The sequence below is a fragment of the Nocardia sp. NPDC055165 genome, assembly GCF_053606985.1.
On record NZ_JBSGSS010000023.1, the window covers coordinates 1 to 55,414 of the forward strand.

A 55,414-nucleotide genomic window follows, 5' to 3' on the forward strand; every position below is an offset into this window, starting at 1 on the left:
CAGGTCCTGCACACCGCGGTGTGCAGGACCCGAACTCGTTGTCGTGTTCGCTCAGCCGAGGCTGAACGGCGCGCCCCAGAGGGTCACCCAGCTGATGACGTTGTCGGTTTCCACCTCGACGCTCACAAAGGAACGAGCCTGGGCGTAACCACCACAGCCGGACAGGCCGATGGTCTCGTCGGCCCAGGTCACCGAGCCCGACCCGCCCTTGAAGGCATTGCGGGTCTTGTGGGATTCATTGCCGTAGTCGTCGGGCATTTCGAGATCGAGAACGTAGAAGGACTTCGCCTGGCCGGGTCCGACGGTGAGCTCGCCGCCGGTGTTCACCTCGCCGAAGCCCACGCCCTCCACCACCTCGGCTCCACTGTCTCCGAGCGCATCACCGCCGGCGATGTTGACCTGGCACCCCACGGTGTAACCGGGGAAGATCTTGCCACCGCCATCACCGGACACCGAGACCTGCGCGCTACCGGAAACCCAGGCGTTGCGATGCGCCGGGGTGGACCCCATGGACGGATTGATATTGGCGGACTCGCCGACCAGGCTGATGTCCACGACAGTGCCGTCGGACAGCGTCTTGGTGATGTGGCCGCCCGGCAGCGGAACGAAGGTGTCGGCGTTCGCCGCACCTGTGGACAGCAAACCCAATGCCACGGTCGTCGCCGCCGTGAATCCGGCTACGCGCGCCATGCTCTTACGGTTGATCATCACAGTGACCCCTCGAGGGTGAATTCGTGTGAACGAGAAAGAGTTTCGATTCGGCCGATGATCAGCCGATGCTGAACGGCGCTCCGTACAGCGTGGTCTTGGAGTAGTGGTCACCGATGATCTCGACCACCGAGTAGGACCGGGCCTGTGCGTAGCCCGCGCAACCTTGGATATCGATCTCCGCGTCCTGGTACTCCACCGAATAGACGCCGGGCTTCAGAATGTCCTTGGCGTCGATCTGCACGAAGGCGACCTGACCAGGGCCGAGATGAAGGCCGATCGCACCACCGGCGGAGGCGCCGAGGGTCGATACTCCACCGGCCAATCCGGCAGCGATCGCGTCGTCACCGATGCTCACCTGGCAACCCACCATGTAACCCGTATTCAGCTGCGACGCACCATGCGTCGAAGAATTATTGGAACCGGAACGGTTCGTCGGTCCGTTGTACGGCCCGACCTCGCCCTCTGGCGTGACCTGCACATCGGCGCGGGCATTGCCCGACACCCACACGACACGACCAGCACCGTTGGCGGCCAGCGACGGGGATACCACGGCATGCTCGCCGGTGCGACTCAAAGTGACACCGGGGCCCAGCTTCTGGCCGTCCGGCAGTGGTACGAAGGTGTCCGCGTTGGCAGCACCGGCCGACAACAGGCCGATCGTCACGGCCACTGCGGCGCCCGCGCTCCACGCGCCGCGACGCCCGCGGTTGGTGCGGTTCTCGCTCATTCTTCCCCTCGAGGTATACGCAAATCCGACCTCGACCATCGAGGTCGATATCTGTGTTGCGCCCGGACCCAGCTGGGGTGTGTCACGCAGGACAGGCACCGCTGGCAACAGGACAGATGCGCCCTGCCGGGAGGTGGATCGAGAAGCTGGTCGTCACCGGATCGGCGCGACTCTCAGCCGATCGGCGAACGAAAACGCAAGATGATTTCGACTGCCGGGGCAGTTGATTCGGGTTCAACATAGTGAGACTGACTCGTAATGTCCAGCGATACAAGGGTGAGCGCACAACAAAACGGGCCGGTCGCATAGCGACCGGCCCGTTTCGAGTGCGGGATACGAACAGATCAGCCGAGGCTGAACGGAGCGCCCCACAGGGTCACCCAGGAGATGACGTTGTCGGTCTCGACCTCGACGGACACGAAGGCACGCGCCTGCGCGTAGCCGGCGCAGCCGCTCAGGCCGATGGTGGTGTCGGACCAGGTCACCGAGCCGGAGCCGTTCTTGAACTTGTTGCTCTTGCTGTGCGATTCGCTGCCGAAGTCGTCGGCCTGCTCGCGGTCGAGAATGTAGAACGAGGACGACTGGCCGGGGCCGAGCGAGAGCTCGCCGCCGGTGGTGATGCCACCGGAGCCGTTGCCGTCCTGGTCGATCGCGGCTTCGCCGCCGCCGGAGACGCCGCCACCCGAGATGTTGACCTGGCAACCCACGGTGTAGCCCGGGTAGATCTTGCCGGAGCCGCCGTCGGAAACGGTGACCTGAGCGCTACCGGAGACCCACGAGTTGCGGTGCACCGGAGTGGAACCCATGGACGGGCTGATCAGGGCCGACTCACCGACAAGGGAGATGTCGACGACGGTGCCGTCGGACAGCGTCTTGGTGATGTGTCCACCCGGCAGGGGAACGAAGGTATCGGCATTGGCCGCGCCCGTCGAGAACAGGCCGACGGCCACGGTGGCCGCAGCGCTGACGCCCGCCACCTTCGCCATGAACTTACGGTTGATCATAGGATTTGTCCCTCGAGGATTGAGTTCGCCGCAGCGAGAAGAAGATTCGTGCCGGATCGAAGAACGTCAGCCGATGCTGAACGGCATGCCGTACAGGGTGGTCTTCGAGTAGTTGTCGCCGATGACCTCGACGACGGTGTACGCCCGGGCCTGCGCGTAGCCGGCGCAGCCTTGGATCTCGATTTCCGCGTCCTGGTAATCGATCGCGTAGGTACCGGCCTTCAGGATGTCCTTCGAGCTGATCTGCACGAACTTCACTTCACCGGGGCCGAGGTTGACGCCGATGGAGCCGCCCGCGGTCACGCCGCCGGTGCTGATTCCGCCGGAGACACCGGCGCCGATGGCGTCATCGGCGATGCTCACCTGGCAACCGACGATGTAGCCGGTGTTCAGCTGGGAGGTGCCGTGCGTCGACGAGTTGTTCGAGCCGGGACGACCGGTCGGGCCGTTCCAGGGGCCGACCTCGCCCTCGGGGGTCTCGTTGACCTCGGCGACCGCGGTGCCCGAGACCCAGACGACGCGACCCGCACCGTTGGCGGCCATCGACGGCGAGATCAGTGCGGACTCGTGGGTGCGGGTGATGGTCACGCCAGCAGGGCTGACCTTCTGGCCGTCCGGCAACGGCACGAAGGTATCGGCATTGGCGGCACCGGTCGACAGCAGGCCCAAGGCCACGGCGGCCGCGGCAGCGCCGACGCCCGCGGCACGGACGCCACGGCGCACACCGGTGGTGCGGTTCTCGCTCATACTTCCCCTCATCAGGTGTCTAACAGCCGACTTCGACTTTCGAAGCCGGACAAATGGACCTCACAGGGCCCAGATCAGTGTGTCGCCCCTTTGTTGCCGTTACGTAACTAACTGTTATTTCGACGATACGGCCGGGGCCGGTGTGGCGAACCCGAGCCAGGGTTCCACCGGGTGGTTCAACGCACAGAGGTGGGAGTACTGCGGGGACCGATAGTTGGTGGCTCGATGGCGAACATTAAACGCCGTTACACGGATTCGGCAACGAAAGAGTTCGTAAATTTCACTGTGAAGCACGGCACACATTCGTACATCGCCACATGCCTTGACGTGCATTGATGCAGTCGCGAAGGCTCCTGTCATGACACCTTGACAGGAGATGGCCCCAGGTAACGATCTGGGTCGTCGAACGACAAAAGACCACGCTTTCGCGTGGTCTCGAGTATTTGTCCGCAGTGTGCGTTCATGCCGTAATCGGCAATTCCAAGGCGGCTTATTACGTAGCGGCTACGTAGATAACGGGCTGATCACCCGTGGTGCGGTGGAACTTGCGACCGTAACCAATCGTCGGTACCGGAGCCCCGTGATCGCTCGCCGCGTTCGTCGCCGGTGGTCTCCGGGAGAACATCGCCGAAGATTCTCGCCAGTCGCGCCGCCTCGGCCGCTTTCCGTCGCACCTCCGCCCCCGCAGCCTGTTTCCGGCCCCGATCATCGGGGCCGGAAACCGCGTCGTGCGGGTCGGATGTCATTCGTCCAGACCGGACAGTTCGCCGATCACCTTGCTGGCCAGCGGGCCGAGGGTGGCCATACCGTCGCGGACCGACGCGCGCGTGCCGGGCAGGTTCACCACCAGGGTGCTGCCGGAGATGCCTGCCACGCCGCGGGACAGACCGGCGTCGAGCGAGCCCGCCACCCGGCCGGACGCGCGCAATGCCTCGGTGATGCCGGGCAGTTCACGGTCGAGCACCTGGGTGGTGGCTTCGGGAGTGATGTCGCGCGGCGACATGCCGGTGCCGCCGACCGAGATCACCAGGTCGACGCCGCCGATCACCGCGGTGTTGAGCGCGTTGCGGATCTCGACCTCCTCGGCTTGCACCGTCACCGAGGCGTCGACGAGGAACCCGGCCTCGTTGAGCAATTCGGTGACGAGCGGGCCGAGCGAATCCACGCCGCCATGAGCCGTCCGATCGTCGACGACAACAACCAGTGCGCGCCCTGCCACGGGAGCATCGATGTCCATGGTCATCACCGTAGCGCCTACGCACGACAGGTTTGCGTTCGAACGCATCATCGGCCGCCTTCCGCCGCCGCGGCGGTGAGCGTGACCTCGACGGTCTTGGAGTTACCGCCCTGTTCGTCGGTGTAAGTCACCTTCACCTTGTCTCCTGGCTGGTGTGAGCGGACGGCGGCGATCAGCGCGTCGCCGGAGTCGATGGGGCGGTCGTCGAGGCGGGTGATGACGGCACCCGCGGGGATGCCTGCCTTGGCGGCAGGGCCGTCGGGAGTGGCCTCGAGTACGCGTGCGGCGGTGTCCTGCGGGCGCAGTTTGATGCCGATCTGGGCGTAGGTGGCATGGCCGGTCTTGATCAGTTCGTCGGCGACCCGGCGCGCCTGATCCACCGGGATCGCGAAACCGAGGCCGATCGAACCGCTCTGGGTGCCGCCCGCCGCCTCGCCGCCGAGGCTGGCGATGGCGGTGTTGATGCCGATCAGCTTGCCCTGTCCGTCGACCAGCGCGCCGCCGGAGTTGCCCGGGTTGATCGCCGCGTCGGTCTGGATCGCGTCGATCACCGGGTTCACCTGGCTCGGCGTGCCCTCGCCGCTGGTCGAGACCGGTCGGTTGAGGGCCGAGACGATGCCGGTGGTGACCGTGCCCGCGAGGCCGAGCGGCGAGCCGATCGCGATCACCGGCTGACCCACGGCCAGACCGTCGGAGGTGCCGAGTTCGATCGGCGTGAGCCCGGTCTTGCCGCTGACCTTGATCACAGCCAGGTCGGAGACCGGATCCGCGCCGATCATCGTGGCGGGCGCGGTGCTGCCGTCGCTGAACACCACTTCCATCTTCGCCGAGGCACCCGCGCCCGCGGCGACGTGATTGTTGGTGAGGATCAAACCGTCCGTGGACAGCACCACCCCGGAACCCTCGCCGGACGCGCGATTACCCGCGACCTTGATCATCACGACACTGGGCAACACCCGCTGCGCCACCGCCTGGGTGGACCCGGCGGGCGCGTTGGCGACGTTGTTGACCGCGGGCTTCGGCGCCTCGAGCGCATTGGTCACCGGCGCGGAACCCGAGTCGGTGGCGAGCACTCCGACGACACCACCGACACCACCGCTGACCAGAGCCAGCGCCGTCGCACCGGCGATCAGGCCGAGCCGCAGCGGCTTTCGCTGCGGAGTCGGCGCGGGACCGAATGCCTGGGGCTGCGCACCGTGCGACGGCTGACCCCCCTGCGAAGGCGGGCCACCGAACGCCATGGGGGCGGTGTGAGGCGCGGGATTCCCGAACGGCGCATGGTCGCTGTGGGCCTGCTGTCCGCCGTAGGGTGCCTGCCCGCTGAAGGGTGCAGGCTCGCCATGGGGCTGGTCGCTGTAGCGCGGCTGGTCGCCGAAGGGAGCCGGTCCGGCATGCTCGCCGTAGCGCGGCTGGTCGCCGAAGCCCGGCGCCTGCCCCCGGTGCCCGGCCGGTAGCCCCGACTCGGTGGGATGGCCCGTGTCGCCCGGTCCGGTAGCGGCGGGCCGGTCAGCGGGGTGCTGGGGATCGTCGGTCATGGTGTCTGTCTCCTCACGCTTGCTGACCAGCTTCCTGACGGCTACTGAGAGGCGCCTGAGATCGGACTATCAGTTCGCCGTGACTGACGGCGATCACCCGGCGTCGGACTCGTCGAGAACGATCGGCGCCTCCCCCGGCAACACGATGCGCACCAGCGCGCCGCCCCGATCGGAGGTGTCCACCGCGATGGTGCCGCCGTGTTTGGTCACCACCTGCTTGACGATGGCCAGCCCGAGTCCGGAACCGGGCATCGAGCGCGAGGCGGTCGTGCGGTAGAAGCGTTCGAAGACCAGTTCGCGTTCGCCGGTGGGGATGCCGGGGCCCGCGTCGCCGACGGCCAGTTCGAGCAGTCCGGGGCCGGCCGGGCGCATGGTGATCCGCACGACCGCGTCGGGCGGACTCCACTTCGCCGCGTTGTCGAGGACATTGAGGACGGCCCGTTCCAGCCCCGCCTCGTGCCCGTAGACGAACCAGGGCGCCAGATCGGCCACGAAGGTGATCCCCACCCGTCTGCGGCGCGCACGCTCGAGCGCACGCTCGGCCACCTCGCCGAGATCCACCCGCTCGTACACGGTTTCGGGAGCATCCTCACGGGCCAGGTCGACCAGGTCGCCGACCAGCGTCGACAGCTCACCGATCTGGGCGACCACATCGGCGCGCAATTCGGCCATGTCCTCGTCGGGCAGCCGGGGCGCGCCCGGCCTGCCCGAGGCGATGAGCAGCTCCATATTGGTGCGCAGCGAGGTGAGCGGCGTCCGCAGTTCGTGGCCCGCGTCGGCGACGAGCCGGCGCTGACGATCGCGTGATTCGGTCAGCGCCCGCAGCATCGTGTTGAAACTCTCGGTGAGTCTGGCCAATTCGTCGTCACCGGTCACCGGGATCGGCGTCAGGTCGTCGGTGCGGGCGACGCGCTCGGTGGCCGCGGTGAGCCGGGCGATCGGGCGCAGACCAGTGCGGCCCACCGCGGTTCCGGCGGCGGCGGCGAGCACGACGCCGCACGCGCCGACCACGAACAGCAGCCACGCCAGCTGATCGAGCACCTCGCGGGTGCGGTAGAGCTTCTGCGAGATGATCAGCGTCGCGCCGCTGTGCGTACGCGCGGCGAGTACCCGCTGGTCACCGACGGTGCGCAGCGAGGAATTGATCTTGCCGTCGGCCACCGCGAGCTCCTGGGCGCCGACCGGTGGAATTGTCTGCTGGGGTGGCATATACGGCTTGTGACCGGCATAGATCAGCGCGACGCCGACATCGTTGGAGAACAGCCCGGCCAGCACGATCGACTGGAAACCGGCGGTCTCGAAATTGTTGTTGATCATCGTCGCCGCGCGGGCCTCGAGCTGGGCGTCGACGTCGGCGTAGAGCGCGCGCGCCACCATCGCGTAGGCGGCGATCGAGGTGACCGCGACCGCGATCAGCACCACCGAAGCGGCCAGCAGCGTCACCCGCCAGCGCAGGGACACCGAGCGGGTGAGCGGGGTAGGCGGACGCATCTCACTCGCGTCCAGCGGCCTGCCGAGAACGGCGACCGCGGGTTCCTTGTGTGCCATCTCGCCCGCCTACGGAGGGGTCTCGCGCAGCACGTAGCCGACGCCACGCACGGTGTGGATCAGTCGTTCCTCGCCGTCGGCCTCGGTCTTGCGGCGCAAATAGCCGATATAGACCTCCAGCGCGTTGCCGGAGGTCGGAAAGTCGTAGCCCCAGACCTCTTCGAGGATTCGTCCGCGAGTGAGCACTCGGCGCGGATTGGCCATCAACATCTCGAGCAACGAGAACTCGGTACGCGTCAGACTGATCGCGCGTTCGCCGCGCGAAACCTCGCGGGTGACCGGATCCAGCGACAAGTCAGCGAACACCATCGCCTCCGACGCTTCACCGGGATCGGGCGTTCGACGACGCAGCAACGCCCGTAAACGCGCCAGCAATTCCTCCAACGCGAAAGGTTTCGGCAAATAATCGTCGGCGCCCGCGTCGAGGCCGGCCACTCGTTCGGACACCGAATCGCGCGCGGTCAAAACGAGAATCGGCAGATCGTCGCCCGTACTGCGCAGCCTTCGGCACACTTCGAGGCCGTCCAGGCGCGGCATCATGACGTCGAGAACCAGCGCATCGGGCCTGGCCGCGGTCACTTTCTCGAGTGCGTCCAGACCGTCGACAGCGAGGTCGACGGTGTAGCCGTTGAAGCTCAGTGACCGGCGCAGTGATTCCCGCACCGCGCGATCGTCGTCGACTACCAGAATGCGCATGTGCTGTAGTTTGCCGTGACCGACTGAGAACGTACTGAGAGGCCTCGGCGCGCCGAGCGTCGTGTTCTCGCCGGAGGTATGTTGTAGGTCTTGACAAACCCGAACGAATCGTCGTTGTGTCAGCGCATATTCGGCGAATTACAGACCGTGTGGCCCGGATTGCCGATGCCCACTCGGCACGGTATCTTTCCTGCGGTAAAAGAAGACCTCCAGTTGGTTCTGCGCTCGCATCGCTCCGCGACCTCCCCGCGCGGGCCGGGGTCACACGTGGAAGCAGAGGCAACGCACGCGGATGGAACCTGCATCGCGCTCCTGGCAATTCAGCCTGTCCAACTGGTCGGTTACGCGCAAGGTCGGTGTGGTGCTGGTGCTGCCGGTGATGCTCGCGACCACCTTCGCCGTGCTGCGGATCAACAACGAACTGCAGACGATGACGCAGCTGGGCGCGGCCACCGAACAGGCCACCGTCATCCGTCCCGTCGTCAAATTCGCCACCGCCACCGAACAACTCGCCGTCGCCGCGACGGCCAACTGGGGTGCGATCGCCGACCCCCAGACCGACGCCGCGCTCACCACCTACGACCAGGCGCTCGCCGAGGTGCAGAGCGCGCTGCGCTCGGCCCGCATCGACCCTGTCGTCGCCAGTGAACTCACCGCGGCCACCACCACCGGCGCCACCCTGCGCAATACCGTGCGCGGCGGGTCCCCGGCGATGGTCGGCGAGCAGACCGACGAGATCGGCGAACGGATCGGAAAGGCGCTGTCCAAGACCCCGCAGGTCCAGGACTTCGTCGTGCAGCGCTACTTCCTCCAGCTGGCCGCGCTGCACCAGGCCCGCCGGGTGCTCACACGCGAACGCACGCTGGTCGTCTCGCCCGAATCCGGTCGCAGCCAGAGCGCGCGAGCGAAGATGCTCGTCGAGCTCGGCTCCGAATCGAACATGATCAAGACCTATGCGATGGTCTTGCCCGACCAGGCGGGCAGCATGGCCGCGCTGCTCGACGCGGTGCAGACCCGGATCAGTGTGTTCAGCCAGAACAGCGGTGATCCGACCACCAACGCGGCGGTGCTCAACACGCTCCAGGTGAGCGCCGACACCTACGCCTCCACGATCTCCGCGCTGCTCGACAACATCGACCACACTCTCGACAGCAACACCGCGACGGCACAGACCGGCGCCCTGCGCGAGACCACCCTGGTGCTCGGCATGCTGCTGGCGGGCCTGGCGCTCGCGCTGGCCGTGGCCCGCACCCTGGTGGTGCCGGTGCGCAGGCTGCGCCGCGACGCGCTCGAGGTCGCGCATGTGAAGCTGCCCGACGAGCTGGCCGTGGTCCGCAGCGGCGGCGCGACGCCGGAGATCATGCCGGTGGGTGTGCACTCCACCGACGAGATCGGTCAGCTGGCCCGTGCCGTCGACGAGATCCACGAGCAGGCGCTGAATCTGGCGGGCGATCAGGCCCGCCTGCGCCTGCAGATCGGCAACATGTTCGAGACGCTGTCGCGGCGCAGCCAGTCGCTGGTGGAGCAGCAGCTCGCGCTCATCGAGGAACTCGAGCACGACGAGGACAACCCCTCGCGCCTGCAGACGCTGTTCCGCCTCGACCACCTCGCCACCCGCATGCGCCGCAACGGCGACAACCTGCTGGTGCTCGCGGGCACCGTGCTGCGCCGCGGTCATCTGCCGCCGGTGCCGCTGTCGGACATGCTGTGGAGCGCGGTCTCGCAAGTGGAGGACTACCAGCGGGTCGAGATCGGCAATGTGCCCGACGGCGTCGTGGCCGGTGAGTCCGCGGTCGATATCGAGCACCTGCTCGCCGAGCTCATCGACAACGCCCTGCGCTACTCCCCGCCGAGTACATCGGTGGCGGTCATCGTCGGCCGGGCGGTCGACAGCGGCTATCTGATCGAGATCACCGACCGCGGCCTCGGCATGTCGGCCGAGGATCTGCAGACGACCAACGACCGGCTCGCCTCCGGTGGTGAGGTGACCATCGAAACCGCCCGTCGCATGGGTCTTTTCGTGGTCGGCAGGCTCGCCAAGCGGCACACCATCACGGTCAGCCTGCGCCGTACCAGCGGTGCGGCCCCGCAGCCCGGCATCACGGCCAGCGTGCATCTGCCCAGTGCGCTCGTCGCGCCGTCGCCGCCCATGTCGTCGGGTCCGGCCACCGGGCCGAATCCGATCGTCCCCGCCGGGATCGGCCCGTACGCGCTGACTCCGGCCGACATCACCGGCCCGAATCCGATCATGCCGACCGGACCGCGCCCCTTGGTTTCGCTCGACGCCGTGACCGATCTCGACCTGCCCGCCTCACCGCTTCCCGCGCTGCCGACGTTCGCGGATCCGAATCCGCTCGTCCCGGCCAACGGTGCGAGCACGCCCAAGAACCCACTCACCAGTGTCGGTCTCCCGCAACGTGTTCCGGCCGCGGTACCGGCGCCCCCGCCGGAACCGGCCATCGTCGAACCCGTCGAGGACGCGGCACCGGCGGGCATGTGGGCCGAGCACGATCACGACACCGACGATCTCCCGGTGACGACCGATCCGGCAGCGCCCGCTCCCGACTCGTCGCCGTTCGGCCTGCCGCAGCGCATCCCCGCGAACGCGCTGGCCGAGCTCGCCGCGTCGTCCGCACCGGCCGCGCCCCAGGAGCCGCAACCCGCGCCGCGTCCCCTCGACGTCGACCCGATGCCGACGACGAGCACCCGTTTACAGCCGGTCTCCGGCCCGGCGCCGACCCCGATCTACCAGCGGATGGTCTCGGAGTGGCTCGTCGAACCCGCCTCGGCCCCCACCGAATCCGGTAACGGCAACGGCGCGTCGTGGAGCGCCCCCGGCGACGCGGGCTGGTCGGCCGCCGCCGAGGCGGACCACCCATCTACGTCCTCGCGAACGAGCGGCGGGCTGCCGATCCGCAAGCCGGGCGCTCAGCTCGTCCCCGGTGGGCTCACCCCCGCGGAGGAAGCGGGCGCTCGCGACCCCGAGGAGATCCGCAACAACCTGACCAGACATCTCAGCGGCGTCCGCAGCGGCCGTGCCGAGATCCAGTACAACGACGGAGGCCTCGAATGAGCAACGCGCACCCCACAGACGAGAATCTGAACTGGTTGGTCGCCCGCTTCACCCGCGACGTACCCGGCGTCTCACACGCGGTGCTCGTCTCGGCCGACGGACTGCTCCAGGCGACCAGTCCGCATCTACCCGCCGACCGCGCCGAGCAATTGGCCGCGGTCACCGCCGGTCTGGCCAGCCTGTCGATGGGTGCCGCGCACCTGTTCGACGGCGGCAAGGTGATGCAGTCGATCGTGGAGATGCAGCGGGGCTATCTGCTGGTGATGAGCGTCGGAAACGGTTCGCACCTGGCCGTTCTCGCCAACAAGAGCCACGACATCGGCCGCATCGGCTACGAGATGGCGTTGCTCGTCGACCGGGTGGGCTCGGCGGTTACCGCCACCGCCCGCTCCGCCGGCTGAGGTGAGATGTCGAGCCCTTACGGATCCGATCACCGGCCGACTACCCGGGTCAGGCCCTATGCCCTGACCTCCGGCCGCACCGAGCCCGCGATCGCGCTGCCCTTGGAGGCGGTCGTCGAGACGGTATCTTATACAGCGCACAACGACTGGTCCGCAGGCGATTTGCGGATCGAAATCGTGCGTCTTGCCACACATCGGCTTTCTGTCGTCGAGATTGCCGCATACCTTGGTCGCCCACTGGGTATGGTCCGGGTGATGATCGGTGATCTCGTAGTGGGCGGGATTCTTCGAGTGCATTCGACGCTGACCGAACAGGCGAGCTACGACGAACGCCGATCACTGATGGAGAGGACTTTGCGTGGACTCCGTGGCCTCTGATGGCATGCGCCCGCCGGCACAAGAACAACGGGTCGCGTCGACCAAGATCGTCGTAGCGGGCGGATTCGGCGCCGGTAAAACGACTTTCGTCGGTGCGGTGTCGGAGATCGTGCCGCTGCGCACCGAGGCGATGGTGACCCATTTCTCCGACGGCATCGACGATCTCGCCGAGACGCCGGAAAAAGAAACCACCACCGTGGCCATGGACTTCGGGCGCATCGTGCTGCCCGGCAACCTGGTGCTCTACCTGTTCGGCACCCCGGGCCAGAAGCGCTTCTGGTTCATGTGGGACGACCTGATCCGGGGCGCCATCGGCGCGGTGGTGCTCATCGACACCCGCAGGCTGGAAGACAGTTTCGCCGCCGTCGACTTCTTCGAGGCGCGTGGACTGCCGTTCCTGATCGCGGTGAACCGCTTCCCCAACGCTCCCCGCTTCCCCATCGCCGAACTGCGCGAAGCGCTCTCGGTGCGCGAGGGCATCCCGATCGTCGACATCGACGCGCGCAATGCCGTCGAGGTCCGTCAGGCACTGGCGGCGGTGACCGAATACGCCATCGCCCAGCTCGAGCCGCAGCAGTTCGAAGGAGCGGGCAGGCGTGCCTGATCTGCTCGCCGCGACCGGTGCCGAGACATTCGCGCACGGCACCGGGATCGCGTGGCTCGCGTTGGACCTGTCGGCGCTCGGCGCGCTGGTGGCGTTCGCCTGTATCCGGCATGCGAAGTACTCGATCCGGTTCCGGCTGATCTGGCTGACGATGGCCGCGGTCTCGCTCGGCGGGGTCGGGCTGTGGCTGGCGAATTCCGTCGCGCTGCTGGCGATGCGGGTGAACGACAGCACGATGCGCTACAACGTCGCGCTCGGTGCGGCGGCACTGGCCATCGCGGTGGTCGGCGTCCTGGCCGGATTGCTGATCAGTGGCCGGACCCCCCAGGTGCCGCGGCTGATCATCGGTGGGCTGACGATGGGGTTGAGCATCGGGCTGTCGACCTATCTGACCCTCGACGCGCTCGCCGTGCAGGGCACCGTCGACGAGTCACTCGGCCTCATCGGGGTGTCGGTGCTGGTGTCGATGGCGCTGTGCACCGCGACCCTGTGGGTATCGCAGGTGGTCCGGCGGGTGCCGATGCGGGTGCTGGTGTCGGTGCTGTTCGCGCTCGGCGTCGCGGCGGTGTATTACACGGCCATCGCCGCGCTGAGCTTCTCGATCGATCCGGGTATCCGGACACCGGCCGGGATGCCACTGTTCGACCTGGTGTTCCCGATGTTCGTGATCGGTGCGCTCGGCCTGACCGTGCCGATCACCGCGGTGCTGGTGGCGCCGGATCGACGCGATGTCGCGGTCCCGGTGCGTCAGCCCGTTCCGGCCCGTTGACCGCAACCAGCTAACGTCCGGTTTGTCGGAATATTTCCGGTCTTCCGCCCCGCTGATCCGAGCTCTCGCAACCTGCGGCGAACTGCCGCGAAAACCGCCTCTGAAGTGGCGATGAGCGGGTTCCCCATACTCGGGGAACCCGCCCTCCCGCACGAGAGTACATACCTGTGAGGGACTCCGCATCAGTGGTTCGGGAATTTTCTTGTGGCGAAAAACAAACCGAGAGTTGGTAATTCGACCGTCAGCAAATACCCCGCAAGCCCTTGCGCGCGTTCATGCCAAGTGGCATGCATCACACGGTTAACGGGGCGGTTGCCCCACACCCTCCCCTAGGGCCCTGAACAGGCAGAACAGCACCGCAGTAAGTCCCCTGGACAGATGGCAGGGCAGAACGAACCGCCGAGCCCCCGGAAGCCCACCACCTGGTGCGCCAACCGAGTTATGGTCGCTGATGGGCGCATCCGTCTCGCCCGGCACATCCAAGGTTCGTTCGAAGGAGTTCGCATGGCCGTCAACGTGGTGCTCGACAAAGTCCTCGACAAGGAATTCGAGAACAAGACGCTCGCCGAAATTCTCGCCGCGCCCCCGTCGGCGCTGGCCGGCCTCACCGAGGCGCACGACAAGCAACTGCTCGAGGCGCTGAAGATCAAGACCATCGCCGACCTGGGCAACAACAAGTTCTTCCAGCTCGCCGCGACCCTCGTAGCGCTGGCCGAACGAGAAGGATGACGCGGGCCGCAAACCCAGGGCGGTAGAGACAGGCAACGGCCTGCCGGGCGGTTCCGGCAGGCCGTTGTCGTCGGCGTCAGAGCCGGGCGGGGTCGATCATGCCCTTGCGGACGGCGTTGACGATGCGGCGTGGCACTCGGTACTCGACACCGCCCACTGTCACCGGGACCAGCTGCGGGACTTCCGCTTTCCACTGCGCGCGTCTGCTTCGGGTGTTCGAGCGCGACATTCTGCGCTTGGGGACCGCCATGATTCAGCCTTCCTTGCCTGCGCGCGAGCGCTTTCCGTACTTGCGCTCGAACTTCTCGACCCGGCCCTGGGTGTCGAGGTTGCGGGCGGTGCCCGTCCAGAACGGGTGCGAATCCGAGGTCACGTCGACCAGCATGAGCGGGTAAGTGTTCCCGTCGGCCCATTCGATCGTGCGGTCGCTGTTCGCGGTCGACCTGGTCAGGAACTGCTTGCCGGTGCTCGCGTCCTCGAACACGACGGGGTGGTAGTCGGGGTGGATGCCCGCTTTCATGCCGTTTCTCCTCTCGGGTTTGTGCGCTCGCTCGCCGAGGCCGTTGCCTCGGTGGGATCGGCGCAGGGATCTTGATGCCAGTCGCCGAAGGGGTCCTCCCACAACGCGACTCGTTCCGGCGCCCGGTCGACGAGCAGCAGTTCGTCGTCCTCGACCAGCGCCCAGTGCAGGGCGTGCCGGATCTCGGCGGGGTCCGCGTCGTGAGCCAGGATCACCAGCGACACATCGCGATCGCCGAATCGCTCGTCCCAGCCCAGCGCGCCCATCGCCCGCCGATCCGGGTCGGCGCCGGCCTGTTCCTCGGCGCTCATCGCGGCCAGCCAGCGACCGGCGCCGCCGACCCGCAGCCCGCCACCGGCCGACTCGAGCCAGACCACGTGGTCGGGCTGGGTCGCCAGCCAGATCCGGCCGCGGGCGGTGACCACGCCGTCGAGGAGTACGTCGAGGGCTTCGTGCAGCCGCTCGGGATGAAACGGCCTGCGCGCGGCGAATTCGACGATCGAGACGCCGCAGTCGGTGCTCAGCGGCGGCTGCCCCCGCAGCAGCGGTGCGTGCGCGTCGAAGATCCGGCCCCGGCGTGAGTGCGCGGGCACGCGGGTCAGCAGCGCACCGATCTCGATGGCGTCGAAGCCGGACAGGTCGGGCAGCCAGGCGACCGGCGCCGCGGGTGCGAGGCGGGCGAGCACGGCTGCCAGCCGCTCGTGATCGAGCGCGTCGGCGCCCGCGGTGAGTACCACCAGCGCGTCGGCGAAGTCGACCTGGCCGACAGCCACCTGCGCGACCGTGCGCTCGTCGTCGGCCGAGGCGAGCCCGCGATCGGCCAGCACCTCGTCACCGGTGGCATCGGCGAGCCACTGTTGCCCGTCCAGGCAGGTCAGCACGGCTTCGATCCGCACGCTGCGGCCCGCGGGCCCGTCGACACGATCGGCCACCCCGCTGACCTCGACATGCTCGATCGCGTGGCACAGCGCCTCCGCCTCGATGCCGGGATCCAGCGCGAGCACGATCCGCTCGACGTGATCGCGGGTGGCGAGCGTGCACAGCATCGGCAGCAGATCGGCGCGCAGCGTGCACGACACGCACCCGTGCGCCAGTTCGAGCACCGTGGTGCTCACGTTGCCCGCGGTCCGCACCGTGCGCCGCACCACGCCTTCACGTAGCTCGGCGAGGTCGTGATGCACCACCACGGTGCCCGCGTCCTCGCTCAGCGTCGCCGCGATGTGCTCGACGCCGCCCATGGCGGGTCCGGAGAAGCCGGCCAGCAGCACCACGGGCGTTCTCCGGTCTGACTGGTCCAGCACCCGATACCCCTTTCGACAATGATTTTCATTTACCTCACGGCGACTGTACAGTGCGGAATAATCGTTGTCGAAAATGGTTGTCATAACCATGGAAGGAGGTCGCATGTCGGCCCACTGCCAGGTCACCGGTCGCAAGCCCGGCTTCGGAAAAGCCGTCTCCCACTCGCACCGGCGCACCAACCGACGCTGGAACCCCAATATCCAGCACAAGACCTACTACCTGCCCAGCGAGGGCCGCCGCATCACGCTGACGGTCTCCACCAAGGGCATCAAGACCATCGACCGCGACGGGATCGAGGCCGTGGTGGCCCGCATCCGCGCTCGTGGGGACAAGATCTAGGAGCTGAACATGGCCTCGAAAGCGACCGATATCCGGCCGATCGTCAAGCTGAAGTCCACCGCGGACACCGGCTTCACCTACGTCACCCGCAAGAACCGCCGCAACGACCCCGACCGGCTGGTTCTGCGCAAGTACGACCCCGTCGTGCGCCGCCACGTCGACTTCCGGGAAGAGCGCTGATGGCGAAGAAATCCAAGATCGCCCGCAACGAGCAGCGGCGCGAGATCGTCGAACGGTTCGCGGCCCGGCGCGCCGAGCTCAAGGAGATCATCCGCAAGCCGAGCACCGGCGAGGCCGAACGCTCGGCCGCCCAGGCCGAACTGCGCAACCAGCCACGCAATGCCAGTCCGGTACGATTGCGCAATCGGGACGCTGCTGACGGCCGCCCACGCGGCTATCTCCGCAAGTTCGGCCTCTCCCGTGTTCGTGTGCGCGAGATGGCCCATCGGGGTGAGCTTCCCGGGGTCCACAAATCGAGCTGGTAGAGACTCCCCAAACTGATTCGTGAGAAGGAATATCCCATGGCAGTGAAGCGAGCACCGTCCAAGAAGGCACGCGCCGACCAGGGGCGTAAGCCGAAGAAGAATCCGCTGATCGCCGCGGGCATCGAGTACGTCGACTACAAAGACGTCAACCTGCTGCGGACCTTCATCTCCGATCGCGGCAAGATCCGCAGCCGCCGCGTCACCGGCCTGACCCCGCAGCAGCAGCGTCAGGTCGCCGTCGCGGTGAAGAACGCGCGGGAGATGGCGTTGCTGCCGTTCACCACCACCAAGTAGCGCCGTGAACACGAGAATGGCCCCGAAGCTGTTGCCTCGGGGCCACTTTCGTCTGCGCCTTACGGGATGGTCAGTACCTGACCGGCGTTGATCAGATCCGGATTGTCGATACCGGAGGCCGCGGCGATCTCCTGGTAGCGGTTGCCGTCACCGTAGAAGCGCTCCGAGATCGCCCACAGGGTGTCGCCCGACTCGACCGTGTAGGTCTGCGCGGCCGGCGGCGGCGGGACCTCCTCGGCGATCGGGGCCGCCGCGACCGGCTCCGGCGCGGGCAGCGGGTTGTCGGTATTGGTGGCGGTGGCCCACGCGACCGAGCCGTCGGTGCCGTAGAGCACCACGTTGCGGTCGGGCTGCACGACCAGCTTCTCGACGTTCTTGCCGCTGGTGTCGGTCGCCCAGATACGCGCGCCGCCACCGCTGTAGACGACGAAGTCGCCGTCGTGCTGCAGGGCCGCGCGCTGCGCGTCCTGCCCGTGCGTCATGGCGGCCCAGACGACATTGCCGTCGGGCTCGGTCAGCACCAGGTTGCCATCCGGCTGCAGAGCCAGGGTGTACGCACCGCCGGTCAGGGACTGCCCCAGTCCCAGTTCTTCGCCTACGCGCAGCGTGTCGGCCACGTTGTTCCTTTCGAAGATCGCCAATTGCTTCAGCCCAACAGAAGATGCCGGCCGATTGCCGCAGAGCCGCATCGAAGCCGAATGTAGTCGCCGCGGCCGGGAAATGGAGGAGTTATGCGCAGGGTTCGCGGAAAGTTCACGGCCGGGCCGGGCCGTCTAGGGTCGACACCATGAGAACGATGTCGCGCTACACCGCCGCCGCGGCAGCCGTGGCCGTGCTGATCGCACCGCTCACCGCCTGCGGATCCTCGGATGATGCTGCGCCCCAACCGAATACATCGACCACAAACACCCGGCCCGAAGACCCGAACCCCGGCATCGGGCAACCCTTCACCGCGGATCCCACCCTCGTCAATCCGCACCCGATCCCGTTCACGTCCTGGAACCGGCTGAGCGAGAACAAGATCAGCGTCAACTTCCAGACCGGCAACCCCGAGTGCTACGCCGTGGACGCCTCCGTCACCGAAACCGCCGAGGTGGTCACCGTATCCCTGCGCTCCGGGACCCGAGCGGACTCCGTGAACAAGATGTGCACCATGAACGCCGTCTTCGGCACCTTGGAAATCCCCTTGAGTTCCCCGCTGGGCAGCCGCAAGGTAGTCGACGCCGGATAGCCGAAACGGGTGCCGCACCGAGGATTCGGCGCGGCACCCGTTTCGGGTTCGGACTCAGTGAGCGAAGTGGCGTGCGCCTGTCAGGTACAGGGTGACGCCGGCTTCCTTGCAGAGTTCGATGGTGTCCTTGTCGCGGATCGAACCGCCGGGCTGCACGATCGCGCGAACACCCGCGGCCACCAGGATCTCCGGCCCGTCCGAGAACGGGAAGAAGGCGTCGGAGGCGGCGACGGAACCCTTCGCACGCTCACCCGCGCGCTCGACGGCGAGCTTGCAGGAATCGACACGGTTGACCTGGCCCATGCCGACGCCGACCGCGGCGCCGTCCTCGGCGAGCAGGATCGCGTTCGACTTCACCGAACGGCATGCGCGCCAGGCGAATTCGAGGTCGGCCAGGGTGGTGACGTCGGCCGGGTCGCCCGCGGCGAGAGTCCAGTTGACCGGATCGTCGCCCTCGGCGTCGAGAACGTCGCGGTCCTGCAGCAGCGCACCGCCGCTGATCGGGCGCAGCTCCACGCCCTTGCGCTGCGGCGCGTCGGCCACCAGCACGCGCACGTTCTTCTTGCGCTGCAACACTTCCACGGCACCGGGCGCGTACCCGGGGGCGATGATCACCTCGGTGAAGATCTCGGCGACCTGCTCGGCCATCTCGACGCTCACCTCACGGTTGGCCGCGATCACGCCACCGTAGGCACTCACCGGGTCGGTGGCATGCGCCTTGCGGTGCGCCTCGGCGATATCGCCCGCCACGGCGATGCCACACGGGTTGGCGTGCTTGATCACCGCGACCGCGGGCTCGTCGAAGTCGAACGCGGCTCGCCAGGCGGCGTCACCGTCGGTGTAGTTGTTGTACGACATCTCCTTGCCGTGCAACTGCTTCGCCTGCGCGATCCCGACCGTGCCGTCGTTGCTGGTGTACAGCGCGGCGGCCTGGTGCGGGTTCTCGCCGTAGCGCAGCACCGCGGCGCGCTCCCACGAACCGGCGACCCAGCCGGGGAACTGCTCGGTCTCCTCGGCGACGGCGGGCACGGCGACCGAGCCCATCCAGCTCGCGACGGCCACGTCGTAGCTCGCGGTGTGCTGGAAGGCCTTGGCGGCCAGCGCGGTCCGCTCGGCGAGGGTGAACCCGCCGGACTTCACCGCGGCGAGCACGTCGTCGTAGTCGGTGACGTCGACGACCACACCCACCGACGGGTGGTTCTTCGCCGCGGCACGCACCATCGACGGCCCGCCGATATCGATCTGCTCCACACACTCGTCCACGCTCGCGCCACTGGCCACGGTCTGGGTGAACGGGTACAGGTTCACCACCACCAGCTGGAACGCCTCGACACCCAGTTCCACGAGCTGCTCGACATGCTCGGCACGACGGGTGTCGGCCAGGATGCCCGCGTGCACGCGCGGATGCAGCGTCTTGACCCGGCCGTCGAGGGTCTCCGGGAACCCGGTCAGATCCTCGACCTTGGTGACCGGAATCCCGGCCTCGGCGATCTTGCCCGCGGTAGACCCCGTCGACACCAGCTCCACACCGGCCGCGTGCAGCCCGGTGGCGAGCTCGACGAGCCCGGTCTTGTCGTAGACGCTCACCAGCGCCCTCTGGATCGCCTTACGTTCACTCACCGGCGTGCTCGCTCACTGGTATTTCTGCCTTTCGTCCGTCGGAGACAATGCCTCGCGTCGCGACGGCGGCGATGACCTCCGCCAGTAACCGTCGCTCGACAACCTTGATGCGCTCCTGCAGCGTGTCCTCGTCGTCGCCGGGCATCACGGCGACCGCTTCCTGCGCGAGGACCGGGCCGGTGTCCACGCCCGCGTCGACCAGGTGCACGGTGCAGCCGGTGACCTTGACGCCGTAGGCGAGCGCGTCACGCACCCCGTGCGCGCCCGGGAACGACGGCAGCAGCGCGGGATGGGTGTTGATGAGACGACCGCCGAAACGTTCCATGAACGCGGGGCCGAGGATTTTCATGAAGCCGGCCAGGACCACCAGATCGGGCTTGTGCGCGTCGACGGCCTCGGTGAGGGCGACGTTCCAGGCGTCCCGGTCGGAATAGTCTTTGAGCCCCACCTTGAAGTGCGGCACACCGGCGGCCTCGGCGTGCGCGGTGGCCGGGCAGTCCCGGTCGACACCGACGGCCACGATCTGCGCCGGGTAGCCGGGCTCGCGTGCGGCGGCCAGCAGTGCGTTGAGCAGCGAGCCGGTGCCCGAGGCCAGAACGACGACGGTGGCCGGTGTTCTGGCGGGCTTCCACGGGGCAAACGAGGACGTCAGCGCTCTACTCCTGCGTGTGATCGGGCGGCGGCGATGGCGACAGGCGCCGGGTCGAGCTTAGCGACCGGGGGTCTTGTCCTCGTCCGGCAGGTCCGACTCGACCACTTCGACGTCGACGATGTCGTCGGCGGGCTCGTCGGTCGAGCCGGGCGCGGCGATGCTCACTTCGAGGTCGTCGTCGAAGTCCTCGACCAGTTCGCCGTCGACTTCGACTGCGGGATCGTCGTATTCGACAGCATCGGCGTACTCGTCGGGATCGTCGTCCTCGTCGTCGTACTCGTCCTCGTCGTAGTAGTCGTAGTCCTCGTAGTCGTCTGCGTCGTCGTAGTCGTCGTACACCTCGGCCGGCGCGGTCGGTGCCAGGAAGCGGCGGGCGAACACCATGCCGACGAAGCCGCCGAAACCGAACCAGGTGACCATCAGCACGACCAGCATCAGCAGATCGACGCCCACCCACCCGACGGCGCCGAGCTGACCGCTGCCGAAGATCGCGAGCATCAGGAACGTCAGCGTGGACAGCGCGGCGCAGGTGAGCGTCGCCCACGGCGCGCCGGGCCGGTCATCGCTGGTGCGGCCGAGTTCGATCCCGCCGAGCACGCCGACGGCGAGCGGGACCAGCAGCAGCGCCGCCCACCACGGGGACGCGGGGCCTTCCGGCACGGGGATCAGCGCGGGCAGCACCGGCATGTGCCCGCCGGTCACGCCGAACAGCCCGACCGAGCCCGCTCCGAACAGCACCGCGGCGCCGCTGAGGATCCCCGCCGCGCCGATCACCACATTCGGCAGATAGAGCAGGGAAAGCAAGGTCATACCCAGCACGTCGGTGACGTTGTGGGCCTGCTGGAAGGCACCGTCGAGCCGGGACAGATGCGCGAAGAAGGAGATCACGGTGGCCAGCACGGCGCAGCCGAGCATGCGCAACACGGTGCGACGCGCCGCGCGGGCGCCGAGGACCGCCCATTCCGGGATCTCGATCGGCACCAGCGCGCACAGCGAACTCCACGCCCGGCCGGCGATCCCGGCGGCGGCCGCGAACAGATACAGCACGAACACCCAGCCGAAGGCCGCGATCGGACCCGAGGATTCGAGCGGGGTGACACCCGCGGCATCGCCGGTGACGGCGAGGCAGACGGCCGTCATCAGCAGCGGTCCGGACAGCACGGCACCGGTCAACCAGCCCAGCTCGACGGGAGTCGGGCGGTTCGGAACGGCCCGCGCGCATTCGCGGGCGGCCAGCCAGACCAGCACGGCCGTCGGCGCCAGCGGCAGCAGGCCGAGGGTCGTCCTGCCGACCGTGAGCGGAACCTGGTGGGCGGCAAGCCACGTCGCGGCGACCGCGGCGGGCGCACTGGTGAGATCGGTGCCGGTGGTGAGCATGACCACGAGGACGAGCAGCACCGTCGCCGCCAAGGCGGTGATCGTCGGCCTCGCCGCGACCAGCAGCAGGGTTCGCGCCCGCTCGGGCGAGAGCGACCACCAGCCGGGCTCCTGCCCGGGCGGTGATGCGGCGACTGTCTCCCCGGTGCCGCGTGACCCGGAGGTCCGGCGCACGAGGGCGTTACGGGAGCTCATGACAATTCAGCGTGGCAGCTTCCCCGGCGGCCGCGGGTCAGGCGCGCCGCGAGCCCACAGGCGTACCTGTGGGCTCGCGATCGAACCTGAACCACCGTGCGGCAGCCGTCGGTTTTACTTGTTGTCGTCGTTCGGACGGAACGCGGTGGTCGCATCGGCCGCCGGGTCGGCGGTCTGCTCGCCACCGAACGGCTGCGGCTGACCGGGCGACGACGGCTGTGCGCCACCGTAGGTCGGCGCACCGAACGGCTGGCCCTGCTGCTGCCCGCCGAACGTCTGCGTCGCGCTCTCGTCGGGACGCGGCTGTGCCTGCGGCGCCGCACCATACGGCGAGGGCTGCTGCTGCGCCTGCGGGGCACCGTACTGCTGGCCGTACGGCGACTGCTGTGCCGGCTGACCGTAGGACTGCTGGCCCGGCTGGCCGTAGGCCGGCTGCTGCGCCTGCGGCACCGACGGCTGGCTCTGCTGGCCGTACGGCGACGGCGACTGCGTCGGGTACTGCCCACCGGTCTGGGCCTGGCCGTAACCGGTCTGCCCGTAGGGCTGCTGGCCGGTGCTCTGGCCGTAGCCCTGCTGGCCGTAACCCTGCTGGGCGTACTGGCCGTACTGGTTCTGCTGCTGTTGCGGCTGGGCCGGTTTCGGCGCCGGCACCTTGATGATGCCGAGCCCGAACAGCAATGCCAGCACCAGCAGCACGGCGACGATGAACGAGAACGCGGCCACCGCGAACGCGCCCCACTGCAGTTCCATGCCCTCGCCCACGCTGATCAGCGAGACCACGACGCCGAGGAACGAGGCCACGGCCAGTGCCGCGGCGACGCCGAGAACGTTCTGCTTGGGTAGCAATGACAGCCCGGCCAGCAAGGCGGCGGCCAGGATCAGCGTCGCGAGGGCGCCGCTGCTCGACTCGAACATGCTGCCGGTGGTGGTCTCACGCAGCGCGGTGAAGCCGACATACGGCGCGAAGCCGAGGAGGAAGGTGACGACGCCGAGTCCGGCGGCGGCCGCGGTCAGGATGAACGGCAGTCCTTTGCCATCCGAACCGGTCGCGGTCGATGGCGAAGCCGCGGCGGCTCCGGTACTCGGGCCCTGAGGCGCGGCGGGTGTCGCGGGTGTGTTGTACCCGGAGCCCCCGGTCGGGTATGACATGTCTCGTCGTCTCCTTGTCGAGTCGTGCGCATCGGTCGCGTCGAACTGACTGGTGCCTGATCCGATACCTGACGCTACTGCACGCCACGGCCCCGGTCATCACCTACCGATGCAGGCTGTGGATAAACCACCGCCTGTGGATGAATCGACGAAGGCCGCCCAGGTTAAACCTGAAGGCGGCCTTCGACAGTGTGAGATTTCAGATCACGCAGAAGCGATGGACGCCTTCTCCAGGATCTCGCGAGCGAGCGCGGCGGTGGCGGACGGCGTCTTGCCGACCTTCACGCCTGCGGCCTCGAGCGCTTCCTGCTTGGCCTGCGCGGTGCCGCCACCACTGGAGACGATGGCGCCTGCGTGGCCCATGGTCTTACCCTCGGGCGCGGTGAAACCGGCGACGTAGCCGACGACCGGCTTGGTCACGTTGGCCTTGATGTACGCGGCCGCGCGTTCCTCGGCGTCGCCACCGATCTCGCCGATCATGACGATGATCTTGGTCTCGGGGTCCTTCTCGAACGCCTCGATGGCGTCGATGTGGGTGGTGCCGATGACCGGGTCGCCGCCGATGCCGATCGCGGTCGAGAAACCGAAATCACGCAGCTCGTACATCATCTGGTAGGTCAGGGTGCCCGACTTCGACACCAGGCCGATCGGGCCCTTGCCGGTGATGTTGTTCGGGGTGATGCCGACCAGCGCCTCGCCGGGAGTGATGATGCCGGGGCAGTTCGGGCCGATGATGCGGGTCTTCTCGCCCTTTTCGACGTTGTAGGCCCACGCGAAGGCGGAGTCCTGCACCGGGATGCCCTCGGTGATGACCACGAGCAGCGGGATCTCCGCGTCGATGGCCTCGATGATGGCGTCCTTGGAGAAGGCGGGCGGCACGAACGCGATGGAGGTGTCGGCGCCGGTCTTCTCGATCGCCTCGGCGACGGAGGCGAACACGGGCAGCTCGATCTCGTTGCCGTCTTTGTCGGTGTGCTTGACCGTGGTGCCGGCCTTGCGCGCGTTCACGCCGCCGACGACGTTGGTGCCCGCCTTCAGCATCAGCGCGGTGTGCTTGGTGCCCTCGCCGCCGGTGATGCCCTGGACGATGACCTTGTTGTCCTTGTTCAGGAAGATGGACATGTTCGCTGTTCCTTACTTGGCGCTGAAGGCGAGTTCGGCGGCCTTGTCGGCGCCCTCGTCCATGGTCTGGGCCAGCGTCACCAGCGGGTGGTTGGCCTCGGCGAGGATGCGGCGACCCTCTACGACGTTGTTGCCGTCCAGACGAACGACCAGCGGCTTGGTGGCCGCGTCACCGAGCACCTCGAGGGCGCCCACGATGCCGTTGGCGACCGCGTCACAGGCGGTGATGCCACCGAAGACGTTGACGAACACGCTCTTGACCTGCGCGTCGCCCAGGATGACGTCCAGGCCCGCGGCCATCACGGAAGCCGAAGCGCCGCCGCCGATGTCGAGGAAGTTGGCCGGCTTCACGCCGCCGTGGTTCTCACCGGCGTACGCGACGACGTCCAGGGTGGACATGACCAGACCGGCGCCGTTGCCGATGATGCCGACCTCACCGTCGAGCTTGACGTAGTTGAGGTCGTTTTCCTTGGCCTTGAGCTCGAGCGGGTCGGTCGCGTCGACGTCGGCGAACTCGAGGTGGTCGGGATGCCGGTACTCGGCGTTCTCGTCCAGGGTGACCTTGCCGTCGAGGGCGAGGATCTCGTCGTTGGGAGTGCGCACCAGCGGGTTGACCTCGACCAGGGTGGTGTCCTCGTTGACGAAGACCTCCCACAGCTTCTGGATGGTCACGGCTGCGGCGTCGAGCACGTCGGCGGGCAGGTGGCCCTTCTCCGCGATCTCACGGGCGAAGGCCAGGTCGACACCCTTGACGGCGTCGACGGCGATCTTGGCCAGGCGCTCGGGAGTCTTCTCCGCGACCTCTTCGATCTCCATGCCGCCCTCGACCGAACACATGGCCAGGTAGGTGCGGTTGGAGCGGTCGAGCAGGAAGGAGATGTAGTACTCCTCCGCGATGTCCTTGGCCTCGGCGACCAGGAGCTTCTTGACGATGTGGCCCTTGATGTCGAGGCCGAGGATGTTCTGCGCGTGCGTGAACGCGTCTTCCGGGGTGGCCGCGTACTTGACGCCGCCAGCCTTGCCGCGGCCGCCCACCTTGACCTGCGCCTTGACCATCACGGGCTTGCCGATTTCCTCGGCAATGGCGCGTGCTTCTTCGGCCGTGTCGCAAACACGACCCTCGGACGAAGGCACTCCGTGCTTAACGAAGAGCTCCTTCGCCTGATATTCGAAGAGATCCATGTACTCACCGTCTCGTCTGCGTTGCTATGACAACGTCTTTGTTGGCGGCCCGACGTCGGTAGCGGGTCGGATCGGACTGTAGCTAGTCACGGGGAGGGGTAAACGACCACGTTCATAGTAAGTGGCGCAGGTCACGACCCATAACGGGAGCCCCGGAAAACCGCTGGCCAAGGCTACTGGCGAGTAGTTTTTGGATGTTTCACAACGCCTTGGCAGGTCGGGCCGCCTAAAACCGGAACCCCCCGGCATCTACTACGTTATGTCGTCGACAGACCTCACCCGGGATGCCGGAAAACGGTGAGATATTCCATGGCGTTACGGTGACGAATGTCACACACGCGTGTAGGTTTTCAACCAGCGCTTGCCACTCTGCAATCGCTTCGTTACCGTCAATGCGGTCGAAGTCACAACCAGGTCACGACAACCAGGTCACGACTGGCAAGTCAGGACTGAGGAGGACGACAAGCTTGAGGTACTTCAGTACTCGCTTGGAACAGCTGGCGAATCGGCCCGGCCGATGAACCACCGCTCCACCCTTCCAGTCGAAAATCGCACCAACTCCGGCCACCGTTACCGGTACGCCGACGAATACACGTCGCATCCGCAGGCCCGCCGGGCTCCCGCCGCCGCATGGCCGCAGACCGACGACGCGTGGCGCGACCAGAACTCGTGGTCCGACGACGCGGCATGGACGCCCGCCGAGGACGAATGGACCGCGGACGAGTCCTATGACACCGGCACGTACGGCACCGACTGGGCGCCCGCGGCCGAAGAGACCACCGCGGAAGAATCCCCCGCGCCGCGCCGCGCCGAACGCCGTGGTGGCGCACACCGCGTCCCCGCACCGCCCGCCGCGCTGAAGGGCCGCGCCGCGGTCATCGCCGTCGCCGCCGGTGCGGTTGTCGCCGCAGGTCAGGCGGCCATGGCCGATCCGGGCCAGCCCGCGCACGGTATCGATTACGAGGCAGCGGGTCAGGTCCACGAGATCGCCGCCCAGTCCATGAGCACGGCTGACGTCGGCGACCCGGGCACCGGCGCGGCACCCCAGGTACTCGACGCCACCACCATCGCCGACAAGAACCACTTCGACGACATCCTGGCCAAGGGCGCCAAGTTCGCCGAAGACCTCGCCGCCCAGGAATCCGCCAAGCTGCGGCCCCTGTTCACCAAGTTCGCCGCGGGCAACTACACCTCCGGTTTCGGCGCCCGCTGGGGCGTCCAGCACCTCGGCATCGACGTCGCGGGACCGATCGGCACCCCGATCTACGCGGTCGCCGACGGCACCATCATCGAAGCGGGCCCGGCGTCCGGTTTCGGCATGTGGGTCCGTGTCCTGCACGACGACGGCACCGTCACCATCTACGGCCACATCGACACCGCCACGGTCTCGCAGGGCGAGCGCGTGATGGCGGGCGACCAGATCGCCACGATGGGCAACCGCGGATTCTCCACCGGCCCGCACTGCCACTTCGAGGTCTGGCTCAACGGCACCGACAAGATCGATCCGGTCCCGTGGCTGGCCACCCGCGGCATCAGCCTCGGCGCCCAGCGCGATTAGTGATCACCGGCAAGAACAGTTCCGCCTTCCCATGAATTCAGGCCGGGCGTAAGTACTAGTCAGCTTGCTGTGACTGCCGTCGGGATGCTGACGCGTGCGTTCGCCGTGGTCGGTGAGTGACCGATGATCGGTTGTTCGCCCGGCTGTTGCGTAATCGAGGCAGCTTGTGGACGGTCTTGTTGCGTGACCAGCAGCACGCTTCCCCTGAGCAGGTGGCGGGGTTAGCGTTTCGGCTATGGCTGGTACGACGAAGTACACGCAGTTCATCGGGCTCGCACCGGAATTGGTGTGGGGGGTGCTCGGGGATCTCGAGCAGTGGCCGGAGTGGAACCCCGGGGTGCGGTCGGTGCGGATGCACGGGCCGGTTGCCGTCGGCGCCACCGGCGACTATCTCCCCGATGGCAAGGTCTCCGCGCGAATTCACGGGCGGTTCGCGGAACCGTTCACTGTCACCGTGTTCGAACCGAATCGTGAGCTCGGCATCGAGCAGCCCGAACCCGCGGGCACCATGCACCTCACCTGGCGGTTGACTCCGCGCGACGGCGGCACCGAGATCACCCAGGAACTGCGGTTCACCGGCCCTTCCGCCGCCGCGGCGCGCACCATAGTCCGTCCGTTCATCGAAACCGATGCGCGCGTGAACTTCTCGCGGCTGGCCCGGCTGGCCGGACTGGCTCCCGTCGACGACGCGCTGAATGTCGTCATCGCCGGTGGCACCGGCGCGCTCGGTCTCCAGATCGCCGCCGATCTGACCTGCCGCGGACAACGTGTCACCCTGCTGACCCGCCGCCGCAACCCGGATCTGCCGTTCCGCCAGACCGAGTGGGACGGCCGCTCGGTCGGCTCCTGGTCCGCCGAACTGCGCGAACCAGGGCGCCTCGCGGTGATCAACCTCGCCGGGAAACTGGTCGACTGCAGGCCGACCGAACGCAATGTCGCCGAATTGCGCTCCAGCCGAGTCGATTCCACCACTGCTCTCGTCGCCGCGGCCCGCCTGCGCGACACCCCCGTCGACTACTGGGTCCAGGCGAGCACTACGGCCATCTGGTCCGACGCGGGCGAAACCCGGTGCACCGAAACAACTCCCCTGCCCGTCGGCCTCCCACAGATGACCGGCGTCGCCCAGCCATGGGAGGAGGCGTTCGACCCCGCTCGCGCCGACCACTGGACGATCCTGCGCACCTCCATCGTCCTCGACCCCGACGCCCCCGCCCTCAAACGCCTGGGCCAGCTCACCAAGGCAGGCCTCGGCGGCCGCGTAGGCCCCGGCGATCAGTGGTTCAGCTGGATCCACATCGAGGACTGGCTGGCCATCGTCCGCGCTTCCCTCGGCCTCGACCCCTCCGTCACCCTCCCCGACGGCATCCTCGTGGCCGCCACCGAATTCCCGGTCCGCAACACCGAACTCATGGCCACCCTCCGCCGAATCCTGCACCGCCCCCCATCACCCCCCACGCCGAAGGCCGCGCTCACCGTCGGCGCCGTCTTCCTCCGCACCGACCCAGCACTCGGCCTCACCGGCCGCCACGCCACCTCCGAAGTCCTCCACAAGGCCGGCTTCGACTTCCGCTACCCCACCCTCGACGAGGCCCTGACAGACCTGTTGCCCCACTGACCCGACCCCCGCCCACGCTCCGCATGCCGGGAGCGTGGGCGGGAGTCCACCATCACAACTTCACAATCGTCCGGCTGAACTGCGGAATCAGCCGAATCTTGCCCGCCGACCCGAAGTCGATGGTCACCGTAGCCAACGGCCCCACCCCATCGGCGGCCACAACCCGCCCCAACCCGTACTTGTCATCGGTAACCCGATCCCCCACGGCAAGAACCAGTTCGGTGTTGTTCCGCTTCACCGCCCCGCCCGGCGCGGGCCGGCGCTCGCCGGATCCACCACGCACACCCGGCCGCTGATCCCAGCCACTCCCACTGGTCCAATCCCGATCGAACCCACTGTCCTCACCCCGGCGCCGCCCGCGCTGCACCGGCGAGACAACCGGCTCCAATCTGCGCCAATCCAGCAGATGCTGCGGGATCTCCTGCAGGAAACGGGATTCCGGGTTCGACACCGGCTGCCCCCAGCCGGACCGCACCACAGCGCGCGAGAGATAGAGCCGCTGGCGAGCCCGCGTGATCCCCACGTAGGCCAGACGACGTTCCTCGGCCAGCTCGTTCGGGTCCCCCAGCGCCCGCATGTGCGGGAATTGCCCGTCCTCCCAGCCGGTCACGAAGACCACCGGGAATTCCAGCCCCTTGGCTGTGTGCAGCGTCATCATGGTGACCACGCCGGTGCCCTCATCGGGGATCTGATCCGTATCGGCGACCAGCGACACCCGCTCGAGGAACGCAGCCAGCGACCCCGGCTCGGGTTCGCCGTCGCCCGCCTCCGGCACCAGCCCTTCCTCACGGGCGGCCTCGGCGTTGTTGAATGCCTCGGAACTGAATTCGCGTGCGACGCTGACCAATTCGTTGAGGTTGTCGAGCCGCGCACCGTCCTGCGGATCGTCGGAGGCTTCCAATTCACCGCGATATCCGGTGCGGTCGAGCACCGCCTCGACGACATTGCCCACATCGGGATAGTCGCTGTCGGCCCGTTTTCCGGCCACCCGGATCTCGTCGAGCAGATCGAGGAATCCCGCGATGGCCCGCTGCGCGCGGGTATTCAGCAGGGCGACTTTGCCTTCGGCGGCATCACGCAGCGCCGCGGCGAAACCGATACCGCGCTGTTCGGCATGCACTGCCACGCACGCCTCCGCACGATCGCCGATCCCGCGACGTGGAGTGTTGAGAACGCGGCGCACACTCACCGCGTCTTCGGGATTCTCCAGCACGCGCAGGTAGGCAACCACGTCGCGCACTTCTTTGCGCTCGTAGAACCGCACACCACCGACGACCTTGTACGGCAGGCCCATGCGGATGAAGATCTCTTCCAGCGCACGCGAATTGTTGTTGGTGCGATAGAACACCGCCACGTCGCCGTAGTTGGCCTCGCCCGTGTCGACGAGCCGATCGATCTCCTTGGCGACGAAGGACGCTTCGTCGTGCTCGTTGTCGGCGACGTAGCCGGTGATCAGTTCACCTTCGCCGGAATCGGTCCACAGTTTCTTCTCGCGCCTGCCCTCGTTGCGCGCGATCACCGCGTTGGCGGCGGACAGAATGTGCTGGGTGGAGCGGTAGTTCTGTTCCAGCAGAATGGTTTCCGCGTCCGGGAAGTCGCGTTCGAATTCCTCGATGTTGCGGATGGTGGCGCCACGGAACGCGTAGATGGACTGATCGGCGTCGCCGACCACGCACAGCTCGCTCGGCTCGACCGCCTGCTCCTGCGCCGTGCTGTGGTGCCCGACCAGCTCACGCACCAGCACATACTGGGCGTGGTTGGTGTCCTGGTACTCGTCGACCAGCACGTGCCGGAACCGGCGCCGGTAGTACTCGGCGACCTGGGGATGGTTCTGCAGCAGGGCCACCGTCTCGCCGATCAGATCGTCGAAGTCCATCGCGTTGGTCGTGCGCAGTCGCCGTTGGTACTCGGCGTAGACCCGGGCGACCAGCGCGGGCAGTTCGGTGTCGTCGGCTTCGGCGTCGGCGGCTGCCTTTTCCGGACCGATCAGTTCGTTCTTCAGATTCGAAATGGCGGTCGACAGCAAACGCGCCGAATACTTCTTCGTATCGATCTCGAAATCGCGACTGATCATCGTCAGCAACCGACGAGAATCGTCGGCGTCGTAGATCGAGAAATTCGAATTCAGGCCGGGCAGCAGGGCCGCCTGCATCCGCAGAATGCGCACACAGCTGGAATGGAAGGTCGACACCCACATGCTGGCCGCCCGCGGACCGACCAGCCCGGCGACCCGTTCCCGCATCTCGGCGGCGGCCTTGTTGGTGAAGGTGATGGCCAGGATCTCCCCGGTGCGGACGCCGCGCGCCGCGAGCAGATAGGCGATCCGGCGGGTGAGCACGGCGGTCTTGCCCGAGCCCGCGCCCGCCACGATCAGCAGTGGGGAGCCCGCGTGCATCACCGCGGCACGCTGGGGCGGGTTGAGCCCGTCGAGCAGACGCTCGATCTCCTCGGCGCGCTGTTGTTCCCGCTCCTGACGACGCTGTGACTGGTCGGCGCTGTTTCTCGCCGCCGCCTGAGCCAGCGCGGACACGCCGGTGCCACCCCCGTCCCGAGGCGCTGGCACGGCACCCTTCGCCGCGGGCGCGGGTTCGCTGGGATCGGTGGCTGAGGCGTGGGGAGCGACCGTGATATCCATCGTGTGTCCACGCTACCGGCGGGCACCGACAAGCCGCGAACTGCCGCTACCACGATGACCGGGCAGCGACAGCCGGGCAAACTTCCGGTGAACCCGGCCAGGTCGACGCGGGCGACGCTTGGTAAACGTTCTCAGCGAATTCACAAACAGAACTGTTTTGCCTACCTAGCGCCCCGTGGCAGACTGAGCCACATGGTCAGCGCTTCTCCGCATGTCCGGGTCGGCAGCCGATCCGATATCGTGGCGGGGAGTACTGATCGCGCACTCCCGGGGGGATCCAGTACTGCCCATCGGGAAAAGTTTCAGGGTGACGGAACAGATCGGGTAACAGGCCGTTCGGTTTGACCGATCCAAGTTCTGACACGAGGAGATGAATGATGAGCACCCCTGCTACGACCACCGGCTCCGATTCGGCCTTGCCGCAGTCCGAAGCTGAGATCGACAAGCTCCGCCTCGAGATCGATCAGCTCGATGCCACGATCCTCGCCGCGATCAAACGCCGCAGCGAGATCTCCCGGATCATCGGCCGCACCCGGATGGCTTCCGGTGGTACGCGCCTGGTCCACAGCCGTGAGATGAAAGTTCTCGAGCGCTTCAGTGAGCTGGGCCAGGAGGGCCACACCCTCGCCATGCTCCTGCTCCGCCTCGGCCGCGGCCGTCTCGGCCGCTAGCCCCCAGACCACAAACCACGCGACGGACCAGCCAGTTCGCCGCTTCCGAAAAGCCGCCCCGGGTGCGACACCATCCCCGGGGCGGTTATTTTTCTGTCCGGCTCAGGTCAGGGCGATGTATTTGGTGTTCAGGTATTCCTCGATGCCCTCGGTGCCGCCCTCGCGACCGAAGCCCGATTCCTTGACGCCGCCGAACGGGGCGGCGGGGTCGGAGATGACGCCGCGGTTCACGCCCACCATGCCGCTCTCCATCGCCTCCGAGATGCGCAGCGCACGGTCGAGATCTCGGGTGAACACGTAGCTGACCAGACCGTATTCGGTGTCGTTCGCGGCGGCGACGCCCTCTTCGTCGGTGTCGAACGCGACGATCGGGGCGACCGGACCGAACACTTCCTCGCGCAGGATGCGGGCGGACGGCGGGACATCGCCCAGGATCGTGGCGGGGTAATACCACCCTGGACCGCCGGGAACCTTGCCGCCGATCAATGCTCGCGCGCCCACGGCGACAGCATCGTCGACCAGGTCGCTCACGATCTCGCGCTGATCCTCGCTCACCAATGGGCCGAGGGTGGTCGCGGCGTCGGTGCCGGGGCCCATCACGACGGTGTCTGCCATCGCGGCGACGAACTTCTCGGTGAACTCGGCGACCACACCGCGCTGGACGTAGAACCGGTTGGCGGCGGTGCAGGCTTCGCCGCCGTTGCGCAGCTTCGCCTGCATCGCACCGGCCACGGCGGCGTCGATATCGGCATCGTCGAACACGACGAACGGCGCGTTGCCGCCCAATTCCATGGACGTGCGCAGCAGCCGGTTCGCGGACGCCGCAACGAGCTTCTTACCGACTTCGGTGGAGCCGGTGAAGGTGAGCTTGCGCAGCCGCGGATCGTCGATCAGCGGGCCCGTGACGGCCCCGGAACGCTGGGTGGTGATCACCGACAGCACCCCGTCGGGCAGGCCTGCCTCGCTACAGAGCTCGGCCAGCGCCAGCATGGTCAGCGGCGTCGCCGAGGCGGGCTTGACGATCATCGTGCAGCCCGCCGCCAGCGCGGGCCCGATCTTGCGGGTGCCCATGGCCAGCGGGAAATTCCACGGTGTGATCGCCAGGCACGGACCCACCGGCTGCTTGGCGACCATGATCCGCCCGGTTCCCGACGGCGCGTTCAGATACCGCCCGTGGATCCGCACGGCCTCTTCGCTGTTCCAGCGGAAGAACTCGGCGCCGTAGCGCACCTCGTTGCGGCTCTCCGACAGTGCCTTGCCCATCTCGAGCGTCATCAGCAGCGCGAATTCCTCCGCTCGCGCGGTGAGCTGCTCGAACACCGTCCGCAGGATCTCGCCCCGCTCCCGCGACGGCGTCGCCGCCCACGCCGGTCCCGCCGCGACAGCCGCGTCCAGCGCCCGCATCGCGTCCTCGGGAGTCGCGTCGGCGACCTGCGCGATCACCGTCCCATCGGCCGGATTGTGTACGTCGAAAGTGCCACCCCCGGTGGCGTCGACGGGCCCGGAGCCGATCCACAAACCCTTGGGTACGAATTCGAGTACATCGCGTTCAGACACTGTCCCGCCTCTCCGAGAATGTAGCGCGTCGTCCGGGAGCTCGACTGGCAGCTCTCGGCCCTGCGTCGCGTGCGCGGCAGTGGGAGGCGGTGGGGCCTCGTGCCCGGCACACTCCCAGACCGTACCGGTGGCTTGTCGGGGTCGTCGACACCCGCGCGCCTGCCCGCCGGTAACGCGGTACCCTCGGCTCGTGAGCAGCAGCGACATCACCGCGTCGGCGGCCTGGCAGGCACTGCACGGCAATCACCGCACCGTTGCGCCGATGCACCTGAGGCAGCTGTTCGCCGATGACCCGGCACGCGGTCGCGAGCTGACGATGCAGGTGGCGGACCTGCACATCGACTACAGCAAACATCGCGTGACCCGCGAAACCCTGCGCCTGCTCGTCGATCTCGCGCGCACGGCGGGTGTGCCGCAACGCCGCGACGCGATGTACGCGGGCCAGCACATCAACACCTCCGAGGATCGCGCGGTCGGCCATATCGCCCTGCGCCTACCGGTCGGCGACCAGCTCTGCATCGACGGCACCGACGCCGATGCCGAGGTGCACGACGTCCTGCGCCGGATGGGCGAATTCGCTGATTCCGTGCGCTCGGGCGCGTGGCGCGGCGCGACCGGCGAACGCATCGAGACCATCGTCAATATCGGCATCGGTGGCTCGGATCTGGGCCCCGACATGGTGTATCGCGCACTGCGCCACTACGTCGACGCGGGCATCGGCGCCCGTTTCGTCTCGAATGTCGACCCCGCCGATCTGGTCGCCAAGCTCACCGGCCTCGACCCGGCCACCACCTTGTTCATTGTCGCGTCCAAGACGTTCTCGACGCTGGAAACCCTCACCAACGCCACCGCCGCGCGCCGCTGGCTGGTCGACGCGCTCGGTGAGGAAGCGGTCGCCAAGCATTTCGTCGCGGTGTCGACGAACGCGGAACGCGTGGCTGCCTTCGGCATCGACACCGCGCACATGTTCGGCTTCTGGGATTGGGTCGGCGGCCGTTACTCGGTGGATTCGGCGATCGGCCTCTCGGTGATGGTGACCATCGGCAAGGAGCAGTTCGCGGAATTCCTCAGCGGAATGCATGCCATAGACAAGCATTTCGCCACCGCGCCGCTGGCGGAGAACGCGCCGGTCCTGCTGGCGATGCTCGGTGTCTGGTACTCGAATTTCTTCGGCGCGGAATCCCGTGTGGTCCTGCCCTATTCGAATGACATGGCCCGATTCCCCGCCTATCTCCAGCAATTGACGATGGAGTCCAACGGCAAGTCGGTCCGCGCCGACGGCACCCCGGTCACCTCGTCGACCGGCGAGATCTTCTGGGGCGAGCCGGGTACCAACGGCCAGCACGCCTTTTACCAGCTCCTCCACCAGGGCACCCGCCTGATCCCCGCCGATTTCCTCGGCTTCGCCAGGTCCACCGACGACCTGCCGACCCGCGACGGCACCGGCAGCATGCAGGACATCCTGATCAGCAACCTGTTCGCGCAGTCGAAGGTGCTGGCGTTCGGCAAGACCGCCGAGGAGATCCGCGCCGAGGGCACCGACCCGGAACTGGTGCCGCACAAGGTGATGCCGGGCAATCGGCCCAGCACCACGATCCTGGCGGCGGAGCTCACGCCGTCGGCGCTGGGTCAGCTGATCGCGCTCTACGAGCACCAGGTGTTCGTCGAGGGCATCATCTGGGGTGTCGACAGTTTCGACCAGTGGGGTGTCGAGCTGGGCAAGCAGCAGGCCCTCGCGCTGATGCCGCTGCTGAGCGGACCGGAAAAGCCGGTGTCGGTGGGTGATTCGTCGACCGACGAGCTCATCGAGTGGTATCGGGCGCATCGCCGCTGACCTTGTGCGCGGCACGGGTCGCGGCCTGGATCCGGCCGGTCACGCTGGTAGTGATGATGGTGAGCAGGGTGCCGAGCACCACCAGGTCGAACACGATCTGCACCATCGTGGCGATGCGCGCGGCCTGACCGACGGCGTGCACGTCGCCGAATCCGACGGTGCCGAGGGTGACGAGCGTGTAATACAGTGCGTCGGTACGAGTTTCGAGCCCGGCGAACTGATCCGGATGAAGCTGCTGCAAGCGGTAGTAGAACAGGGCGAACACCACGCCGACGATGCATACGAGCAGCAGCAATCCGTCGACCTGTGCTCCCGCGGCGGTCGGCTCCCGCAGATAGTTGTCGATCCGCCGCCAGACCAGCCAGCCCAGCCCCGCGATCCCGCCGGCGAAGAGGACCACCCCTACCAACCGCCCCGGCCACGCGTCGAGCTCGAACATCCAGCCCACCGGCACGCTGTAGTACAACAGCACCGCGCACAACGCCGCCGCGCCGTTGCGCATCGCATGCCCGGGGAACCGCCGACCTCGCGTCATCACTCCATGATTGCCCCGAAGCCGCCGATTTCCGTGCCACACGCGCCGTTCGACACGAATCAGGTCACGCGATAGCCGTCCCCCACCGCGGTCAACACGTGGTCAGCGCGGTTCCTGCTCGCCGCGATGAGATCGGCGTTGCGCAGATCGCTCCCCAGCACCTTCTCCTGCGCCTGGTCCGGTGTTCGCCCGCCCGCGGTGTGCCGGTCCATGAGTCGTTCGGTGAGCACCTGCCGCGGCGCGTCCAGGTACCAGCACGCGTCGAGCAGCCCGCGGACATCCGCCCAACCCGGTGCCTCGGTCTCGGTCAGCAGCAGATAGTTGCCCTCGACGACGACCACCCGCTCGTCACGCACGACAACACCGCCATCGGTCGGCTCGTCGATCGCGCGATCGAACAGCGGCCACGGCACCGGCGCTCCGACCGGCGCTTCCCGCAGCAACCGCAGATCCGCGACGAACCCGCCCGCATCGAAGGTATCCGGCTCACCCTTGCGCGCCAGGGCGTTCCGCGCCCGCAACACCTCGTTTCGCAGGTGATAGCCATCCATCGGCGCCACCGCCGCGGGCCGCCCCGACCGGCACAGCTCGACGCGAAGCCGCTGCGCCAGTGTCGATTTCCCGGCTCCCGGCGGCCCGGTGATCCCCAGCAGAAACCGCTCATGGCGCACCGGGACCCGTTGCGCTAGTTCGCCCACCGACAGCACCTCGTTCGCCCAGGTCACGGGCCCACCCTACGCACCGGGTGGCAGCACGCGAGGACAAGACGGACTCAGCGAACGTCGACGAAGCCTCGCTCGAGGATCGCACCGGTGTCGACGCCGACGGGCAGCGTGCCGAAGGCGATGCCCCAGTCGGCGCCGAGGCGGGTGGCGCAGAAGGCATCCGCGACGGCGGGATGTCCGTGCCGCACCAACTGTGCGCCCTGCAGGACGAGTGCCATCAGTTCCACGACGCGGCGGGCACGATATTCGATATCGGACAGGTCCGTGAGTTCCTTGCCCACCCGGTCGATCGCGTCGTCGAGGCGCGCATCGGCGCCGCGGGCGAGTCCGACCTCGGCGAAATAGGCCTCGACCGTCTCGGGCTGACGTCCCATGGCGCGCAACGCGTCCAGCGCCGCCACATTGCCCGACCCTTCCCAGATCGACATGAGCGGCGCCTCGCGATACAGCCGCGGCATGCCCGACTCCTCGGCATAGCCGTTGCCGCCCAGGCATTCCAGCGCCTCGGCGGCGTGGGCGGGAGCACGCTTGCAGACCCAGTACTTGGTGATGGCGAGCGCGATGCGGCGCAGCGCGGCCTCGGCCGGATCGCTGCCCGCGCGATCGGTGGCCCCGGCCAGTCGCATCATCACCGTGGTCGCGGCATCCGATTCGATGACGAGATCGGCCAGCACATTGCGCATGGCGGGCTGGTCGATCAGCTCGGCGCCGAAGGCTTTTCGGTGGCGGGCGTGGTGGATCGCGGTGACCGCGCCGAGCCGCATGCCGGTGGCCGAGCCGATCACGCAGTCAAGACGGGTCATGTTGACCATCTCGATGATCGTCTTCACGCCTGCCCCCTCGGCGCCGACGAGCCAGCCGGTGGCGTTCTCGTATTCGATCTCCGAGGACGCGTTGGACTTGTTGCCCAACTTGTCTTTCAGCCGCTGGATGCGGAGGGGGTTGCGGGTGCCGTCGGGCAGTACCCGGGGCAGCAGGAAACACGACAGGCCGCCCGGGGCCTGCGCGAGCGTGAGGAACATGTCCGACATGGGCGCCGAGGTGAACCACTTGTGCCCGACGATGCGGTACGAGCCATCGGGTTGCGGTGTGGCAGTAGTGGTGTTGGCCCGGACGTCGGAGCCGCCCTGCTTCTCCGTCATCGACATGCCCGCGATGAGACCTGCCTTGGTCGATGGTTCGCGCAAGCCGAAATCGTAGGTGCGCGAGCCGAGCAGCGGCTCGAAGCGGGCCGCCAGTTCGGGGTTGTGGCGCAGCGCGGGCACCACCGCGTAGGTCATCGAGATCGGGCACATGTGTCCGGCGTCGGCGGCGCCCCAGGTGTAGAACTTGGCGGCGCGCGCGGTGTGCGCGCCGGGCCGCTCGTCCAGCCACGGCGAACCGTGCAGCCCATGTGTCACCGCGACATTCATCAGGTCGTGCCAGTGCGGGTGGAATTCCACCTCGTCGACACGATTGCCCCACCGGTCGTGGGTGTGCAGCACCGGCGGGTACTCGTTGGCGAGTCTGCCCCACTCCTGCGCCGCGAAACCGCCTGCCAGCGCGCCGAGTTCGCGCACCTCGGCTTCGGCCCAGCCCGCGCCTTCGCGGTGCAGACCTTCCAGCAGCGCGGGGTTGCGCGCGGCATCGAAGGGGATCAGTGGTGGCGCCTGGTTGAAGACTTCGTGGGTCGGCATATCCGGTAACTCCTTCGACTACAACGTTTCCGGGCGCGCACCGAGTGCGCGCACGGCGAAAGCGACCAATTCGGGGATGACGGTCTCGGCGTGCGGCGCGGCGGCCAGCGGGCCGACCAGCACCTCACCGATCGCGCCGACGAGGGCGGCGGCGGTGAGGCTCGATTCCTGGGCAGGCAAGCGGCCTTCGGCGACACCGTGTGCGATCGCGGTCTCGAACGACGCGGCGAACGCCCGCCGGAATTCCAGCCGCTGCGCGTCGACGGCGGCGTCGACGGGCTCGGCCAGCAGCACGTAGGCAAGTTTCGGATTCTTCATCGCGCGCCCGGCGAAGGTCTCCACCGCGGCGGTGACCCGCCCCACCACGTCACCCTCGGCCACCGCGGCCCGGACCGCGTCGACCTCGCGGGCGACGACCGTCTCGAAGACCGCCGCGACCAATTCGGCCTTGTTCTCGAACTGCTTGTACACGGTGCCGGTCGCGATGCCGGCCTCCGCCGCGACCGCCGCCATCGACAGCCCGGCGAACCCGTCACGGGAGAGCACGCGGGTGGCGCCGTGCACGATCAGCGCCCGTTGCGCGTCGAGCCGGGCCTGTACGGCCGGGGTCCTGCGGTACACCATGTGAAGAAGTGAACCATTGATTCACCTCTTCACACAAGGGGCACCGTGGCCGTATGGTCGAGGAATGGAAACAGGTTCACCCGCCGAAACCAGCGCATCCGGTCCGGCGAATTCGGTGCGCGTCGAACACGCGGGCCCGGTCACGACGGTGATCCTGGATCGCCCACACGCCCGCAACGCGGTGGACGGCCCGACCGCTCGCGCGCTGGTGGAGGCGTTCCGCGCGTTCGACGCCGACCCCACCTCCTCGGTCGCCGTGCTGTGGGGCGAACACGGCACCTTCTGCTCCGGCGCCGACCTCAAAGCTCTGGGCACCGAGAACAGCAATCAGGCCACCGAGGACGGTGACGGCCCGATGGGCCCGACCCGGCTGCGCCTGTCCAAGCCGGTGATCGCGGCGGTGTCCGGGTACGCCGTGGCGGGCGGGCTCGAACTGGCCCTGTGGTGTGATCTGCGAATCGCCGAGCAGGACTCCATCTTCGGCGTCTTCTGCCGCCGCTGGGGCGTCCCGCTGATCGACGGCGGCACCGTGCGCCTCCCGCGCATCGTCGGCGAAGGTCGCGCACTCGACATGATCCTCACCGGCCGCCCGGTGAGCGCGCCCGAGGCGCTACAGATGGGCCTGGTCACCCGGGTCGTGCCCACCGGCGACGCCCGCCGCGCGGCAGAGGAACTGGCCGCCCAGCTCGCCGCGCTCCCCCAGACCTGTCTGCGCACCGACCGCGCCGCCCTGTACGACCAGTACGGACACACCGAGGAGGAGGCGCTGCGCGTCGAATTCCGGCACGGCATGACCGCCCTGACCGGCGGCGCACTCGACGGCGCCGCCCGCTTCGCCGCGGGTGAGGGCAGGCACGGTAGCGCCGACCACCGCTGATGGACCGCCTCACGGTCGTCGACGAGATCTTCCTGCGGACCCACCGCGGGATGGGCACGCCCATCGCGCTACAGGGTCTGTGGCGTACTCCCGATGCGATGGAACCCGCGCTGTTGCAGGCGATTCACGATCACTTACGGCTGGGCAGGCTCGGCCGCAGGGTGGTCGGCTCCCGGGTTCCGGGCGCCCGCAGAGGCTGGCAGCCCAACACCAGCGCCCATCCCCTCGACCTCCTCCCGAACCGGACCGCGATCTCCGAGACCGACTGGCCGGCAATGCCGATCGCCCATCACGATTCCGGTCGCGGTATCGGCCCACTCCCCGCCCACGCGGTCCTGCCATGGGCCGACAGCCTCGGCACCGATCTGGACCCCGAGTTCGCGCCCGGCTGGCGCCTGTCCGCCGCCCGCCTCGACGACGGCGGAACCGTTGTCGCCCTGACCTGTTCGCATGTCCTGGCCGACGCCCGTGGCCTGATCCACGCTGTCACCGCCGCCCTGCGCACGCTCGATCCGGCGCACGCCTCGATCGGCCCAGCGCCCACCAGCGAAACGCGTTACTGGACAACGTCGTCGGAGTGGACGGATGCGGTCTCCCAGTGGGTCACCATCTTCGGCGGCACGACCCGTGCGCTGTTACGCAGGTTCCCCCGGCGGGCGGCCCGACCGACCACGGACCACGTTCCGCGCGAGTCGGCCTCCAGCAGCGCTGCGCCGGCGAATCCCGGTTCGACCGGCGACCGGCACCTGCGCCCCCTCCTGCTGACCTTCGATGCCGCCCACTGGGACGCCACCGCGAGCACTCTCGGCGGGACCCCGAACAGCCTGTTCATCCACTTGATCGCGAACATCCTGTGGCAGAACGGCTTCCCGAACCCGATCATCACGGCGAGCCTGCCCGTCGACACGCGCGACGAACCCCGAGTCGACAACGATCTCGCGGTGACCGAGATCGCCATCCACCGCGTCGACACTCCCGCGACCATTCGCGACAAGGCGAGGTCCGCCTATCAGCACCGAATGTCCAGCCCCGCGGGCCTGCCCGAGGAGATCCTCCAGGTGATCCCCGACCGCTGGGCCTACACCCTCAGCAAGGGCGCGGGCGAGCGAGACATCCTGTGCTCCAACATCGGAACCCTCCCCGACGCGGTGCGAAGAGTCGGCCCGCACGACTGCACCCGGGTGGCCGCCCGCGCGATCCATCCCGGCATCACCGCCTTCCCCCGCACCCAGCTCGCGGGCTACCTCTCCCACCTCGGCGATACCTACACACTCGCCCTGGTCAGCCTCGCCGCCGACAACGATTCGCTGCCCGACGCCGTCGACAAGGCCTGTGCGGCAACGGGATTACATCCAGCGCCCTGGTAGTCAGCCGGCAGCTATCCCGGTGAGCAAGGCACGCAGCCCCCATACGAACTGATCCTCGGAGTTCCACGCCGCCATCGCGTCGACCTGTGCCGCCGAGCGTGGCCAGCGATCGCCGTCGAGCAGGGCCAGCCCCTCGCGACGTTGCGCGACCCGCTCGGATTCCGGAGTGAGCGGCGGCTTTCCGTCGGTCTCGGCGACCGTGAGCGCGATGCCGCCGAGCACCTGCACGATCAGCGAGTACACACCGTTCGCCTGCCTCGCCTCGGACAAACCGCCTCGAGCCAGGCACCCGAACAGCGCCTCGCCGACATCGCTCGCCGACGGCCCGTCCATCGGCCCCGACATCATCAACAGCGCGACCGCCGGATGCGCGAGCAGCTCCGCGCGCAGGCCGCGCGCGAACTGGATCACCGCGTCGGCCCACTCCACGCCGGGGTCGCGCAGGGGTTCGAGGGCAACCGCCGAGAGCACGCGTTCGATCACGGCGCGCTCCAGATCGGCCCGGCTCGCCACGTAGGTGTACACGGCATTGGGATTCACCCCGAGCTTGCCCGCCACCGCCCGGATCGACAGCGCCCCGGTCCCGCCCTCATCGAGGAGCTGTAGCGCGATGTCCACCACCTGCTCTTCGGTGAACGAGCGCCGCGCCGGCCGCGCCGCGCCGCCACCTGTTGACTTCGCCTTCGACATGCGGTGGACTGTACCCCGTACAGCTACCTGTACCCCGTACAGCCAGAATGGATTCTCGTGCACAACAAGCCATGGACCACCATCACGCTGCTGATCGGCGCCCCGATCCTGATGAACCTCGCCTTCGTCGGCCTCGGGATGACGTTCGACTACCCCGACGTCCTGCAATTGCCCGCCACCGAGGTCCTCGCCCGATTCCGGGCCGAGCAAGCCACGATCGTCACGCTGTTCGCCCTCCTCGCGGCCGCGGCGTGCGCTTTCGTCCCGCTGTCCGTCCTGATCGGGCGCCTGAACGACTCCCTCACGATGCGCTGGGCGGTGCGAGCCGGAATCGCCGCCGCCCTCGTGCAAACCATCGGCCTGCTGCGCTGGCCGCTACTGGTCCCCACCCTGACCGACGCGGACACCTTCGAACGACAGCACACCCTGCTCGGCACCCTCCTGGGCGAAACCGCCGGCTACACCCTCACCGCGATCTGGACCGCGCTGGTCATCGCGGCCCTGCGCACCCCGCGGTGGTTCGCCGCACTCGGCTACACCAGCGCCGCCGCCATCGCGACCGGCGTCGTCATCCCGCTCGGCATCGAGCCCGCCGCCGTCGTCAACTTCCTCGGCTACCTGTTGTGGAGCGGGTGGCTGCTGGCCTTCGCGGCTCTGCTCGGCTGCGGCGCGTTCGCGCGTCAGGTCGCCGTCATCCCGACGAGCAGCACACGAAGCCCCCAGACGAACTGATCCACGGAGGTCCAGGCGGCGATCTCCTCCAGGTGCGCCGCGGTGCGCGGCCACCTGGTTGGATCCAGGTCTCGCAGCGCCGCGCGGCGGGCCGCGATCCGCTCCGATTCGCCTGGCAGCGGCGGCTTTCCGTCGGTTTCCGCCACGTCGAGGGCGATCGAACCGAGCACGTACACGAATACCGCGTAGACCCCGTGCGCACGGATGGGCGCCTGGAGGCCGCCGCGGGCGAGGCAGACGAACAGCGACTCGGTCATATCCCGCGCCACCGGTCCATCGGCCGACGGACTGTCCATCGGCCCCGACATGATCAACTCCGCCACGGCGGGGTGGTCGAAGAGCCGAGCGCGCATGCCGAGCGCGAACTGGATCACCGCCGCGGTCCACTCCACACCGTCGTCGGAGAGCGGCCCGAGCGCCACCGACGACAGCACGTTGTCGATCACCGCGCGTTCGAGGCCGTCCAACCCACCGACGCGGGCGTGCACAGTGTCCGCGTCGACCCCGAGCCGTCGCGCCACCGCACCGACGGACAGGGCCCCCGCGCCGTCCGCGTCGACGATGGCGAGCGCGGCCTCGGCGATCTGCTGCTCGGCGGGCGGGCCACCGACGTCCGTACCTGGGGTTTTCGCCTCGGACATGCGTCGAACTGTACTCCGGGGACCCTCGCGGAATCCGTCGCCGATCAGGGTGTCAGGCCGAGCCGGGTAGCCAGCCACGGCAGCTGATCACGCAGCCCGAACTCCCACAGCGCGAAGCTGTGTCCGCCGGGCAGAATCCGCAACCGCACGTCCATCCCCGCGTCCTTCGCCGCCTGATACATCCGCTCCACCTGCGGCCGGTACGTCTCGTCATCGGCGCCGACCACGAACGCGCCGGCGGAGTCCGGATACGCCCGCGTCCGCAGCAGATCGAGCGGGTTGACCCGCAGCAGCGCCGCGGTATCCCCACCGAACGCGGCGTCCACCGTGCGCTGACGGTCACCCAGGGTCGGCTCGTCCTCACCCGACATGTCGAGGAAGGTGGGATAGACGGCGGGGTAATTGGTGGCGAGTTGCAGTGCGCAGGTGCCGCCGTAGGAGAGTCCGCCCACCGCCCAGGAACGCGGATCCGGGTCGATCTGCAGATTCGCTCGCGTCCAGTTCGGCACGTCGACGGCCAGGTACGTGGCGACATTGCCGAGTTTCGAGTCCAGGCACAGCGGGTTCGCCATCTGGGAGCCGGTCCCGTCGGCCACCACGACGACCGGTGCGAGCCCGTTGTGCGCGCGGGCGAACGAATTCATGGTCTCGACCAGCTGCCCACCGACGAACCAGTCCTGCGGCGCACCCGGCTCACCGGCGAGCAATACCAGCACCGGCAGCAGAGGACGTGGATCCGCGAAATAGGCGGGCGGCAGATAGATCTGGGCATCGCGCGCGGTGAATCCGGACGCCGTCGGCGGCACCGTCGCGGTCAGAACTCGCCCGCCGTCGGGCAATCCACCGGGCGCGGGCCAGGCCGGCTCGAGCGGACGCGCGCTGATCACCTGCTCACGCCGGGTCAGCTCACGCGCGTCGACCCGGTCGATCTGTTCGACCCCGAGCGCCGCGCCCACCGTCGGATACGACGCGTACTCCAGGTTGATCCTGACTCCCACCGCCACCAGCACCGCCACGGCCGCGAGCACAGTCACCACGCCGGTCCACACCGTCCGGCGCACCAGGATTCGCGGCACCACCAACAGCACTGCCGCCACCGCGATCCCGATCAGCACGTACACCGACACGGCGATCGGATCGGGAAAGGGCCGCCACACCTCCTCCACGAACAAGTACAGCGCCACGGTGAGCACCACCGCGGCCAGCACCACGATCGGCATGATCGTCGTGACATATCGTCGTACGCGAGGTAACAGCAACCAGACCGCACCCAGGGCGCCCAGGACCGTCAACGCCACCGGCAACCATCCGGTGAGCAACGACAGATCGGTGATTCGCGTCATCTCTGACCTCCACAGATGCCACCTCGACTGCCCTGGCGCGCGCATCGCGGTCCTGGTACGACCGCGATGACATACGGTACACAGACGACCTCACCGCGCCGGTGCGGCGCACTCGCAGCAAAGGGTGGTTCTATGAACGACAACGCGGCTGCCCCCGAATCGGCGCCCTCGCGCGGCGTCACCATGGCGCACACTGTGATCCGCCGGATGCCGTTCACCCTCGGCTTCCTCGTCGTGGTCGCGATCCTCGGCATCGCCAGCGGTGGTCTGTGGCGCAGGCTCGACGAGCGTTCCTGGTATCCCGATATCGCCTACGGCTGGCCGCCGCTCACCGAGGGCAAGTGGTGGACGCCGCTGTCCGGCTGGTTCTTCGGACTCACCCCCTTCCAATACTTCTGCATGGCAATCATTTTCGCGGTGGCGGTCGGCTGGACGGAGTGGCGGCTCGGCACCGTGCGCACCGCACTGGTCTGTCTGTCGGGCCAGCTGATCGGCATTCTCGGCGCGTCGGTGACGGTGGGGCTGCTGGCCCACACCCATCTCGGTTGGGCCGACCGGCTTTCCGAGGTCCGCGATGTCGGATTCACCACGGCCGCGTTCTCGGCGCTGGCCGCGGTCTCGGCAACGCTGCGGTCGCCGTGGCGCCTGCGGGTACGCGCCGTGCTGATGGCGCACGTGGCGCTCACGTTCCTGTTCGAGTCGACCTTCGCCGATCTCATGCATCTCATCGCGATCGCCGTCTGGCTGCCCGCGGGCGAAAAGCTGTTCAGCCGCACCGAACACGGCTTCTGGCCCCGCACCCGACGTGAGGTCCGCATGCTGGCCTTCATCGGCCTGCTGGTGATCGCGACGGCCTCGGTGGCGGTGTACTTCTTCCCCGGCAACAGCCTGCTCGGTCCCACCGAGAACGAACGCGGCTCGCTGTGGAGCACGATCCTGACCGTGGTGGTGATCACGGTGGTGGCCGAGCAACTGCGGAAAGGCAGGCACTGGGCGTGGTGGGGCACGCTCGCCTACGGCCTGCTGCACGTGGTGTTCACGCTGGTGCTGCTCGGCGTGGCCATCGGCACCGACTTCGAGACCGAAGGCGCGGTGACCTTCGGAACAGGTCTGCTGTGGGCGGTCGAGGTGGCGCTGCTCTACAGCGGCCGCGGCGCGTTCCGGGTGCCCGTGCGGCGCAAGATCACCGACGGCGCACTCACCGGCACCGATCCCGGACATGCGGTGCGCGCCCTGCTCGCCCGCTACGGCGGCAGCACCATGTCGTGGATGACGACCTGGCCGGAGAACAAATACTGGTTCGCCGCCGACGGTGAACGCTGCGTCGCCTATCAACGTCATGCGGGCACTGTCATCGTGCTCACCGATCCGATCGGCCCCACCGAGCTCCTCCCCGCCACCATCGCCGGGTTCACCGATCGCTGCGAAGCCGACGGACTCGTCCCGTGCCTGTTCTCCACCACCGAGGCGGTCGCCGAGATCGCGGACGAACTCGGGTGGCGCAGTGTGCAGATCGCCGAGGACACCATCGTCGACCTGCCGCAGCTCGAGTTCAAGGGCAAGGCGTGGCAGGACATCCGGTCCGCGATCAACAAGGCGAACAAGGAGGGCATCGAGTTCCGGCTCGTCGAGCTGGCCGACGAACCGTTCGCGGTGATCGCCCAGGTGCGCGCCATCTCCGAGGAGTGGGTGGGCGAAAAGGGGCTGCCCGAAATGGTATTCACCCTCGGCGGCGTGGAGGAGGCACTCGACCCGGCCGTGCGGGTGGGGCTGGCCGTCGACGCCAAGGGCAGCGTGCACGGCGTCACCTCGTGGTTGCCCGTCTACGGCCCCGGCGACGAGATCCGTGGCTGGACCCTCGACGTGATGCGCAGGCGCCCCGGCGGTTTCCGGCCGGTGGTGGAATTTCTCATCGCCTCGTCCTGCCAGGAGTTCAAAGAGGAAGGCGCCGAGATCGTTTCGCTCTCGGGGGCACCGTTGGCGCGCAGTGCGAGTACCGACGGTGCCGAGCCCATCGACCGTCTGCGCGAAGGGCTCGGCGCCGCGATGGAGCCGTATTACGGCTTCCGGTCACTGCATACGTTCAAGGCCAAGTTCCAGCCGCGCCACGAGCCGGTGTACCTGTGCTACCGCGACGAGGCGGACCTGCCCCGCATCGGCATCGCTCTGACGAAGGCATACCTACCCGAGGTCTCGGCCAAGGATCTGATGACTCTCGGGGCGTCCGGCAAATAGACGCCGACGCGCGGATCTCAACGCGCGGGCACCGCGACCGGCGTAACCCGGGCGCTGACGTCAGCGGGTACGTCGATGCCGGGTTCGAGGTCGCCGGCCGGGATCGGCTCGCCCCACACCTGTCGCAGCGGCAATACGCCCGCCCACACACCGCCGGTCGCGATGTCGCCCTCGTCGTCGTTCGGCCCGCCCGAGCGCACCTTCACCGAGGCCTCGGTGAGGTCGAGCGCGAGCACCATCGTCGCCGCCATCTCCTTGCGGTTGGGCGGGCGCACCCGATCCCAGGCTCCGGGCGCGGCGTGCTCGACGATCACCCGCAGCGCGTTGTCGCGCTCGGCCTCATCGGTGACCAGCACCGCCCTGCCCCGGACTACCGCGCAGCGGTAGTTCATCGAGAAGTGCATCGCCGAGCGCGCGTACACCAGCCCGTCGACGTGGGTCACCGTCAGGCAGATGTCGGTGTCGATCGCGGCGCGCATATTGCCCGCGCCGGTGGATCCGTGCAGGTAGAGGGTGTCGCCGACGCGACCGTAGATGGTGGGCAGCGCCACGGGCGAGCCACCGAGCAGCACGCCGAGGTGGCAGACCAGGCCCGCGTCGAGCACCGCGTCCAGCGCCGCGCGGTCGGTGGCGCCGCGTTCCTTGGAGCGCGTCAGCGTGGTGCGCGGGGTCGGTGACAGGGGGTTGCGGTTGACGTCGTACGTGCTCATAAGATGAGCTTCGCCGAAGAAGTGGACTACGCGTAGGTCCAATCCAACAGAATTTCAACAGGCCAATTCCAGGTGGACGATGCTCGACGACCTTCCGATCCCGCTCGACCGCACCGCTCCCGAACCGCTGTCGGTGCAGGTGGCCGATGCCCTGCGCGCCGCGGCGACCGATCGGGTGCTGCGCATCGGCGACCGTCTACCGTCCTCGCGCGCCCTGGCACAACGGCTCGGCGTGAGCCGGGCGGTGGTGGCGGGCGCCTACGACCAATTGCACGCGGAAGGCTGGCTCACCGGCAAACACGGCTCCGGCACCTACCTCAGCACCGCCCCCGCCACCGCGCCACCGTCCACCGGCGCGGGCCACGGTGCCGATCCCGACGCGGGCCTGCTCGATCTGGGTCCGGGCGCCCCGTGCGCCGAGGCGGTCGACTCCGCCGCCTGGCGCCGCGCGTGGCGGGCGGCCGGCGACCAAGCTCCCGAGGCCCGCAAGAACCGTGCGGGCGAACCGGACTTCCGGGCGGCGGTCGCCGATCACCTCCTGCGCCATCGAGGACTGGCGGCAGGCGCCGGATCGGTGGTGCTGGCCACCGCCGGTACCAGCGCGGCGGTGGGTGAGCTCGCCACCGCGCTGCTTCGTCCCGGCGACACCGTCGCCATCGAGGATCCCGGCTACCTACGCGCGGTCGGCGCGCTGCGAGCCGTGGGCATCGAGGTGCTGCCGGCGCCCGTCGACGCCGGGGGTTTGTGTGTGGATCGGATTCCGCCCGGGGTCCGCGCGGTGTATTGCACACCGGCACACCAGTTCCCGATCGGTGCGATGATGCCCGCGGCGCGCCGGGTCGAGCTCATCGAATTCGCGAGAAGAACGGGCGCTTTCATCATCGAAGACGACTACGACGGCGAATTGCGTTACGACACAGCACCATTACCACTGCTCGCGGCGATGGCGCCGGATGTCGTCGTCCATCTCGGCACCACCAGCAAGATCATCGCCACCACCCTCGGCGTGGGCTGGCTCGTCGCCCGCCCCGACATCACCGACGCGGTGCTGGCCCATCGCGCGGAGATCGGCAGTTCCCCGAGCCCCGCCGGGCAACGGATCCTCAGCGAATTCGCCCGCCACGGCGACCTGTCCCGGCACCTGCGCCGGCTCCGCAGAGTCGTCCCGCCACGACGCGCCCTGGTCGTCGACGCGCTCACCCGCCGCGGGCTCCCCGTCATCGGCGACGACGCGGGCTCCCACGTCGTCGTCGAACTCCCCGGTCCCGCCGCCGAGCGCCACGCCGTCGACGCCGCCCGCGCCCGCGGCGTCCTGCTCGACGGTCTGGCCCGCCACCACCTCGGCGAACCACACCGCTTCGGCGTCGCCATCGGCTATACCGCGCTGAACAGCACCGACCTCGCCCGCGCCATGCCCATCGCGGCCTGCTGCCTCGCCGAAGCAGCACGCCCCGCCGGACCCGCGCGGTCGTAGCATGGACCAGGAACCGGCACGACCCCTCCGACTATCGAAGTGGTGAGAGCATGACCGATCAGGACATTCTGGCGCGGATCAAACAGCTGGTCGACGACGAGCACTCGCTGCGAGCCAAGGCCACCGCGGGCGAGATCGACCCGGTAGCAGAACGCAAGCAGCTGGCCGAACTGGAAGTGATGCTCGATCAGGCCTGGGATCTGTTGCGGCAGCGGCGCGCCCGCAGCGGCTCCGGCGAATCTCCCGAGGACACCGGGCTGCGTTCCCCCCGTGAGGTCGAGGGCTATCTGCAGTGACCGAGCTCGAGTACGACGTCATCGTCATCGGCGCGGGCCCGGCGGGTGAGAACGCCGCCGCCTACGCCATCGCGGGCAGCGACCGCACCGCCGCCCTGGTCGAGCGGGAACTGTTCGGCGGCGAATGCAGCTACTGGGCGTGCATTCCCAGCAAGGCACTGCTGCGCCCCGGTGCCGTACTCGACCTCGGCGAGGCGATGCCGGGGGTGAGCGCGAGCGGCCCGCAGGTGGCCGACATCCTCGCCCGCCGCGACGCCTTCGTGCACGACCGCGACGACAGTTCCCAGGTGGAGTGGGCGAAATCGACCGGCATCGACACCGTCCGCGGGGCCGGCCGTCTGGTCGGCGAACGACTCGTCGAGGTAACCACCGACGACGGCGTGAAGCGCTTGCGGGCCCGGCACGCCGTCGTCCTGGCGACCGGCACCACCGCCACCATCCCCGACATTCAGGGCGTGCGCGAGGCGCTGCCGTGGACCTCCCGCGACGCCACCAACCTGACCGTCGTCCCGCGCCGGGTCGCCATCATCGGCGGCGGTGTCGTCGCCTGCGAAACGGCGACCTGGCTGGCCGAACTCGGCGCCGAGGAGGTGACCCTGCTGGTCCGGGGTGACCGCCTGCTGCCGCGCAGCGAATCGTTCGCGTCCGAGCTGGTGCTGCGGGGCTTGCGTGACACCGGAATCGTCGAGGTGCGGTTCCACACCGAGCCGTTACTGGTCTCGCGCCGCGATCCCGAGGACACCGGCGTCGGCCGCCTCCACGGCGGTCCGGTCACCCTGGTGCTCGGCGACGGCGAACTCGAGGTCGACGAACTCGTCGTCGCCACCGGCCGCAGCCCCGCCACCGCGAATCTCGGCCTCGACGCGGTGGGGCTGCCCGTCGGCTATGTCGAGGTCGACGATCAGCTGACCGCGCGTGCGGTGTCCGGCGACTGGCTCTACGCCGTCGGCGACGTGAATCATCGTGTGGCGCTGACACATATGGGCAAGTACCAGGCCAGGGTGTGCGGTGACGTGATCGCCGCCCGCGCGGAGGGCAAGCCACTCGACTGCTCGCGGTTCACCGCGAGCGCCGACCATCAGCAGGTGCCCCAAGTCGTGTACACCGCACCGGAACTCGCCTCCGTGGGCCTCACCGAACACGAGGCGCGCACCGCCGGACACGCGGTGGACACCGTCGAGCTCGACATCGCCGTCGCGGGTTCCGCGCTCTCGCGTGACGACTTCCACGGCCGCGCGAAACTCGTGATCGATACCGCCGCCGACCGTATTCTCGGCGCTACCTTCGTCGGCCCCGATATGGGCGAGCAGTTGCACGCGGCCACCATCGCGGTGGTGGGACGGGTGCCCATGGAGACGCTGTGGAACGCGGTGCCCGCCTTCCCCGCCGTCAGCGAATTCTGGCTCCGGCTGCTGGAAGCCTGGCGCGAGAAGACTATTTGAGCAGCCGCGACATCCGCCGGTCGGCGAGCACCTTGCCGCCGGTCTGGCAGGTGGCGCAGTACTGGAAGGACCGCTCCGCGTAGGACACCTCACGCACGGTGTCACCGCACACCGGGCACGCCTGGCCGGTTCTGGCGTGCACCCGCATGCCCGAACGCTTCTCGCCCTTCAAGCGGGCCGCGTCCTGTCCCACCGAACGATCGACCGCGTCGAGCAGCACCGTGCGCATCGCGGTGTACAAGTGCGAAACCTTCTCCGCGGACATCGTTCTGGTGTTCGTGAACGGGGAGATTTTCGCGGTGTGCAGAATCTCGTCGGAATAGGCATTGCCGATTCCGGCGATCAGAGTCTGATCCACGATCGCGGTCTTGATTCGCTGCGATGTACTTTTCAGCAGCGCGGCGAATTCGTCCTCGGTCAGTCCGAGCGCGTCGGGTCCGAGCCGCGCGATCCCCGGCACCAGCATCGGATCCTCGACGACATACACCGCCAGCCGTTTCTTCGTCCCCGCCTCGGTCAGGTCGATCGCGGGTGTGGCGCCCTCGGGCGTGAAGAAATGCACGCGCAGCGCCAGCGGGCTCTTACCGCCCGGCTTGGGTGGCAACGGATTCGGCTCATCGACCCAGCGCAACCATCCGCCGCGCGACAAATGGGTGATCAGCCACAGTCCGCCACAATCCATTCCGAGGAATTTCCCCCACCGTCCCGCACCGGTGACATCGCGGCCGGACAACGCGGTGACCGGCGGATCGAACGTCTTCACCGCGCTCAACGCCGCCACGTCCACACGGCCGACCACAGCGCCGACGGCATGATCCCGAAGGAACTGCGCCAACGCCTCAATTTCCGGCAGTTCGGGCACGGTTGCCAGTTTAGCTATTCATCGTGCGTCGGCGCGGGATCCGTCGCGGAGCAGATAGACATCCATGATCCAGCCTTTTTCCGCGCGCAGTTCCGCGCGGCGGGCCACGATGCGGCTTTCGACTTCGCGCAGAGCGCCTTCGATCAGGATTTCGTCGGGCATGCCGAGGTAGGCGCCCCACCAGATATGGATGTCGTCGCCACGAACCTCGGTGAACGAGCATTCACCGTCCAGCATCACCACGGTCGATCCGGGTCCGAGCCCTTCTTCGCGCAGTCTGCGCCCCGTCGTGACGTGGACGGGCTCACCGATCCGGTGCAGCACCATGCGGTGCCGGGCGGCCAGCGCGGCGATGCTGGTGACGCCGGGGATCACCTCGTAGTCGAAGTCGGCGCGCCCGCGCCCCAGCACGTGCTCGACCATGCGCAGGGTGCTGTCGTAGAGCGCCGGATCTCCCCACACGAGGATCGCGCCGACGCCGTCCACCTGGTCGAACGCGGCTTCGAGGAGTTCGGAGCGCCGTTCGTGCCAATCCACGACGACACCGGCGTAGTCGGCGGGAGTGCGCTCACGCGGCGGATCGGTGATCTCGATGATCCGATGCGGCGTGTCCACGTGTTCGGCCAGGATCGTGGTACGCACGTCGACCAGTTCCTGCTTCTCGGTGCCCTTGCCGATCACGAAGAAGGCCTCGGCCTTTCGCATGGCCTTGATCGCCTGCACCGTCACCTGGTCGGGGTCGCCGGCGCCGATGCCGATCACGTAGAGCTTGCGCATAGCCGAAGAGCTTGCCAGGTGCCGATCCGCCGAGCCGACCCCCGTAGAATCGCGAGACGTGGCCACCCCTGATACGCAGTACGAGGATCTGCTCCGGCACGTGCTGGAGCGAGGCACGCCAAAAGCCGATCGCACCGGCACCGGAACCCGCAGCATCTTCGGTCACCAGCTGCGCTACGACCTGGCCGAGTCCTTCCCGCTGATCACCACCAAGCGGGTCCACGTGAAGTCCATCGCCTACGAGCTGCTGTGGTTCCTGCGCGGCGACTCCAATGTCTCCTGGCTGCGCGAGCACGGCGTGACCATCTGGGACGAATGGGCCGACGCCAAGGGTGAGCTCGGCCCCGTCTACGGCGTGCAGTGGCGCTCGTGGCCCACCCCCGACGGCACCCACATCGATCAGATCGCCCAGGTGCTGCACACCCTGCGCACCGACCCCGACTCGCGCCGGATGATCGTCTCGGCCTGGAACGTGGCCGACCTGGACAAGATGGCGCTGGCCCCCTGCCACGCCTTCTTCCAGTTCTATGTCGCCGACGGCAAACTGTCCTGCCAGCTGTACCAGCGCAGCGCCGACCTGTTCCTCGGTGTGCCGTTCAATATCGCCAGCTACGCCCTGCTCACCCTGATGGTCGCCCAGCAGACCGAGCTCGAGCCGGGCGAGTTCATCTGGACCGGCGGCGACGTGCACATCTACGACAACCACGTCGACCAGGTCCGCGAGCAGCTCAGCCGCGAGCCCTACCCATTCCCGACGCTGCACCTGCGCCCGGCGACGAGCCTGTTCGACTACGCCTACGAGGACATCGAGCTGTCCGATTACAAACATCACCCCGGCATCAAGGCGCCGGTGGCGGTGTGAAGCAGATCGGCCTGATCTGGGCGCAGGCGAACGACCGGGTGATCGGTGTCGACAACACCATTCCGTGGCGGGTGCCCGAGGATATGGCGAATTTCCGCGACACCACCATGGGGCACCCGGTGATCATGGGCAGACGGACGTGGGATTCGCTGCCCGCGAGCTTTCGTCCGCTGTCCGGCCGCCGCAACATCGTAGTCACTCGCCAGACTGATTGGGCGGCCGACGGTGCCGAACGCGCCGCATCCGTACCCGACGCGCTGACGATGACCGGCGAGTCCGACACCTGGGTGGCGGGCGGCGGCGAGATCTACCGCGCCGCGCTGGCCTCGGCGACGACGCTGCTGGTCACCGAGGTCGACACCACCGTGGCGGGCGATGCGTTCGCCCCGGTCATCGGCCCGGAATGGCATGCGGACGACACCCCGTGGCTGACCTCGAAAACCGGTCTGCGCTACCGCATTCGCCACTACACCCGCGGCTGACAACACACAGCTAACGGTCGCGGCAAAACGCCCGAACGCGTGGGCACCGTCGGGCATACTCCTGGCAAGACCTGCCCGCGAGATGCCTGCGAAAGGCCCGATCCATGGACAAGAAATCGCTGACCGCCGTGGCCCGTCAACAGCTCAAGCTGGCGGCCACGTCGACGAGCGGCCGGAGTTCGCAAACCCTCATCGGCGGCCACACCCACGCGCTGCGCCAGACGGTCGTCGCACTCGCCGAGGGACAGAGCCTGGCCGAACACGACAATGCGGGCGATGCCACCATCCAGGTGCTCTCCGGCACGCTGGTGCTGATCGCGGGCACCGACGAGTGGAAGGGTTCGGCGGGCGATCTCATCGTGGTGCCGCGCGCCCGGCACAGCGTCAAAGCTGTCGATGACGTCACATTTTTGCTGACCGTCGCGAAATAGCAGGTCGATCGCCCGAATTGCTTGACACCGCGAGGTGTTGATCAAACCTGTCGGCGCGGAGCCGTACTGTGGACGCCATGGGTGAGCCACAGCCGATCCTCGATCCACTCACGCCGTCCGCGATTTTCCTTGTCGCCACCATCGACTCCGGTGGCGAATCCGCGGTCCGTGACCTCTTGGCAGATCTCTCCGGATTGCGCCGTTCGATCGGTTTCCGGGTGCCCGGTGAAGGATTGACCTGCGTCACCTCGATCGGCTCCGCGGCCTGGGACCGGCTCTTCGTCGGCCCGAAACCCGCTGAGCTGCACGATTTCCCGGGTTACAACGGCCCGATCCACAGCGCACCGGCCACCCCTGGCGACCTGTTCTTCCATATCAAAGGCGAAACTCAGGGCCCGTGCTTCGAACTCGCCATGGTGATCGGCGCTCGCCTCAAAGGCGCGGCGACCGTCGTCGACGAGACGATCGGCTTTCGCTATTTCGAGCAGCGCGACCTGCTCGGCTTCGTCGACGGTACCGAGAACCCGGAGGGCCCGAGCGCGGCCTCGGCGGCGCTGATCGGCGACGAGGACCCCGAGTTCACCGGCGGTAGCTACGTGGTCGTGCAGAAGTACACCCACCCGCTCGACCAGTGGAACGCACTGTCGATCGAGGAACAGGAGCGGGTGATCGGGCGGACCAAGCTCGCCGACTACGAACTGCCCGACGACGTGAAACCCGCCGACTCGCACGTCGCGGTGAACACCATCACCGAAGCCGACGGCACCGAACGCCAGATCGTGCGCGCCAATATGCCGTTCGGCACCATCGGCACCGGCGAGTTCGGCACCTACTACGTGGCCTACGCCGCCACCCCGAGCGTCACCGAACGCATGCTCGAACGGATGTTCCTCGGTACCGACGAGGCCGCCTACGACCGCATCCTCGACTTCTCTTTCGCCGTGACCGGCACGCTCTTCTTCACTCCCACCGTGGATTTCCTCGATGACCTGCCCGACGCACCCGACACGGCGGCCACCGAGATCGAGCCGGCGACACTGCCCGAAATCGTCCCCGTCGAACGTGCGAACGCGGCGGCAGCCGCTCGCTCGGACGGCTCCCTCGCAATCGGCACGATGAAAAGGAGTAATTGAATG

At 68.0% G+C, this 55,414-nt stretch carries 57 protein-coding genes (1 of these 57 cut by a window edge); 27 read left to right on the forward strand and 30 right to left on the reverse strand.

Annotated elements, in window-relative coordinates; translation table 11 throughout:
- Positions 1–51: 51 nt before the first annotated feature.
- The 8 genes from ACWFRF_RS32235 to ACWFRF_RS32270 form a co-directional block, all read right to left on the reverse strand.
- Positions 52–708: an MspA family porin gene (locus tag ACWFRF_RS32235; protein ID WP_379318356.1), complete on the reverse strand. Its 657-nt coding sequence runs from the start codon at positions 706–708 to the stop codon at positions 52–54.
- A gap of 61 nt (positions 709–769) precedes the next feature.
- Positions 770–1,438 (reverse strand): MspA family porin, encoded by a 669-nt coding sequence (locus ACWFRF_RS32240; protein WP_378993259.1) that lies wholly within the window; start codon positions 1,436–1,438, stop codon positions 770–772.
- 344 nt (positions 1,439–1,782) lie between these two features.
- Complete coding sequence (locus ACWFRF_RS32245) at positions 1,783–2,442, reverse strand: MspA family porin (RefSeq protein ID WP_378993260.1); 660 nt, start codon at positions 2,440–2,442, stop codon at positions 1,783–1,785.
- A gap of 66 nt (positions 2,443–2,508) precedes the next feature.
- A complete protein-coding gene (locus ACWFRF_RS32250; protein WP_378993261.1) occupies positions 2,509–3,189 on the reverse strand; it encodes an MspA family porin in 681 nt (226 codons plus the stop codon).
- A gap of 742 nt (positions 3,190–3,931) precedes the next feature.
- Positions 3,932–4,474, reverse strand: coding sequence for a MogA/MoaB family molybdenum cofactor biosynthesis protein (locus ACWFRF_RS32255; protein ID WP_194826720.1), 543 nt, complete (start codon positions 4,472–4,474; stop codon positions 3,932–3,934).
- Positions 4,474–5,961: a trypsin-like peptidase domain-containing protein gene (locus tag ACWFRF_RS32260; protein WP_452453887.1), complete on the reverse strand. Its 1,488-nt coding sequence runs from the start codon at positions 5,959–5,961 to the stop codon at positions 4,474–4,476. The genes ACWFRF_RS32255 and ACWFRF_RS32260 overlap by 1 nt, the downstream gene beginning before the upstream one ends.
- Before the next feature lie 93 nt (positions 5,962–6,054).
- Positions 6,055–7,509 carry a sensor histidine kinase gene (locus ACWFRF_RS32265; RefSeq protein ID WP_378993264.1) on the reverse strand — a complete coding sequence of 485 codons (1,455 nt, stop codon included), beginning with the start codon at positions 7,507–7,509 and terminating at the stop codon, positions 6,055–6,057.
- Positions 7,510–7,518: 9 nt separating this feature from the next.
- Positions 7,519–8,205, reverse strand: coding sequence for a response regulator transcription factor (locus ACWFRF_RS32270; RefSeq protein WP_358071318.1), 687 nt, complete (start codon positions 8,203–8,205; stop codon positions 7,519–7,521).
- Positions 8,206–8,497: 292 nt separating this feature from the next.
- On the opposite strand from ACWFRF_RS32270, the gene ACWFRF_RS32275 reads away from it, so the two are divergent.
- The 6 genes from ACWFRF_RS32275 to ACWFRF_RS32300 all read left to right on the forward strand — a co-directional run bounded on the left by ACWFRF_RS32275 (position 8,498) and on the right by ACWFRF_RS32300 (position 14,159).
- Positions 8,498–11,278 (forward strand): ATP-binding protein, encoded by a 2,781-nt coding sequence (locus tag ACWFRF_RS32275; protein ID WP_452453889.1) that lies wholly within the window; start codon positions 8,498–8,500, stop codon positions 11,276–11,278.
- Positions 11,275–11,679: a roadblock/LC7 domain-containing protein gene (locus ACWFRF_RS32280; protein ID WP_056813970.1), complete on the forward strand. Its 405-nt coding sequence runs from the start codon at positions 11,275–11,277 to the stop codon at positions 11,677–11,679. Before ACWFRF_RS32275 ends, ACWFRF_RS32280 begins: the two co-directional genes overlap by 4 nt.
- A 6-nt stretch (positions 11,680–11,685) precedes the next feature.
- Positions 11,686–12,057, forward strand: a complete 372-nt coding sequence (locus ACWFRF_RS32285; RefSeq protein ID WP_056813973.1) for a DUF742 domain-containing protein — start codon at positions 11,686–11,688, stop codon at positions 12,055–12,057.
- A gap of 4 nt (positions 12,058–12,061) precedes the next feature.
- The gene (locus ACWFRF_RS32290) at positions 12,062–12,661 is read left to right on the forward strand and encodes a GTP-binding protein (RefSeq protein WP_266295760.1); all 600 of its coding nucleotides are present in this window, start codon (positions 12,062–12,064) and stop codon (positions 12,659–12,661) included.
- A complete protein-coding gene (locus tag ACWFRF_RS32295; protein ID WP_378993267.1) occupies positions 12,654–13,430 on the forward strand; it encodes an MHYT domain-containing protein in 777 nt (258 codons plus the stop codon). The genes ACWFRF_RS32290 and ACWFRF_RS32295 overlap by 8 nt, the downstream gene beginning before the upstream one ends.
- Positions 13,431–13,934: 504 nt before the next feature.
- The gene (locus tag ACWFRF_RS32300) at positions 13,935–14,159 is read left to right on the forward strand and encodes a hypothetical protein (protein WP_336084385.1); all 225 of its coding nucleotides are present in this window, start codon (positions 13,935–13,937) and stop codon (positions 14,157–14,159) included.
- A gap of 76 nt (positions 14,160–14,235) precedes the next feature.
- Here ACWFRF_RS32300 and rpmF read toward each other — a convergent pair whose 3' ends face one another.
- Genes rpmF through mrf form a run of 3 tightly spaced genes read right to left on the reverse strand, consistent with a single transcriptional unit; the run spans position 14,236 to position 15,980 of the window.
- Positions 14,236–14,409, reverse strand: a complete 174-nt coding sequence (gene rpmF / locus ACWFRF_RS32305) for a 50S ribosomal protein L32 (RefSeq protein WP_378635926.1) — start codon at positions 14,407–14,409, stop codon at positions 14,236–14,238.
- Positions 14,410–14,412: 3 nt separating this feature from the next.
- Complete coding sequence (locus ACWFRF_RS32310) at positions 14,413–14,679, reverse strand: type B 50S ribosomal protein L31 (RefSeq protein ID WP_378635925.1); 267 nt, start codon at positions 14,677–14,679, stop codon at positions 14,413–14,415.
- Complete coding sequence (gene mrf, locus ACWFRF_RS32315) at positions 14,676–15,980, reverse strand: ribosome hibernation factor-recruiting GTPase MRF (RefSeq protein WP_452453893.1); 1,305 nt, start codon at positions 15,978–15,980, stop codon at positions 14,676–14,678. Before mrf ends, ACWFRF_RS32310 begins: the two co-directional genes overlap by 4 nt.
- Positions 15,981–16,083: 103 nt before the next feature.
- On the opposite strand from mrf, the gene rpmB reads away from it, so the two are divergent.
- The 4 genes from rpmB to rpsR are packed head-to-tail and all read left to right on the forward strand — an operon-like array spanning position 16,084 to position 17,099.
- Positions 16,084–16,320: a 50S ribosomal protein L28 gene (gene rpmB / locus ACWFRF_RS32320; RefSeq protein ID WP_194826729.1), complete on the forward strand. Its 237-nt coding sequence runs from the start codon at positions 16,084–16,086 to the stop codon at positions 16,318–16,320.
- Positions 16,321–16,329: 9 nt separating this feature from the next.
- Complete coding sequence (gene rpmG, locus ACWFRF_RS32325) at positions 16,330–16,500, forward strand: 50S ribosomal protein L33 (protein ID WP_378635921.1); 171 nt, start codon at positions 16,330–16,332, stop codon at positions 16,498–16,500.
- Positions 16,500–16,805, forward strand: a complete 306-nt coding sequence (rpsN, locus tag ACWFRF_RS32330) for a 30S ribosomal protein S14 (RefSeq protein ID WP_378993269.1) — start codon at positions 16,500–16,502, stop codon at positions 16,803–16,805. The genes rpmG and rpsN overlap by 1 nt, the downstream gene beginning before the upstream one ends.
- A 36-nt stretch (positions 16,806–16,841) precedes the next feature.
- Positions 16,842–17,099, forward strand: coding sequence for a 30S ribosomal protein S18 (gene rpsR / locus ACWFRF_RS32335; RefSeq protein ID WP_067449582.1), 258 nt, complete (start codon positions 16,842–16,844; stop codon positions 17,097–17,099).
- Positions 17,100–17,158: 59 nt separating this feature from the next.
- Here the strand turns inward: rpsR and ACWFRF_RS32340 are convergent, their stop codons facing one another.
- Positions 17,159–17,716, reverse strand: coding sequence for a LysM peptidoglycan-binding domain-containing protein (locus ACWFRF_RS32340; RefSeq protein ID WP_378635915.1), 558 nt, complete (start codon positions 17,714–17,716; stop codon positions 17,159–17,161).
- Between the two features lie 170 nt (positions 17,717–17,886).
- Here ACWFRF_RS32340 and ACWFRF_RS32345 point away from each other — a divergent pair, with 170 nt between their 5' ends.
- Positions 17,887–18,330 carry a hypothetical protein gene (locus ACWFRF_RS32345; RefSeq protein ID WP_452453897.1) on the forward strand — a complete coding sequence of 148 codons (444 nt, stop codon included), beginning with the start codon at positions 17,887–17,889 and terminating at the stop codon, positions 18,328–18,330.
- 54 nt (positions 18,331–18,384) lie between these two features.
- On the opposite strand, the gene purH is transcribed toward ACWFRF_RS32345, so the two are convergent.
- The 6 genes from purH to sucC all read right to left on the reverse strand — a co-directional run bounded on the left by purH (position 18,385) and on the right by sucC (position 25,627).
- Entirely contained in the window at positions 18,385–19,950 is a 1,566-nt protein-coding gene (purH, locus tag ACWFRF_RS32350; RefSeq protein ID WP_378993273.1) for a bifunctional phosphoribosylaminoimidazolecarboxamide formyltransferase/IMP cyclohydrolase, read from the reverse strand.
- Positions 19,943–20,623 carry a phosphoribosylglycinamide formyltransferase gene (gene purN / locus ACWFRF_RS32355; protein ID WP_378636340.1) on the reverse strand — a complete coding sequence of 227 codons (681 nt, stop codon included), beginning with the start codon at positions 20,621–20,623 and terminating at the stop codon, positions 19,943–19,945. Before purN ends, purH begins: the two co-directional genes overlap by 8 nt.
- A gap of 36 nt (positions 20,624–20,659) precedes the next feature.
- Positions 20,660–22,174 carry a cell division protein PerM gene (locus ACWFRF_RS32360; protein ID WP_452453899.1) on the reverse strand — a complete coding sequence of 505 codons (1,515 nt, stop codon included), beginning with the start codon at positions 22,172–22,174 and terminating at the stop codon, positions 20,660–20,662.
- A gap of 114 nt (positions 22,175–22,288) precedes the next feature.
- Positions 22,289–23,323, reverse strand: a complete 1,035-nt coding sequence (locus tag ACWFRF_RS32365) for a DUF5336 domain-containing protein (RefSeq protein ID WP_378993276.1) — start codon at positions 23,321–23,323, stop codon at positions 22,289–22,291.
- A 204-nt stretch (positions 23,324–23,527) separates the two neighbouring features.
- Complete coding sequence (sucD, locus tag ACWFRF_RS32370; protein WP_378635903.1) at positions 23,528–24,445, reverse strand: succinate--CoA ligase subunit alpha; 918 nt, start codon at positions 24,443–24,445, stop codon at positions 23,528–23,530.
- 12 nt (positions 24,446–24,457) lie between these two features.
- The gene (sucC, locus tag ACWFRF_RS32375) at positions 24,458–25,627 is read right to left on the reverse strand and encodes an ADP-forming succinate--CoA ligase subunit beta (RefSeq protein WP_358109230.1); all 1,170 of its coding nucleotides are present in this window, start codon (positions 25,625–25,627) and stop codon (positions 24,458–24,460) included.
- Positions 25,628–26,144: 517 nt separating this feature from the next.
- On the opposite strand from sucC, the gene ACWFRF_RS32380 reads away from it, so the two are divergent.
- A complete protein-coding gene (locus tag ACWFRF_RS32380) occupies positions 26,145–27,185 on the forward strand; it encodes a M23 family metallopeptidase (protein ID WP_378993280.1) in 1,041 nt (346 codons plus the stop codon).
- A 235-nt stretch (positions 27,186–27,420) separates the two neighbouring features.
- Positions 27,421–28,800 (forward strand): DUF1731 domain-containing protein, encoded by a 1,380-nt coding sequence (locus ACWFRF_RS32385; RefSeq protein WP_452453902.1) that lies wholly within the window; start codon positions 27,421–27,423, stop codon positions 28,798–28,800.
- A 52-nt stretch (positions 28,801–28,852) separates the two neighbouring features.
- Here ACWFRF_RS32385 and ACWFRF_RS32390 read toward each other — a convergent pair whose 3' ends face one another.
- Entirely contained in the window at positions 28,853–31,435 is a 2,583-nt protein-coding gene (locus ACWFRF_RS32390; protein ID WP_452453904.1) for a UvrD-helicase domain-containing protein, read from the reverse strand.
- Between the two features lie 377 nt (positions 31,436–31,812).
- Between ACWFRF_RS32390 and ACWFRF_RS32395 the strand changes: the two genes are divergently transcribed.
- Positions 31,813–32,106 (forward strand): chorismate mutase, encoded by a 294-nt coding sequence (locus tag ACWFRF_RS32395; RefSeq protein WP_056816138.1) that lies wholly within the window; start codon positions 31,813–31,815, stop codon positions 32,104–32,106.
- A gap of 102 nt (positions 32,107–32,208) precedes the next feature.
- Here the strand turns inward: ACWFRF_RS32395 and ACWFRF_RS32400 are convergent, their stop codons facing one another.
- Entirely contained in the window at positions 32,209–33,663 is a 1,455-nt protein-coding gene (locus ACWFRF_RS32400) for an NAD-dependent succinate-semialdehyde dehydrogenase (RefSeq protein ID WP_378993284.1), read from the reverse strand.
- 190 nt (positions 33,664–33,853) lie between these two features.
- Between ACWFRF_RS32400 and pgi the strand changes: the two genes are divergently transcribed.
- Positions 33,854–35,497 (forward strand): glucose-6-phosphate isomerase, encoded by a 1,644-nt coding sequence (pgi, locus tag ACWFRF_RS32405; protein ID WP_452453907.1) that lies wholly within the window; start codon positions 33,854–33,856, stop codon positions 35,495–35,497.
- Here pgi and ACWFRF_RS32410 read toward each other — a convergent pair.
- From ACWFRF_RS32410 to ACWFRF_RS32425, 4 genes are read right to left on the reverse strand one after another with little or no spacing between them, the layout of a single operon-like run.
- Positions 35,466–36,032, reverse strand: coding sequence for a potassium channel family protein (locus tag ACWFRF_RS32410; protein ID WP_378993286.1), 567 nt, complete (start codon positions 36,030–36,032; stop codon positions 35,466–35,468). The two genes, pgi and ACWFRF_RS32410, sit on opposite strands and share 32 nt — an antisense overlap.
- A 59-nt stretch (positions 36,033–36,091) precedes the next feature.
- Positions 36,092–36,757, reverse strand: coding sequence for a nucleoside/nucleotide kinase family protein (locus tag ACWFRF_RS32415; protein WP_452453909.1), 666 nt, complete (start codon positions 36,755–36,757; stop codon positions 36,092–36,094).
- 47 nt (positions 36,758–36,804) lie between these two features.
- Positions 36,805–38,433, reverse strand: a complete 1,629-nt coding sequence (locus ACWFRF_RS32420) for an acyl-CoA dehydrogenase family protein (protein ID WP_452453911.1) — start codon at positions 38,431–38,433, stop codon at positions 36,805–36,807.
- Positions 38,434–38,451: 18 nt separating this feature from the next.
- The gene (locus ACWFRF_RS32425) at positions 38,452–39,057 is read right to left on the reverse strand and encodes a TetR/AcrR family transcriptional regulator (RefSeq protein ID WP_387445789.1); all 606 of its coding nucleotides are present in this window, start codon (positions 39,055–39,057) and stop codon (positions 38,452–38,454) included.
- A 64-nt stretch (positions 39,058–39,121) separates the two neighbouring features.
- Here ACWFRF_RS32425 and ACWFRF_RS32430 point away from each other — a divergent pair, with 64 nt between their 5' ends.
- Together ACWFRF_RS32430 and ACWFRF_RS32435 are read left to right on the forward strand one after the other, a co-directional pair.
- Positions 39,122–39,934: a crotonase/enoyl-CoA hydratase family protein gene (locus ACWFRF_RS32430; protein ID WP_378993291.1), complete on the forward strand. Its 813-nt coding sequence runs from the start codon at positions 39,122–39,124 to the stop codon at positions 39,932–39,934.
- Positions 39,934–41,301 carry a hypothetical protein gene (locus ACWFRF_RS32435; RefSeq protein ID WP_452453914.1) on the forward strand — a complete coding sequence of 456 codons (1,368 nt, stop codon included), beginning with the start codon at positions 39,934–39,936 and terminating at the stop codon, positions 41,299–41,301. The genes ACWFRF_RS32430 and ACWFRF_RS32435 overlap by 1 nt, the downstream gene beginning before the upstream one ends.
- On the opposite strand, the gene ACWFRF_RS32440 is transcribed toward ACWFRF_RS32435, so the two are convergent.
- Positions 41,302–41,991 (reverse strand): TetR/AcrR family transcriptional regulator, encoded by a 690-nt coding sequence (locus ACWFRF_RS32440; protein ID WP_378993294.1) that lies wholly within the window; start codon positions 41,989–41,991, stop codon positions 41,302–41,304.
- A gap of 57 nt (positions 41,992–42,048) precedes the next feature.
- Here ACWFRF_RS32440 and ACWFRF_RS32445 point away from each other — a divergent pair, with 57 nt between their 5' ends.
- On the forward strand, positions 42,049–42,723 hold the full coding sequence (locus ACWFRF_RS32445) for a DUF4386 family protein (RefSeq protein WP_452453916.1): 675 nt from the start codon (positions 42,049–42,051) through the stop codon (positions 42,721–42,723).
- Here ACWFRF_RS32445 and ACWFRF_RS32450 read toward each other — a convergent pair.
- Both ACWFRF_RS32450 and ACWFRF_RS32455 read right to left on the reverse strand, forming a co-directional pair.
- The gene (locus ACWFRF_RS32450) at positions 42,672–43,364 is read right to left on the reverse strand and encodes a TetR/AcrR family transcriptional regulator (protein WP_378993299.1); all 693 of its coding nucleotides are present in this window, start codon (positions 43,362–43,364) and stop codon (positions 42,672–42,674) included. The two genes, ACWFRF_RS32445 and ACWFRF_RS32450, sit on opposite strands and share 52 nt — an antisense overlap.
- A 44-nt stretch (positions 43,365–43,408) precedes the next feature.
- Positions 43,409–44,707 (reverse strand): alpha/beta hydrolase, encoded by a 1,299-nt coding sequence (locus ACWFRF_RS32455; RefSeq protein ID WP_379314123.1) that lies wholly within the window; start codon positions 44,705–44,707, stop codon positions 43,409–43,411.
- Positions 44,708–44,839: 132 nt separating this feature from the next.
- Between ACWFRF_RS32455 and ACWFRF_RS32460 the strand changes: the two genes are divergently transcribed.
- Complete coding sequence (locus ACWFRF_RS32460) at positions 44,840–46,942, forward strand: bifunctional lysylphosphatidylglycerol flippase/synthetase MprF (protein ID WP_452453919.1); 2,103 nt, start codon at positions 44,840–44,842, stop codon at positions 46,940–46,942.
- Positions 46,943–46,959: 17 nt separating this feature from the next.
- Here ACWFRF_RS32460 and ACWFRF_RS32465 read toward each other — a convergent pair whose 3' ends face one another.
- Positions 46,960–47,652 (reverse strand): pyridoxamine 5'-phosphate oxidase family protein, encoded by a 693-nt coding sequence (locus ACWFRF_RS32465; RefSeq protein ID WP_452453921.1) that lies wholly within the window; start codon positions 47,650–47,652, stop codon positions 46,960–46,962.
- Between the two features lie 79 nt (positions 47,653–47,731).
- On the opposite strand from ACWFRF_RS32465, the gene pdxR reads away from it, so the two are divergent.
- The 3 genes from pdxR to ACWFRF_RS32480 are packed head-to-tail and all read left to right on the forward strand — an operon-like array spanning position 47,732 to position 50,864.
- A complete protein-coding gene (pdxR, locus tag ACWFRF_RS32470; protein ID WP_379313115.1) occupies positions 47,732–49,126 on the forward strand; it encodes a MocR-like pyridoxine biosynthesis transcription factor PdxR in 1,395 nt (464 codons plus the stop codon).
- Between the two features lie 50 nt (positions 49,127–49,176).
- Positions 49,177–49,422 (forward strand): DUF2630 family protein, encoded by a 246-nt coding sequence (locus tag ACWFRF_RS32475; RefSeq protein ID WP_101465668.1) that lies wholly within the window; start codon positions 49,177–49,179, stop codon positions 49,420–49,422.
- On the forward strand, positions 49,419–50,864 hold the full coding sequence (locus ACWFRF_RS32480) for a dihydrolipoyl dehydrogenase family protein (RefSeq protein WP_452453923.1): 1,446 nt from the start codon (positions 49,419–49,421) through the stop codon (positions 50,862–50,864). The genes ACWFRF_RS32475 and ACWFRF_RS32480 overlap by 4 nt, the downstream gene beginning before the upstream one ends.
- Here ACWFRF_RS32480 and ACWFRF_RS32485 read toward each other — a convergent pair.
- Together ACWFRF_RS32485 and cobF are read right to left on the reverse strand one after the other, a co-directional pair.
- Positions 50,857–51,726, reverse strand: a complete 870-nt coding sequence (locus ACWFRF_RS32485; protein ID WP_452453925.1) for an Fpg/Nei family DNA glycosylase — start codon at positions 51,724–51,726, stop codon at positions 50,857–50,859. The two genes, ACWFRF_RS32480 and ACWFRF_RS32485, sit on opposite strands and share 8 nt — an antisense overlap.
- Before the next feature lie 18 nt (positions 51,727–51,744).
- Positions 51,745–52,503 (reverse strand): precorrin-6A synthase (deacetylating), encoded by a 759-nt coding sequence (cobF, locus tag ACWFRF_RS32490; protein WP_379313117.1) that lies wholly within the window; start codon positions 52,501–52,503, stop codon positions 51,745–51,747.
- Positions 52,504–52,561: 58 nt separating this feature from the next.
- On the opposite strand from cobF, the gene ACWFRF_RS32495 reads away from it, so the two are divergent.
- From ACWFRF_RS32495 to ACWFRF_RS32515, 5 genes are all read left to right on the forward strand, one after another.
- Entirely contained in the window at positions 52,562–53,365 is an 804-nt protein-coding gene (locus ACWFRF_RS32495) for a thymidylate synthase (protein ID WP_452453927.1), read from the forward strand.
- The gene (locus ACWFRF_RS32500; RefSeq protein ID WP_452453929.1) at positions 53,362–53,847 is read left to right on the forward strand and encodes a dihydrofolate reductase; all 486 of its coding nucleotides are present in this window, start codon (positions 53,362–53,364) and stop codon (positions 53,845–53,847) included. The genes ACWFRF_RS32495 and ACWFRF_RS32500 overlap by 4 nt, the downstream gene beginning before the upstream one ends.
- Positions 53,848–53,951: 104 nt before the next feature.
- The gene (locus ACWFRF_RS32505) at positions 53,952–54,278 is read left to right on the forward strand and encodes a cupin domain-containing protein (RefSeq protein WP_101465662.1); all 327 of its coding nucleotides are present in this window, start codon (positions 53,952–53,954) and stop codon (positions 54,276–54,278) included.
- Positions 54,279–54,355: 77 nt separating this feature from the next.
- Positions 54,356–55,411: a Dyp-type peroxidase gene (locus ACWFRF_RS32510; protein ID WP_452453931.1), complete on the forward strand. Its 1,056-nt coding sequence runs from the start codon at positions 54,356–54,358 to the stop codon at positions 55,409–55,411.
- A protein-coding gene (locus ACWFRF_RS32515; protein WP_378993315.1) for a family 1 encapsulin nanocompartment shell protein crosses the window boundary here: on the forward strand, positions 55,412–55,414 show its beginning. 795 nt of this gene lie beyond the right edge of the window; 3 of the gene's 798 nt are visible here — the first part of the coding sequence; its start codon is at positions 55,412–55,414; its stop codon lies off the right edge, out of view.

Excerpts from the sequence above, each read along its gene's own strand:
- ACWFRF_RS32270 (WP_358071318.1), bottom strand. The coding sequence starts at position 8,205 with ATGCGCATTCTGGTAGTCGACGACGATCGCGCGGTGCGGGAATCACTG.
- rpmB (WP_194826729.1), top strand. The coding sequence starts at position 16,084 with ATGTCGGCCCACTGCCAGGTCACCGGTCGCAAGCCCGGCTTCGGAAAA.
- ACWFRF_RS32435 (WP_452453914.1), top strand. The coding sequence starts at position 39,934 with ATGGACCGCCTCACGGTCGTCGACGAGATCTTCCTGCGGACCCACCGC.
- ACWFRF_RS32290 (WP_266295760.1), top strand. The coding sequence starts at position 12,062 with ATGCGCCCGCCGGCACAAGAACAACGGGTCGCGTCGACCAAGATCGTC.
- sucC (WP_358109230.1), bottom strand. The coding sequence starts at position 25,627 with ATGGATCTCTTCGAATATCAGGCGAAGGAGCTCTTCGTTAAGCACGGA.
- rpsN (WP_378993269.1), top strand. The coding sequence starts at position 16,500 with ATGGCGAAGAAATCCAAGATCGCCCGCAACGAGCAGCGGCGCGAGATC.
- rpmF (WP_378635926.1), bottom strand. The coding sequence starts at position 14,409 with ATGGCGGTCCCCAAGCGCAGAATGTCGCGCTCGAACACCCGAAGCAGA.
- ACWFRF_RS32245 (WP_378993260.1), bottom strand. The coding sequence starts at position 2,442 with ATGATCAACCGTAAGTTCATGGCGAAGGTGGCGGGCGTCAGCGCTGCG.
- cobF (WP_379313117.1), bottom strand. The coding sequence starts at position 52,503 with ATGCGCAAGCTCTACGTGATCGGCATCGGCGCCGGCGACCCCGACCAG.
- ACWFRF_RS32255 (WP_194826720.1), bottom strand. The coding sequence starts at position 4,474 with ATGCGTTCGAACGCAAACCTGTCGTGCGTAGGCGCTACGGTGATGACC.
- ACWFRF_RS32260 (WP_452453887.1), bottom strand. The coding sequence starts at position 5,961 with ATGACCGACGATCCCCAGCACCCCGCTGACCGGCCCGCCGCTACCGGA.
- pdxR (WP_379313115.1), top strand. The coding sequence starts at position 47,732 with ATGCTCGACGACCTTCCGATCCCGCTCGACCGCACCGCTCCCGAACCG.
- ACWFRF_RS32465 (WP_452453921.1), bottom strand. The coding sequence starts at position 47,652 with ATGAGCACGTACGACGTCAACCGCAACCCCCTGTCACCGACCCCGCGC.
- ACWFRF_RS32300 (WP_336084385.1), top strand. The coding sequence starts at position 13,935 with ATGGCCGTCAACGTGGTGCTCGACAAAGTCCTCGACAAGGAATTCGAG.
- ACWFRF_RS32440 (WP_378993294.1), bottom strand. The coding sequence starts at position 41,991 with ATGTCGAAGGCGAAGTCAACAGGTGGCGGCGCGGCGCGGCCGGCGCGG.
- ACWFRF_RS32240 (WP_378993259.1), bottom strand. The coding sequence starts at position 1,438 with ATGAGCGAGAACCGCACCAACCGCGGGCGTCGCGGCGCGTGGAGCGCG.
- ACWFRF_RS32425 (WP_387445789.1), bottom strand. The coding sequence starts at position 39,057 with ATGGTGTACCGCAGGACCCCGGCCGTACAGGCCCGGCTCGACGCGCAA.
- ACWFRF_RS32475 (WP_101465668.1), top strand. The coding sequence starts at position 49,177 with ATGACCGATCAGGACATTCTGGCGCGGATCAAACAGCTGGTCGACGAC.
- ACWFRF_RS32345 (WP_452453897.1), top strand. The coding sequence starts at position 17,887 with ATGAGAACGATGTCGCGCTACACCGCCGCCGCGGCAGCCGTGGCCGTG.
- ACWFRF_RS32460 (WP_452453919.1), top strand. The coding sequence starts at position 44,840 with ATGAACGACAACGCGGCTGCCCCCGAATCGGCGCCCTCGCGCGGCGTC.
- ACWFRF_RS32280 (WP_056813970.1), top strand. The coding sequence starts at position 11,275 with ATGAGCAACGCGCACCCCACAGACGAGAATCTGAACTGGTTGGTCGCC.
- ACWFRF_RS32455 (WP_379314123.1), bottom strand. The coding sequence starts at position 44,707 with ATGACGCGAATCACCGATCTGTCGTTGCTCACCGGATGGTTGCCGGTG.
- ACWFRF_RS32360 (WP_452453899.1), bottom strand. The coding sequence starts at position 22,174 with ATGAGCTCCCGTAACGCCCTCGTGCGCCGGACCTCCGGGTCACGCGGC.
- rpsR (WP_067449582.1), top strand. The coding sequence starts at position 16,842 with ATGGCAGTGAAGCGAGCACCGTCCAAGAAGGCACGCGCCGACCAGGGG.
- ACWFRF_RS32275 (WP_452453889.1), top strand. The coding sequence starts at position 8,498 with ATGGAACCTGCATCGCGCTCCTGGCAATTCAGCCTGTCCAACTGGTCG.
- ACWFRF_RS32510 (WP_452453931.1), top strand. The coding sequence starts at position 54,356 with ATGGGTGAGCCACAGCCGATCCTCGATCCACTCACGCCGTCCGCGATT.
- ACWFRF_RS32410 (WP_378993286.1), bottom strand. The coding sequence starts at position 36,032 with ATGACGCGAGGTCGGCGGTTCCCCGGGCATGCGATGCGCAACGGCGCG.
- ACWFRF_RS32235 (WP_379318356.1), bottom strand. The coding sequence starts at position 708 with ATGATCAACCGTAAGAGCATGGCGCGCGTAGCCGGATTCACGGCGGCG.
- ACWFRF_RS32430 (WP_378993291.1), top strand. The coding sequence starts at position 39,122 with ATGGAAACAGGTTCACCCGCCGAAACCAGCGCATCCGGTCCGGCGAAT.
- ACWFRF_RS32265 (WP_378993264.1), bottom strand. The coding sequence starts at position 7,509 with ATGGCACACAAGGAACCCGCGGTCGCCGTTCTCGGCAGGCCGCTGGAC.
- ACWFRF_RS32380 (WP_378993280.1), top strand. The coding sequence starts at position 26,145 with ATGAACCACCGCTCCACCCTTCCAGTCGAAAATCGCACCAACTCCGGC.
- rpmG (WP_378635921.1), top strand. The coding sequence starts at position 16,330 with ATGGCCTCGAAAGCGACCGATATCCGGCCGATCGTCAAGCTGAAGTCC.
- ACWFRF_RS32310 (WP_378635925.1), bottom strand. The coding sequence starts at position 14,679 with ATGAAAGCGGGCATCCACCCCGACTACCACCCCGTCGTGTTCGAGGAC.
- ACWFRF_RS32395 (WP_056816138.1), top strand. The coding sequence starts at position 31,813 with ATGAGCACCCCTGCTACGACCACCGGCTCCGATTCGGCCTTGCCGCAG.
- ACWFRF_RS32505 (WP_101465662.1), top strand. The coding sequence starts at position 53,952 with ATGGACAAGAAATCGCTGACCGCCGTGGCCCGTCAACAGCTCAAGCTG.
- ACWFRF_RS32285 (WP_056813973.1), top strand. The coding sequence starts at position 11,686 with ATGTCGAGCCCTTACGGATCCGATCACCGGCCGACTACCCGGGTCAGG.
- sucD (WP_378635903.1), bottom strand. The coding sequence starts at position 24,445 with ATGTCCATCTTCCTGAACAAGGACAACAAGGTCATCGTCCAGGGCATC.
- ACWFRF_RS32420 (WP_452453911.1), bottom strand. The coding sequence starts at position 38,433 with ATGCCGACCCACGAAGTCTTCAACCAGGCGCCACCACTGATCCCCTTC.
- ACWFRF_RS32385 (WP_452453902.1), top strand. The coding sequence starts at position 27,421 with ATGGCTGGTACGACGAAGTACACGCAGTTCATCGGGCTCGCACCGGAA.
- ACWFRF_RS32450 (WP_378993299.1), bottom strand. The coding sequence starts at position 43,364 with ATGTCCGAGGCGAAAACCCCAGGTACGGACGTCGGTGGCCCGCCCGCC.
- ACWFRF_RS32365 (WP_378993276.1), bottom strand. The coding sequence starts at position 23,323 with ATGTCATACCCGACCGGGGGCTCCGGGTACAACACACCCGCGACACCC.
- ACWFRF_RS32250 (WP_378993261.1), bottom strand. The coding sequence starts at position 3,189 with ATGAGCGAGAACCGCACCACCGGTGTGCGCCGTGGCGTCCGTGCCGCG.
- ACWFRF_RS32390 (WP_452453904.1), bottom strand. The coding sequence starts at position 31,435 with ATGGATATCACGGTCGCTCCCCACGCCTCAGCCACCGATCCCAGCGAA.